A 57,671-nucleotide genomic window follows, 5' to 3' on the forward strand; every position below is an offset into this window, starting at 1 on the left:
AGGGTATCAACACCATGATGTTCGAGCATCTGGATGCCATCGTCGACGCCATCGGCGTGCTCAACGAATACGCCAATGGCGACCTACGCCGCGATGCACGCCGCCTGCCCGGCAGCCGCGCGGTGCTGCACGAATCGATGGATGCGGCCAAGGCCAGCCTGCTGGCGATCAACACCGAGATCAAGCGCCTGGCCGCGGCCGCCGCCGCGGGCGATTTCAGTGCCCGCGGCGATGCTGCGCACTTCCAGCACGACTTCCGGCTGATGGTGCAGGACCTCAACGCGATGATGGAGGTCAGCGACCGCAACCTGGGCAAGCTGTCGGCGCTGCTGCAAGCCATCGCCGCCGGTGACCTGACCGCACGCATGGACGGCGAGTTCCACGGCGTGTTCGCGCGGATGCGCGACGACGCCAACGCCACCGCCGACCAGCTGACCGGCATCGTAGGCCGCATCCAGACCGCCGCGGTCAGCATCAATGCCGCGGCGACCGAGATCGCCGCCGGCAACGACGACCTGTCGCGCCGTACCGAGCAGCAGGCCGCCAGCCTGGAGGAAACCGCCGCCTCGATGGAGGAGCTGACCTCTACGGTGAAGCAGAACGCCGAGCACGCCCGCCAGGCCAATCAGTTGGCGGTGGGCGCGGCATCGGTCGCCTCGCAGGGCGGCGCGGTGGTTGGTCAGGTCGTCGAGACCATGAGCGGGATCGAGGCCTCTTCGAAGAAGATCGCCGACATCATCAGCGTCATCGACGGCATCGCGTTCCAGACCAACATCCTGGCGCTCAACGCCGCGGTGGAAGCCGCCCGTGCCGGCGAGCAGGGCCGCGGCTTCGCGGTGGTCGCCAGCGAAGTGCGCACGCTGGCGCAACGATCGGCCAACGCCGCCAAGGAGATCAAGGACCTCATCGACGACTCGGTCACCCGCGTCGCCGAGGGCTCGGCCCTGGTCGACCAGGCCGGCAAGACCATGCACGAGATCGTGTCGTCGGTGCAGCGCGTCACCGACATCATGGGCGAGATTTCCGCGGCCTCGCAGGAGCAGTCGGCCGGCATCGAGCAGGTCAACCAGACCGTCACGCAGATGGACGAGGCCACCCAGCAGAATGCGGCGCTGGTGGAGGAAGCCACGGCGGCGGCGCGCTCGATGGAAGAGCAGGCCGGCCAACTGACCCAGGTGGTGGCGCTGTTCAAGATCGACACGCGCCATGCCGCGGCCTCCGGCAGCGCGCGCAACGTGGCTGCGCAGCGTGCGCAGGCGCACACTGCCGAGGCACTCGATCCCGCGGCCTGAGCCACTCCGGCATGACCGGGATGCGTCCTCGCGGCGCATCCCGGGCCATGCGCCGGCGCCGACACCTGGCGGCGCCGGAGCCGGCTGCGGCACACTGTGCGCCTCCCCCTTGCGAGCGCGCCCATGAAGATCGTCGAAGTCCGCCACCCGCTGGTGCAACACAAGATCGGCCTGTTGCGCGACGCGGCGCTGAGCACCAAGGGCTTCCGCGAACTGGTCACCGAGCTGGGCACCCTGCTCGGCTACGAAGCCACCGCCGACCTGGAGACCGAGACCCACACCATGGACGGCTGGGCCGGCCCGACCCAGGTGCAGCGCATCGCCGGCGCCAAGATCACCCTGGTGCCGATCCTGCGCGCGGGGCTGGGCATGCTGCCTGGCGTGCTGGCGTTGATTCCCGCGGCGCGGGTCAGCGTGGTCGGCCTGCAGCGCGACGAGGAGACGCTGCAACCGGTGCCCTACTTCGAACGCCTGACCGGCCGCCTGGAGGAGCGCGACGCGCTGATCCTGGACCCGATGCTGGCCACCGGCGGCACCCTGATCGCCACCGTAGCCATGCTCAAGCGCGCTGGCGCGCGGCGGATCAAGGGCATTTTCCTGGTCGCCGCGCCGGAAGGCCTGCAGGCGCTGGAAGCGGCGCATCCGGACGTGGAGGTGTACACCGCCGCCATCGACGAGCGGCTCAACGACAAGGGCTACATCCTGCCGGGCCTGGGCGATGCCGGCGACCGCATCTTCGGCACCCGCCTGGGCTAGGGGTGTCATCAATCCCCGAGCATGCCGCGCTGCGGTTGCGCGTGCCTGTGGCAAGGAAGAACGAGGAAGTGGACGTGCGTCCACGCCCGAGCGATGGCGCAGCCACGGCCGCGCGCCTGCCAGACCCAACGCGGCATACTCGGGAATGGGTGACACGCCCTAAGCGGCGCCATCGCGCCGCCGCGGATCAGCGCTGCAGCACCTGCAGCGCGGCGCTCACGTAGACCAGCGGCGCGTTCCAGTTGATCGCCACTTCGTTGGTGGCGTAGCTGCATTCCTTGTCCAGGTACGACAGCGCCGGCAGCGTCGACACGTAGGCGTGCTTGCACGCGTCGGCGTCCTGTTGCCCCGGCTGCGGGCCGCCGACCAGCCATCCCGGCACCGGCGTGGCCACGCCGTCGGCGATGGAGATGCGATGGTGAATGTGCATCGGCGAGCGCGTGCCGATGCCGGTCACGAAGGACATGCCCAGCGGGTTGCGGCCGAGCACGTAGTCCAGTTGCGACTGCGCGGCCTGCAGGTACTCCGGCTTGTGCTGCAACTGGTAGGCCTGCAGCAACATCATCGCCTGGTTCATCGCAGTGGCGTTGCTGCCCCAATGGAAATCGGCGTCGCGCATCGTCACCCGCCAGGCCGAGCCCTGCCACACCTGCACCAGATGATCGGCCAGCCCCTCGATCTCGTCGGCGATGCGCGCCTGGTCGGCGTGCGGGGTCAGCCGCGCGCGGTGCTGCGCCAGCGACATCCAGGCCAGCCCGCCGACCTGGCGCCAGTCGGGCACGCTGGCCGGCACCTTGCGCGCCATCGCCGCGTCGTAGAACGCGTCGTCGGCGGTGGCCAGATACAACTCGGTGGCAGCCCAGGCGAATTCGTCGTCGAACTGGCTGTCGCCGTAGGTGCCGGTGTGCACGTCGTCCGGCTGCCGGTAGGCCACGTCCGGATGCGCCTGCGCCCACGCCCAGGCGCGCCGCGAGGCCTCCAGCATGCGTGTGGAGATGCCACCGAACTGGGCGTCGTACGGCGCGTAGATGCGACTGGCCTGGGCCATCACCGCGGCGAAGTCGAGCGTGGCCGCGGTGCTCTTCTGCACCACGTAGCGCGGCGCGCGCGCCTGGTCCGGCATCTGCATGCCGGCGAAGTCCAGGTTGGTCAGCTTGTGGTACACGCCGCCGTCGTGCGGATCCTGCATCGCCAGCAGCCACTGCAGGTTCCAGTCGACCTCGCGCAGGATGTCCGGCACGTCGCCGCCGCTGTTGGGAATGCCTTCGTGGTGCGTGGTGAAGTAGGTGGGGAACTGCTCGTAGGCGGCCAGCAGGGTATAGACGGTGATGCCGGAGTTGACCACGTACTTGTTGTAGTCGCCGGCGTCGTACCAGCCCTTGGGCGCGGCGATCACGGTACCGGCCGGGCGCTCCGGCGAAGCCGCCGAGGCATGCACCAGCACGTGGTCGTCGGGATGGCCGGCGGCGCGCGCGTGGCGGCCGGCGTAGATGCCGTCCAGCGCGGTACTGGCGCGGTTGTAGTAGTAGGCCTTGAGCGCAGCGCGCGACAGCGCGTTGTAGGCGTCTTCACCGATGGCGAAGCTGTCCGACGGCGGCAGGCCATCGACCTGCAGGCGATAGCGGCCGGGCGTGCGCAGCGCGGAGAAATCGGCGATGCGCACCGCCTGCTGCGCCGGCGGCCACACCGCGGCGGCGCCGAGGGTACCGCGCAGCACGACCTCGTCACTGTCGGCGCGCGTGATCGAAAAGGCATCGCCGTGGCCGTCCGGCACCACCGCCAGCTTGCTCGCCGCGGGCAGGAAACCGACCTGGTTCAGGCGGATTGGCGACGGCAGGGTGGTATCGGCACGGGAGGTGCAACCGCCCAGCAGCAGGCAGGCGAGGAACAGGCAGGACAGGGCGTGGGGCAGCTTCATGCGCCGATATTCGCCGGCATGGATGACGGCTGCAAGCGCGACGGCAGGCGCCGGCACGCCGCACGCAGTTGCGTCGCGCGGCGCTCAGGCCGCCAGCGGCCGCGCCTGCAGTGCAGCCACCTCGTGCGCGGTGACGAAGCGGCCCTTGGCATCGCGCTGCAGTTGCGCCAGCGCGCAGTCCGGATCGTGGGTGAAGAACAGGCGCACCTCGCGCGCCAGCGCGTCCTCCAGGAACGCACGCTTCTCGTCAATCAGCAGCTCCGCATTGCGGTCGTAGCCCATGGTGATCGGCACGTGCACCCAGGAGCGGCCAGGGATCAGGTCGGCGCAGAACGCCACCCCGCCGTGCGCCTGGCCGTCCTCGCCATGGCGGGGGCCGACGATCTCGGCCAGCATCAGCCCCGGCGTGTGGCCGTCGCTGAAACGGAACCGCACCGCCTCGCCGAGCGCGCGCGAATATTCGCCGTCGACCAGTTCCAGGCGGCCGCTGGCCTCGAGCAGGCCGGGCAGTTCCGGGATGAAGCTGGCGCGGTCGCGCGGATGCGGCTGCAGCGCGCGCTGCCAGTGCGCCGCACCGACCAGGAACTGCGCATTGGGGAACAGCAGTGCCGGCGCAGCGCCCTCCCGGTACGGCGCCAACAGGCCGCCGGCATGATCGAAATGCAGGTGGCTCAGCACCACCACGTCGATGTCGGTGTGGGCGAAGCCGGCATCCTGCAACGAATCCAGCAGCACGTGCCGCGCCTCCTGCACGCCGTAGCGCTCGCGCAGCGCCGGCGGGAAGAACGCGCCGATGCCGGTCTCGAACAGCACTGTCTTGCCGGCCAGCGGACTGGCCAGCAGCGCGCGGCAGGCCAGCGCGATGCGATTGCCGTCGTCGGGCGCGGCCCAGTGCTGCCACATCGCCTTGGGCGCGTTGCCGAACATGGCGCCGCCGTCGAGTTTCTGCGAGTTGCCTTGGATGGACCAGAGCTTCATGGCGGGGACTCGGGATTGGGGATTGGGGAGTCGCAAAAGCGGGCGTCAGGGCGCCGGCGCGGTCTGCAGCACTTCGGCGCTGCCGACTTCGTTGCGCGGGTCGCTGCCGCCGCTGAGTACGTTGCGGCGCTTGTCCCATTCCACCGTCTGCAGGTTGCCCCAGACGTGGCTGGACCCGTGCCCGTCCTCGGCGGTGTCGCCGGGGAGCTTGAGCGTATGCCCCATCGCCTCCAGGCCCTTGGCCGTGGCCGCGTCGAAGGTGCCGGTCTCGGCTTCGATCACGTCCGGCAGCCATTGGTGGTGGTAGCGCGGCAGCGCGGCGACCTGCTGCGCGGTGAGGCCGTCGTCGTAGCCGAGGATGCCGAGCAGCACCATGGTGATGATGCGGCTGCCGCCCGGGGTGCCGAGCACGATGGCCTTGTCCGCGTTCTCCATGAAGGTGGGCGACATCGAGCTGAGCGGGCGCTTGCCCGGCTTGGGCGCGTTGGCCGCGTAGCCCATCACGCCGAAGGCGTTGGGCGTGCCCGGACGCAGCGCGAAATCGTCCATCTCGTTGTTGAGCAGGACGCCGGTGCCCTTGGGGATCAGCCCGGAGCCGTACAGCAGGTTGACCGTCTGGGTCGCGCCGACGCGGTTGCCTTCGCCGTCGATGATGGAGAAATGCGTGGTCTCGTCGTCTTCCAGCGGGGTCGGCTGGCCCGACAACAGGTCGCTGGGCGTGGCCTTCTCCGGGTTGATCGTCGAGCGCAGGCCCACCGCGTAATCCTTGCTGAGCAGGATGCGCTGCGGCACGTGGGTGAAATCCGGATCGCCCAGGAAGAAAGTACGGTCGCGGTAGGCGCGGCGCATCGCTTCCACGGTCAGGTGCACGCGGTGCACCGGGTCCATGGTCTTGAGGTCGTAGCCCTCCAGGATCTGCAGCATGCTGGCCAGGGCGATGCCGCCGGAAGACGGTGGCGGCGCGGTGGTGATGGTCCAGCCCTTGTAGTCGAAGCGGATCGGCGTGCGCTCCTTGACCGTGTAACCGGCCAGCTCCTCCGCGGTCCAGCGCCCGCCGGCCTGCTTCACGCCGGCCAGCAGCTTCTTGGCGGTGGCGCCGCGGTAGAAGCCGTCGAAGCCCTTGTCGGCCAGCAGCTGCAGCGTGTTGGCCAGTTCCGGCTGCTTGAACACGTCGCCCACGGCGATCGGGCGGCCGTTGCGCAGGTAGACCTGGCGGGTGCCGGGATAACGCTCCATCACCTTGCGCCGCGACTGGTAGCCCTCGGCCATGCGCGCGTACACCGGGAAGCCGTCGCGGGCGATGCGGATCGCCGGCGCCAGCGACTGCCGCAGCGGCAGCCGGCCGTGCTTGGTCGCCAGTTCCACCAGCGCCGCCGGCAGCCCGGGGATGCCGGCCGACCACGGCCCGTTGATCGAGCGGTCGCGGTCCAGCTCGCCCTTGGCATCCAGGAACGCGGCCGGCGTCGCCGATTCCGGCGCGGTCTCGCGCGCGTCCAGCATCACGTCCTTGCCGGTCTTGGCGTCGTGCAGCAGGAAGAACCCGCCGCCGCCGAGGCCGGAGCTGATCGGTTCGACCACCGACAGCGTCGAGGACACCGCCACCGCGGCGTCGAAGGCATTGCCGCCCTCGCGCAGGATCTGCAGGCCGGCCTCGGTGGCCAGGCGGTGGCCGCTGGCGATGGCGGCGCCGGGCGGATGCGCGGCCGGGGCGGTAGCAGTCGCCTCGGCGACCGGCGCCTCGGCCCACGCCGACGGCGTCAGGACCAGGGCGAGCAGCAGGACACGGCGGACGAGGCTTCTCATGCGGCGGGGGGCTCCTGTGAGTACAACTCGGGGTGGTCGCGCTGCAGGCGCTGCAGCTTGGCCAGCAACTGGGCGTGGGTCTCCGGGATCGCCGGGTCCGGGTCGATGCATTCCACCGGGCACACCACCACGCACTGCGGCTCGTCGAAATGGCCGACGCATTCGGTACAGCGGGCCGGGTCGATCACGTAGATCGTCTCGCCCATGGCGATGGCCTGGTTCGGGCAGGCCGGCTCGCAGACGTCGCAGTTGACGCAGAGCTCGTTGATCTTGAGGGACATGTGGCGCAATTCGGCACTGACCGGTGCAGTTTACCGGATCGGGGCGGGACGGCCCCGCGAAGGCGGCGCCACGGCGCGGAACGCTGTATCGCCGCGGCCTCGAAGCGGCGGAGTCGACTGCCCGCGGCGTCTGACGCCGGTGTCGGCTGCGCCTGGCGAGGTCATGTCGAACATGGCTGCCTGGTCACGCCAGGCCGGGCTCTTCTCCACGATGGCGGAGAGGCATTGCTCGCGCCGTGCCGGCGCGCCATGGCGGGGCCGGCGCGCGTCGGCGCGCCGGCCCTGCGGGCTTACTTGGCTTCGACGAAGATGTAGTCGGCGCCGGTCGGCTTGACCACGGCTTCGACGCGGGCGTTGTCGGCCGGAGCGCCGATGTAGACCACGCGCACGCCCTTCATGCTGTTCGGCTCGACCTTGGCGAACGCCGCGGCGATCAGGTCGGCCATCTTGGCCGAGGCCGAGGAGCCGAACGCCAGCATGTTGCCCGGCTGGATGCCGCGGCCGATGGCGGTGGTGGCGCTTTCGACCTGGCGATCGTACTTGGCCTGGAACTCCGGATCCGATTCCGGCGGCAAGTAGTACAGGAACGGGCTGTTGGTGACGGTGCCCATGTTCTGGATCGCCACTTCCTGCAGGTACTTCTTCCAGCCGGCGTCGTCGTCCTTGGCCGGGGCGGTCAGCGCGGGCTGCGCGTCGGCGGCCGGCTTGGCGGCCTCTTCTTTCTTGCAGGCGGTGAAGCCCAGGGCCAGCGAAGCGATCAGCAACGCGCGTGCGGTGGTGTTCATGGAATGGCTCCCTCTGTGTCGTCAGTGAATGGTGGACGGCTCAGCGCTGCGCGGCGGCCTGGCGGGCCTGGACCAGCGCCTGCACCACCGACGGCGGCACGAAGCCGGAGACGTCCCCGCCCAGGCGCGCGATCTCGCGCACCAACGAGGACGAAATGAAGCTGTGTTGCTCGGCCGGGGTGAGGAACAGCGTCTCCACCTCCGGGATCAGATGCCGGTTCATGCTCGCCATCTGGAACTCGTATTCGAAATCGGACACCGCGCGCAGGCCGCGCAGCAGCACGCCGCCGCCGACCGACCGCACGAAATGCGCCAGCAGGGTATCGAAGCCCAGCACTTCCACGTTGCGGTGTCCGGCCAGCGCCTCGCGGGCCAGCGACACGCGCAGTTCCAGCGGCAGGGTCGGCCCCTTGGACGGGCTCTGCGCCACGCCCACGATCACCTGCTCGAACAGCGGCGCGGCACGGTTGACCAGATCGATATGGCCGTTGGTGATCGGATCGAAAGTGCCGGGATAGACGGCGATGCGGCTATGGGCCACGGTCATGCGTCGGGTACCGCGTGAAGGTCGCCGGGAAGTGTAGCAGCGGTGCGCCGGTACAGGGCAGCGCGCACCTCGCGGCTGCCGCCCTCGCGGTGCAGCGCCCAGGGTGCCGGCGGCGCCGGCCCCTGCCCGGCCGGCGACTCCAGATACAGCCAGGCGTCGGCCGCCAGCCTGTCCGGCAGGCGTTGCAGCACCGCGTCCCACAGCCCGGAGGCGAACGGCGGGTCGACGAAGGCGATGTCCGCCGGCGCATCTGCCCGGGCGTCGGCCAGCCAACGCAGCGCATCGCCCTGCACCACCTGCACCTGGTCCTGGGCCTGCAGCCGCGCGACGGTGGCGCGCAGTTGCGCAACCTGCCCTGGATCGCGCTCGACCAGCACCGCGCCGGCTGCGCCACGCGACACCGCCTCCAGGCCCAGTGCGCCGCTGCCGGCGAACAGGTCCAGCACCCGCGCCCCGGGCAGCACCGGCTGCAGCCAGTTGAACAGGGTCTCGCGGACCCGGTCGGAGGTCGGACGCAGGCCGGCCAGGTCCGGCACCGGCAGCCGCGTATTGCGCCAGCGCCCGCCGATGATCCGCACCTGGCCGCCACCGGGACGGCTCATCGGCGGCCTCGCAGGGGCCGGGACAGGCAGGACGGGGAACGCAGCGGCGGCATGGGCGGCGGGTGGTGGACGGCGCGGAAACGGGGTCCGGATCATAGACCAGCGCGGTGTCGCGGGTATGCGCAGCGCGGCGCTTGAAGCCGGCTGCGGCCGCCACCATGTCGGCCGGCAGAGCCGCGCCCTCCTCCGCGCGGCCGCCCATCCTTCATGGAGCACCTACCGATGAGCGTGGAAACCCAAAAAGAAACCCTGGGCTTTCAGACCGAGGTCAAGCAGCTGCTGCAGCTGATGATCCATTCGCTGTATTCCAACAAGGAGATCTTCCTGCGCGAGCTGATCTCCAATGCCTCCGATGCCGCCGACAAGCTGCGCTTCGAGGCCCTGGTCAAGCCGGAATTGCTGGACGGCGATGCGCAGTTGCGCATCCGCATCGGCTTCGACAAGGACGCCGGCACCGTCACCATCGACGACAACGGCATCGGCATGAGCCGCGAGGAGATCGTCGCGCACCTGGGCACCATCGCCAAGTCCGGCACCTCCGAGTTCCTCAAGCACCTGTCCGGCGATCAGAAGAAGGATTCGCACCTGATCGGCCAGTTCGGCGTGGGTTTCTACAGCGCCTTCATCGTCGCCGACCAGGTCGACGTGTACAGCCGCCGCGCCGGGCTGCCCGCGAGCGAGGGCGTGCACTGGTCCTCGCGCGGCGAAGGCGAGTTCGAGGTCGCCACCATCGAGAAGGCTGAGCGCGGCACCCGCATCGTGCTGCACCTGAAGGACGACGAGAAGGGCTTTGCCGACGGCTGGAAGCTGCGCGGCATCGTGCGCAAGTATTCCGACCACATCGCCCTGCCGATCGAACTGCCAAAGGAACACTACGGCGAGGACAAGGACACGCCGGAAACCCCCGAGTGGGAAACCGTCAACCGCGCCAGCGCGCTGTGGACGCGGCCGCGCAACGAGATCAAGGACGAGGAATACCAGGAGCTGTACAAGCACATCGCCCACGACCACGAGAACCCGGTGGCGTGGAGCCACAACAAGGTCGAAGGCAAGCTGGAGTACACCTCGCTGCTGTTCGTGCCCGGCCGTGCCCCGTTCGACCTGTACCAGCGCGACGCCTCGCGCGGGCTCAAGCTGTACGTGCAGCGCGTCTTCATCATGGACCAGGCCGAGCAGTTCCTGCCGCTGTACCTGCGCTTCATCAAGGGCATCGTCGATTCCAGCGACCTGCCGCTGAACGTCTCGCGCGAGATCCTGCAGTCCGGCCCGGTGATCGACTCGATGAAGTCCGCGCTGACCAAGCGCGCCCTGGACATGCTGGAGAAGCTGGCCAAGGACGACGCCGAGCGCTACCAGGGCGTGTGGAAGAACTTCGGGCAGGTGCTGAAGGAGGGCCCGGCCGAGGACTTCGGCAACCGCGAGAAGATCGCCGGCCTGCTGCGCTTCGCCTCCACCCATGGCAGCGACGGCGCGCAGACCGTGTCGCTGGCCGACTACGTGGCGCGGATGCAGGACGGCCAGGACAAGCTGTACTACCTGACCGGCGAGAGCTACGCGCAGATCAAGGACAGCCCGCACCTGGAGGTGTTCCGCAAGAAGGGCATCGAAGTGCTGCTGCTCACCGACCGCATCGACGAGTGGCTGATGAGCTACCTCACCGAGTTCGACGGCAAGTCCTTCGTCGACGTGGCGCGCGGCGACCTGGACCTGGGCAAGCTCGACAGCGAGGAAGAGAAGCAGGCCAAGGAAGAAGCCGCCAAGGCCAAGCAGGGCCTGGTCGAGCGCATCCAGAACGTGCTCAAGGACGACGTCTCCGAAGTCCGCGTCTCGCACCGCCTGACCGACTCGCCGGCGATCCTAGCCATCGGCCAGGGCGACCTGGGCCTGCAGATGCGGCAGATCCTGGAAGCCAGCGGCCAGAAGCTGCCGGAGAGCAAGCCGGTGTTCGAGTTCAACCCCGCGCACCCGCTGATCGAGAAGCTGGACGCAGAAGCCGATGGCGAGCGCTTCGGCGACCTGGCGAAGGTGCTGTTCGATCAGGCGGCGCTGGCGGCGGGCGACAGCCTGAAGGACCCGGCGGCGTATGTGCGTCGGCTCAATAAGTTGTTGTTGGAGTTGTCGGTCTAGGCCTGAGACGTGCGATTGCGAAAAGAACGAAGCCGGCATCTGCCGGCTTTGTTTTTTACACAGGCGACTCCGATTGCCCGAAGTCCAACGACCTTTTGCGGGATTCTTGTGCCGCATTGCGATTGTTGGTTCAAGGCAGAATACGGGGTAGGCACCAATTCGAGCCGGTCGGCGTGGTCACGGACGCGCCCCTTCGCACCACCCGAAAACACGCGCCCCATGGGACAAGGCGACTCTGGCGTGCGGCGCGACACGTATGCGTCGCCACACCACCTAATGCCCGCCTTACTCGACATCGCCTGCCACTTCCTCACGCTGACCAGCTTGTCACTTATCGCAGCAAATGTGCTGAATAGCAGCCACTACTGAAATTTAAACCCATGACACATTAAATAAACACATCTGCCTCAGACGCTCACCAAAGCATGCACAGAAAACACCTAACCTTAAATTCACTTAAGCTGCATATCGACCCTATTTATTGACTTCAACAAGATGCCGCAAATCAGCAGGAGACAAACACCACTGACAGCCATAGCATTCATCAAAAAAAGATCAGACCAACTCAAAAATACCACATGACCGTGTTGATTATATTCGTAGATCTTGCCAGCCGAATAATCCGCAACCCGAGGGCTCTTCGAAATGAGCACCCGAGTAATATAAGGCTCGCCAATAAAAATCATGGCCGCCCCAGCAAGAAAACTCGGAATTACGAAAAGCCTGGCCACTTTAGTATTCATTGATCACCGAACCATAAATTGCGCCAGCATGCATTGAAGCTTCCGCACTACCCGGTCAAACGAAAATCTTTTGCAAGACCCATGATGACCTTGGCGAATTATCGAATCAGCTCAGGGATGGCTGTCAAGGAAATTCTAGGCGCCCGATGAACGGCCTCTTGCTTACTCGAAACCTCAGACGTCGTTAGTCTGATCAACTACGCAATCCCTAGCGATCAGTCATTACGTTGACTCCGACGTGGTGCAGAGCATGCAAGATATCTGCGCGGCATGCGGGTAAAGCCTCCAGGTGACCTTGACGCTCCCAGGCTTCTCGCGAAGCGACTTGCAGGCGAGAATCGGCTTGTTTCCTGACCACCCTCTTCGATGAACAGCAACCCCACCATCACGCTATCCCTGGACCAGGCCACCACTCTGGTCGACCGCATCCTGTCCCATGCCGGCTTCAGCCCGGAGCATGTGCATGCCCTCACCCGCACCATCGTCGCCGGCGAGCGCGACGGCTGTGCCTCGCATGGGTTGTACCGGACGCTCGGCTGCGTGGCGACATTGCGCAACGGCAGGGTGGTGGGCGACGCCGAGCCTGTCGTGCACGACCATGCACCCGGCATCGTGCGGGTCGATGCGCGCGGCGGGTTCTCGCTGCTGGCGTTCGAGCGTGGGCTGCCGCTGTTGATCGAGAAGACCCGTGCCAATGGCCTGGCGGCACTGGCGATCAACCGTTGCGTGCACTTCTCTGCGCTGTGGCCGGAAGTCGAGCGCATCACCGAGGCCGGCCTGGTCGCGCTGATCTGCAATCCCAGCCATGCCTGGGTCACGCCGGCCGGCGGACGCACGCCGCTGCTGGGCACTAACCCGCTGGCGTTCGGCTGGCCGCGCGTGGACGCGCCGCCGTTCGTGTTCGACTTCGCCACCAGCGCGGTGGCGCGCGGCGAGATCGAGCTGCGCCGCCGCGCCGGCCAGCCGATTCCCGAAGGCTGGGGGGTGGACGCGGCAGGCGCGCCGACCACCGATCCGGCCGCGGTCGCCAACGGTGGCGCGATGCTGACCTTCGGCGGACACAAGGGTTCGGCGCTGTCGGCGATGATCGAGCTGATCGCCGGCCCCTTGATCGGCGACCTCACCAGCGCCGAATCGCTGGCCCACGACGCCGGTGCCGGCGCAGCGCCCTACCACGGCGAATTGATTTTGGCGCTGGATCCGGCGCGCTTCCTCGGCGTCGACTGCGCCGCGCACCTGGCCCGTGCGGAAGCGTTCTTTGCCGCCTACGAGGCCACCGGGGCACGCCTGCCTTCGCAACGCCGCTACCAGGCACGGGCACGCAGCCACAGCGAAGGCGTGCAGATTCCGCAGGCCCTGTATCAGGACCTGGTGGCCTTGCTCGATTGAAGGCACCTCGCCTAATGCGGGTTGCCGCAGTCGCGGGGGACATGTAGTGATGGCGTAGGAGCGGCTTCAGCCGCGACGGCATTACCGCTATCGCGTCGCGGCTGAAGCCGCTCCTACGGATGGCCTTTCATGTTCACTGGCAGGCGGCCCGATGGTGTGATGCGCCGTACCGGTTCATTACCGCCCACGTAGAACCGGGCCGGCCGTGCTTACCGCGGCGGGCTTCCCGCCCGCCACGGCACCGGCGACCCGATCGCCTACGCCACCAGGCTCCGCCTCAGAACTTCACCGTCGCCCGCGCCCAGTAGTAGCGGCCGAGCAGATCGTAGGTGGCTACGTCGGTGTTGGCGTTGGTGACGTTGTTGGCGTAGTACAGCGGCGGCTGGCGGTCGGCCAGGTTGTCCACGCCGACTTCGAAACGCGTGTTCCACGGTTTGACCTGATAGCCCACCTGCACGCTGTGGTAGACGTAGGCGCCGATGCCGCGAACCACGGCGGGCTGGTCGGCGTCGGCCGACAGGCTCTGGCGGGTGTCGGCACTGCCGATCTCGGTGCGGCCGATGTAGCGGACGCGCCACGACGCGCTCCAGTCGCCCAGGTTCCAGTTCAGCGTGCCCAGCGCGCGCCAGCGCGGGAAGTTGCCGTAGGCGTAGGTGTACTTGCCGGCGTTGTGGATGGTGACGGTGCTGGGGTCGGTGGTGTCTGGGTTGATGTCGTAGCGGATCACGTAGGTGCCGTTGAGGCCGGCGCTGAAGCTGCCCCAGGCGGTATCCGGCAGCCGGTAGGTGAGGCTGAAGTCCGCGCCGCTGGCCCACAGCTTGCCCAGGTTCACGGTGGGCTCGGCGATGTAGTTGACGGTGCCGTTGTCGTTGCGATGGATCAGCGCGCAGAACGCGCTGGCGTCGTTGGCGTAGCACTGGTTGAGCACGGTCTGCGCCGACACCTGGGTGATGGTGTCCTTGAGGTTGATCTTCCACAGGTCCGCGCTCATCGACAGGCCCTCGACCCAGCCTGGGTCGTAGACCACGCCGAAATCGTAGGACATGCCAGTCTCCGGCTTGAGCTGGTAGCCGGCCACCGCCGCGCCGGAAGCCTTGGCGCCGACCTGGTTGTCGGCCTGCTGGTAGCTACCGTCGGTGGGCACGTTGGCGCAGGCCGCGGCATGGCCGCCGGTATAGCCATTGCACGGATCGGTGACCGACGGCGAATCGCCGGCCACGCCGGCGTACAGCTCGCCGATGTTGGGCGCGCGGAACACCTGCGAGGCGGTGCCGCGCAGCAGCAGGTTCTCGATCGGGCGGTACTCCAGCGAGACCTTGCTGTTGGTCTTGCTGCCGACGGTGTCGTAGTCGGAGAAGCGGCTGCCCACGGTCAGGTTGAGCGAGTGCACGCCGGGCAGCCCGGCCAGCAAGGGGAACAGCGCTTCGGCATAGGCTTCCTTGACGCTGAAGCTGCCGCCGAGCACCGAGGCGCAGTACTCGAGCACGCCGCACATGCCGTTCTCGTCGCCGGTCCACAGCGGATCGGCCGCAGTGCTGGTGCTCTCCTTGCGATAGGAGACCCCCACTGCCAGGCTGGCGGTGCCGGCCGGCAGCGCGAACAGCTCGCCGTTGGCATTGGCCTCGAACTGCTTGACCGTGTAGACGTTGGTGACGATCGGATTGACTACCAGCGCTTCCAGCGCGGCCTTGTTGCTGGCCGCGTTGAGGTTGAACACGTCGATCGGCGTGCAGCCGGCGATCACCGCGCCGGCGCTGCCGCACTTGACCGTGCCGTCGGCCGCCAGGAACGACGGCCCCACCGCGGCATTGAAGCCGGCGTAGTCGAGGAAGCCCTGGTTGATCGACTTCTGCTTGACCTTGCCGTAGTTGAGGCTGGCATCCCACTGCCAGGAACTGTCGCCGAAACTGCCGCGCAGGCCCGGATTGATCTGGAAATTGTAGGTATTGTACTGGTATTGCCGATTGCCGAGCACGGTGGCGCGGGTGTTGAAGTTGTTGTACGAGGTGCCGGTGCTGCGGTCGGTGCCGAAGTTGACGCCGAACGGGTTGTAGTAGCTGGCCGAGGAGACCAGGAAGTTGTCGCCGTTGGCGAAGATCGGGATTGGGGCGATGATCGAGGACGAGGTGGTCTTGCTGAAATAGGTGTTGACGTAGCCTTCCAGGTGATCGTTGAAGCGGTAGCTGCCGAGCACGAAGGCGTTGGTGCGCTCCTGCGGGGTCTGCAGCAGGTTGTACGGCTGGTAGTTGTAGGAATCGGTCGAGGCGACGTAGCAGTGGTACTGGCTGGCGTTGGTCGGGCTGCTGCTGCCGCCGTTGAAGGTCACCCGCGAACAGCCGTTGCTGGCCGCCAGTGCCTTGGCCGCGGCCGAGCCGTCGTTGAAGCTGATGCTGCCGGTCGGCGTGGCCGAGGAGCCCTGCTTCACCCCGACGCCGTCGATCAGCGACAGCGCGTCCCTGGAATAGGCGCGTGCGCCGGCCGAGACCGGATCGATGTCGTGGTAGGACAGGCCGGCGACGATGCTGCCGCGCTCGCCGGTCTTGCCGGCGGTCAGCGAGAAATTGCGGCGGTTGCCGTCGCTGCGCGAGCTGGTGCCGAAATCGGCGCTGGCCTCGATGCCGTCGAAGCCTTTGCGCAGGATGAAGTTGACCACGCCGCCGATGGCGTCGGAGCCGTACACCGCCGAGGCGCCGTCGCTGAGCACTTCCACCCGTTCGATCATGGTCGCCGGGATCGCGTTGACGTCGTTGCTGGCCAGGCGCGTGCCGTTGACCAGCACCAGGGTGCGCTTGTCGCCGAGACCGCGCAGCGAGATCACCGAGGCGCCGGTGCCGCCACCGTTGTTGGTGTTGGGATTGGTGGCGTTGCCGGCGATCGACGGCAGCTCCTGCACCAGGTCACCGAGCGTGGCCTTGCCGGTGGCTTCGATCTGCGCGCGGCTGATGGTCACCACCGGGTTGGCGGTCTCGGTGTCGACGCGGCGCAGGCGCGAGCCGGTGACCACGATGCTGTCCAGGGTCTGGGGAGCGCTGTCGGCGCTCGCCTCCTGCGCCTGCGCCGTCGCTGCGCTGCCCAGCGACAAGGCGGTGGCGACCGCCAGCGCCAGCGGCGTCGCGGCATGACGGAAGGAAGGGCGTGGCGGCGAAAACGACATTGGCGAGCTCCTGGAGGATGGCGAGACGGGACAGTGGACAAACGCAGGCCGAACGACGCCGTGCCGGCGCCATGCCGACGGACGGACCTGCTGGATGGCGGCGCCTGCGCGGCGCCTGCGGTGGCATGCCTGCGCCCGGCCATGGCAGCCTGGCGCACCGCGGGGAGGCCGATGTCCTGCGCGCACGGCCGTGCGCGGCTCCCCCGCTACTGCGATGACGTCCGACGACGCCGGCGGCGCTCCGGTAGCGCGCCGGCGCCACGGCCGGTACGACGATGCGATCAGATTTTCATCACGCGGTCACACTGTGACGTGGATACACGGCCGCGTCTTGTCGCGATTCGCGGTTTCCCGTGCGGAATCATGCATGGTCGTGCGTGGCGCCGCGCTGCACGCGGCGAGCGTGCCGCGGCATGGCGCCGTGTCGCATAGTGACGATCACGACAGGCACGCGCTGCCATCGGCCGTGCGGGGCGATGCGGACGGTACCGCCACGCGGCGTCACGCCGGGATCAGCCAGCCGCCGAACAGCGGGCCGGCAGTGTCGCCGTGCTGCGGCTCGATGCGCACGGTCAGCGGCTGCGCATCGCGGGTCAGCGCCGGCGGCAACGGGTAGTCGCGGTCGACGAAATCGATCACCTGGCCGCGCTCCACCGCCACCTCCACGGCCAGCTTGCCATTGACCAGGATGTTGAAGCGACCCTTGTCGCTGCCCCAGAAGCGCAGGCGCAGCGCCAGCGGTTGCGCACTGCCGCGCATGCGGAACTCGACGAAGCCCTTGCCGCGCACGTCGCGGCACTGCTGGCGACGGTAGGCGCCACCGAAGGAGGTGTCGCTGCGCAGCTGGTGCGCCTGCTCGGAGGCCTCGTCGCCGAACTGGATCATGTCCACCGCGATCGCGCGCAGCTTGTCCTGCTCGGCCTGGCGGCGCGCCCGCCGCTGCGCCTCCTCCGCCCACTGGGCGGGGTCCATGCGCTTGAAATACAGCGCACTGCGGCGCTCGTACTGCGCGTAGAACGGCACGAAGGTCAGGCCCGGCGGCTGCGTGCTGCTGGCCTGGAAATGGCCGGGCTGCGGCAGCTCGGCAAAGCCGCGCAGCGGATCGGCCGCGGCCACCAACGCCGGGTCCGGCGCATCGTAGGGGGTGCTCACCGGCCCCAGGTCGGCCGCCAGCGCCAGCGGCCCGCGCATCACCACCACCGTGTCCGTATCGCCGGCGGCATGTTCCAGCCGCAGCGGCGTGGCCAGGTCCAGGTCGATCACGTCGCCGGCGCGCCAGTCACGCTCCAGCGTCAGATAGCCGTCGGCCAGCGCCGCGCGTGCGGGCTTGCCATTCACGCGCAAGGTGTAGCGGCCCTGGCACCAGGCCGGCACCCGCAACAGCAGGCGCCGCGGTGTGCGTGCACCAGCGCGCAGCACCTGCAGGCGCACCTTGCCGTTGTCGGGCACGCCGCTGTCCAGTTCCAGCGCCAGGTCGCGCTCGCTCCAGTCCAGCCACGAGGGGATGTAGAGATTCACGTACAGCGAGGTGTCGTCCTGCCAGTAGATGGCATCGCCGAACTGCGCATGCGCTTCCATGCCGCTGCCGACGCAGCACCAGAACGAGTCGAACTTGTCGGAGAAACCGCGCTCGCCGCCGCTGATCATCGGCGTCATGTAAGTGAACATGCCGGTGCCCGGATGCTGCGCGGCCATGGTGTGGTTGTGCAGCGTGCGCTCGTAGTAGTCGAAGTAACGCGCCTGCGGCGTCCACTGGTACAGATGCCGGGTCAGCTTGAGCATGTTGTAGCTGTTGCAATGCTCGCAGGTCTGCTCGGTCAGGAACGCGGCGATGGTATCGGGCTCCTGGAAGTACTCGCGGTCGGCATTGCCGCCGATCACGTAGCTGTAGTGCGTGGTGACCGTCTCCCAGAAGAAGCGGGCCGCCGCGGCCGCGTCGGCGTCGCCGGCGACCTCGAACTGGCGCGCCTCGCCGATGAACTTGGGCACCTGGGTATTGGCATGGATGTGCGGCAGTTCGTCGCGCCCGGCCGCGGCCGGGTCGATCACCTTTTCGTGGCGCAGGCGCTTGCCGATCGCGATCCAGCGCGCATCGCCGGTGCGTGCGCCCAACTCGATATAGGATTCGTTGAGGCCGCCGAACTCGGTGTCCAGCAGGGTCTGCATCTGTGCGTGGTCGAGCGCATCGAAGACGCCGGCGGTGTAGGCGGCCAGCGGCAGGAGCACCTCCAGCGCCTGCTTGCTGCCGCCCAGCGCATGCGCGTCGAGCAGGCCGGCGAACAGCTTGTGCTGGGTGTACAACGGCGACCAGCTGCCGTTGAGATTGAACTTGCTGCCCTTGATGATGCCGCGGCGCACGTCCTCGAACACCATCTTGCCGCTGTCGATGACGCCTTGGTCGTTCTTGCGGGTGAGCCCGCCGACGTAACCGTCCGCGTCCTTGGCCTGCGCGCGCGCCAGCTCGGCGACGATGTAGTCGATGCGCTCGCGCAGCACCGGGTCGCGGGTCTGCGCGTGCATCTTGGCCAGTGCGCTGAGATAGTGGCCCAGGGTGTGGCCGGCGATGGTGTCGCCCTCCCAGCCACCGTACACCGCGCCCTTCGGCGGCAGGCCGGCGTAGTGCAGGAAGTTGTGCAGCAGGCGGTCCGGCTCCAGTTCCAGCAGGTAGCGGCGGTTGGTCTGCAGCGACTCCAGGAACAGCGACGGTTTCAGCGTGACCTGCTGCAAGGGCAGCGCCTGCACGCGCCCGGGCGTGGACGCGGCGGCGTCCAGCGGAAAGCGCAGCATCCCGGCCGCCACCGCCAGTGCGCTCCATTGCAGGAAGCGGCGGCGCGATGGGTCCAGCGCGGCGCCGGCCGCATCGGCGGATGCGTGCACGCAGGCGGCGGCGTGCCGATGCGTCCCCTGCCCGCTCATCGCCGGACTCCCGCGCGCGAGGTGGCATGCGGAAAAGAAACGCATCGAGGCATGGACTTCTCCTGTGTGGGGTGTCGGGGCGCCGACTCCGCGGGCAATGACCGGCGGATCCGGTGTCACTGTGTCACCCGGGTGACAGCGCGTCTTGTCCCCACTGATGCCTGCAGATGCGGATTTCTGCCGAAACGCCGCATCGACCTACCGCAGGCGACCAAGCCCTGTCCGCTCACCGCAGACGAACGCGGCCGATACAACATTGGCCCGTCGGCTCATGCGCCGCCTGCACGACATGTCGCATCTGCATGCATCGGGAAAACTGCGGCAGTGTCGCAGCGCATGCACCGGCACCCGCCACGACACCGCCGGTCGGTCATTGCCGGTCGATCAGTGTGGCTTCGCCGTGACCTCTGGCACCGCCTCGGTGAGGTCGGCGCCATAGTCGGGACTGGTTACCGTGTCCGCATCCACGTATCCGTAGAACACGCCCTTGCTGGCGGACGCACCCCGCTGCTCGACGTCGCCACGCAACTGCGCGGTGCCGGACAGCGTGAATCCACCGAATGCCCCTGCCGGCTTGAACACCGTATGCACCTGGGCGCGATCCTTGACCGTCACCCCATCCTGCAACAGGCTCAATCCGCCGACCACGGCGCTGTCCTGCACCTGCCCGCCCAGGATCGTCGCGTGATCCTCGATCCGCGCATCGCCGAGCACCTTGCCCCCGAGCACCCGCGCCTGCGGGCCGATATAGGCCGTTGGCGCGACATACGCGTTCTGCGCGACCCAGCCACCGCCGTTGGGGTGGCGACTGCCGACGCGCGTCGGCGTCGGCGCACCGGGCTGCTGACCCGACGGATAGACCTTCTCCAACGTGACGCTCCACGGATAGCGGTAGACCGAGTAGTAGGACTGATCCCACTTGATCTTCTGCATCGTGCTCGGCGTGCCCATGACCACCAGATACAGGTCGCTGTCACCGCTGCGGAGCTGGAACGACAGCGCGGCATCGGCGCCATGCTGCAACGCGCTGTAGCGCGGCTTGCCGTTGGCATCGATGGCGACCAGGCCCCAGCGCCAATCCGAGTCGGGTGAGCCGATCGTCTCGGGATCGTTCGCCAGACCCGGCAAGGTGTCGACCGCCGACCGCTGCTGTACGTTGCCATGGAACTTCACCACCACCGCAGTCGCATTCTGGGCGGGAATCAGCCGGACCAGGTTGTAGCCCCAGCGCTGCGGCGCCCAGTCGAACGGCACTTGGTAGACGCCCGCCTGGCCCTGCACCGGATCCAGCTGGGTCAGGCGCAGGGCGCGATCCCGATTGGTCTCATCGGACGGGTTTTCCGGATCGAACGCGGTATTGCTGCCATATTCCCGGCGCATCACCGCGCCATGATCGCGAGCGTCCGGGTCGATGTAGTCCCAGTGCACGTTGTGCATGGCCCAGTCGCCGAACACGTCGTTGAGTTGCGACTGGCTCCAGCCCATGTTGTCGCGAATGATCGAGAACGGGTCGGCATCGGCCTGGCGGGAATCGCCGGGCTTGGGCGCCTTGGCCCACAGATCGTTGATGATCGCGTAGCCGAAGCGATCCTTGAGGTACTCCATGAACTGCCAGTTGCAGTAGCGGTCGCGGGTCGAGCCAAGATAGAGATGCGGGTAGTTCACCAACATCTCCGAGCACTGCACATCGTCGTGGAAATACTGATGGGCCATCCAGTTGGCATGCGATTCCCAGATCCAGCCGACATACGGCGAATCGCGCAAGCCGCCGGTACTGCCCTGCAACCCATGGGTCAACTCATGCGCCAGGCCCCAGTGATATCCCAACTGGTCCGGATTGATCCACATTCCCATACCGCCACTGGCGGAGGTACCGCCGTTCAGGCCGAAGCTGTCGTCCAGGTAGACGCTGACCTTGTACTTCTTCGCCGTATTGCAGTAAGGCTCGGGAAAACCGACGCGCGCCATGTAGTCGTCCCAGATCAGCTCCAGCTCCTTGGCTGCCGAGGCGACGTCGTCCTGGGAAACGGCTTGCCCGTCCTGCCAGCGGAACGCGAAGTGTTCGGTTTCGTAGCGGACGGCCGGCATGTCGGTGTCGTCGGGATTGGCGATCCATTGACCGGCGGTGCAGACGGACGCGGCATGCGCATGCTGCGCAGCCAGGGCCAAAACGGCCGACAGGCACACTGCGGACACCCTACGCACGAATCGAGAAGCAGCGATTTTCACGGCTCTACCCTCCTCTTGCCCGATGAGATTGGATGGATTGGACGATCGACGCGATCCGCCGCAACAGCAGGCAGTGCTGGATGAATCCGCCGCCCCCGACGGCGTGCCGTTAAAAACGCGGCCGGCGCAACGCCGACAACAGACGGCGCTTCAGCCATTCGCACTTCGGCAACCCGTCGCCAGCCTAATGCAGTCAGGCGCAATGCACCTTACGGTTATCCCCAAGGAATCGAGCTAATTCCGCACACATTTCGAAAATCGAACTGGCGTCACGACAGGATCATGATGCGCCCGGCAGCGGCGGCCGACGCCGGCGGCAGGTCTCGCCACTGGAAGGCGCGAAGCTCGGCGACGTTTGCTCAGTCGGCATGCGCGCCTGGCCTCAAGGCGCGTCGCAGCGTTGCGCATCCGCGGTGGTGGCCTGCGGCAGGCGCTGCGCCTGCGGCGCCAGCATCTCCCACTCCTGCACCGCCAGCGCCGCGTAACGCTCGCCGCCGCCTGCGGCATCCAGCACCGCGCGCACGCAGCGCGTGGTCACCGGATCGAAGCGCAGCGTCTGCCAGCGACCGGCGACCGGCGCGCGCGTGCTCTGCGCCAGTGGCCACCAGCGGCCATCGCGGCGGTACTCCAGCCGCCAGCGCGCCGGCGGCGCCACGCCGCTGTCCGCGCCCGGCGGATGGTCGGCCCAGAACAGGATGCGGCTGCGCTGCAGCGTCACCGGTTGCGCCCAGCTGTACTGCAGCCATTGCTGCGGCGGGTTGTGCGGTGTCCAGCTGCCCCATAGCTGCGGCGGCAAGGGATTGCGCTTGACCCACCCGTCGTTGAGCGCGGCGATCCAGTACTGGTGCGGGATGTCCGGGCCGTTGGACGCGCTGGCCTGCGCATAACGGGCGAGGTTACGCTGCGGTGGCAAAGGCGGCTGCGGTCGGCGCGTGGCCACCACCGGCAGGATCCGCGCCGGCCGCTGGGTCTCGTCCCACTGCAATCGGTCGATGGCCACGCTGCGGCGGAAATGCCCGCCGCCCTTGGCGTCGGCGGTGTGATAGACCAGGTACCACTGGCCGTTGAATTCGACGATGCCGCAGTGCGAGGTGGTCGAAGAGACCGGCGGCAGGAGTACCCCGCGGTAGGTCCACGGCCCCAGCGGCGACGGCGCGCTGCCGTAGGCGATGCAGGCGTGGTACAGCGTCGGCGTGCAGTCCGACGCCGGCCCGGCACGATTGCCGGCATAGGCCAGGTAGTAGGTGCCGTTGCGCTTGAACAGCCACGGCGCCTCGAAGTAGCCGTCCAGCGTGGTCACCGCCACCGCCTGCCCTTTCGGCGTGACCATGTCGCGTTCCAGCTCGATGCCGAACAGCTTGCCGAAGGTGCCCCAATACAGGTACACACGGCCGTCGTCGTCGACCAGCACGGTCGGGTCGATGTTCTGGATCGCGTTGGGCGCCGGCAGCGATTGCGACAGGATCGGCCCCTGCGGATGCGCGTCGCGCCACGGCCCCAATGGGCTGTCGGCCACCGCCACCCCGATCGCGAACGGATCGGCATTGCGCGAGTGCGCTTCCTGCACCGGCGCATACAGGTAGTAGCGCCGGTCCGGGCCCTGCACGATCTGCGCGCCGTAGGCATGACCGGGGGCGGCCCAGGCGAAGACCTGGTGCGGTCGCAGCAGTGCCGGATAGTAGGTCCAGCGGCCACTGCCGACGTCGTCGGTAACCAGCAGTTGCCAGCGGTCCATGACGAAGTCGTTGACCTCCGGCGGTGCTTCGTCGCGGCCGGCGATGATGTAGAGCTTGCCATCGGCGACCAGTGGTGCCGGGTCGGCTGCATAGTCGCGGCCGTCGGCCAGGATCGGGTTGCCCGGCGCCTGCACCGGCCGCGACCGCGGCGTTGTCGGCGCGGCGGCCGTGGCAACGCCGATGCAGGCGCCCCATGCCAAGAGCAGCGACGCGAACACCCTGCGCATGGGAGGGCGATTCATGGCGCCGCCTCCGCCTCGATCACCAGTTCCAGCCGCACCGGCAACTCGCCGCTGCCCTCGCGCCCCTGCGCCTGCCCGACCACGCTCAGGCGCCCTGGCTTCGCATAGGCGGCCGACGCCAGCGGCGACCAACGCACCGGCACGCGCTCGCGCGAACCGTCGTTGTACTGCACGGAGACCAGCTCCGGCAGCGCCGGCACCTGCCCTGCAGGCACGTGCAACGGCGGCGGCGCTTGCACGGTGGTGAGCTGGCCCGGTGCGGTCGCGCGGACCCAGACGCTGGCAGTCACCGGCACGCCGCCGTCGGCCAGGCCCTGCACCTGCACGCGGCCCTCGCCGGCCAGCGCCGCCACATCGACTTGCGACCAGCGCACGCCCAGCCGGCCCCAGCTGCCGTCGGCGAAGTAGCCGGCGATGCGTGCCGGCAACGTCGGCGCCTGCCCAGGCGCGATACGCACGTCCACCGCTTCGGTCGCCACCGCACGCTCGGCGAACACCTGCCATTCGTCCATGCCGACCGCGTAATGGCCTTCGCCCTGCACCGCAGTCTGCAGCACCGCGCGCAAGGCCGTGGTGACCACCGGCGCGAATGCCACGCGACTCGGCGCGCCATTACCCTGCACCGGATAACCGCCGCGCACGGCGATGTCGCGCCACTGCGTACCATCGAGGTATTGCAGCGTCCACCCGCGCGGCAACGCCACCCCGCCCTGCGGCTGGTCGTCCCAGAAGTACAGCGCCGCCGCGCTCAGCCGCTGCGCTTGCGGCCACTGATACTGCACCCACACCGAGGCGGGCTGCGCGCGCCCCCAACTGCCCCAGCGGCGGTCGGCGGCGGGCTCCTGGTCCGGCGCCGGCAGCAGTCCATCGTTGAGCGCCTGCAGGCGGTGATGGCCGGCGGTGAATTGCGCGCTCGGCGTGGCCTGGCCTTGCACCTGCAGGGCCTGCCCGGCCGGGGTCGCTGCCGCGATCACCGCCACCTCGGCGTGCCCCTGCAACGCGCCATCGTCGGCCTGCAACTGCAGGGTGTAGGCGCCGGGCGCAGTGAAGCGCACCTCGGTCGTGGCCGCCTGCGGCTGCTCGAACAGCGCCGCACCACCGGGGGGTGCCTGCAGCATGCGCCAGTGCAGGGAAAGCGTGCCGTTCGGCAGTGCGTCGTCGCCGACCCGCCCGGCCAGGCGCACCACGCCGCCGGCACTGCTGCCGTCTTCCTGCCAGGCCTCGACCTTCGGCGCCTGGTTGCCCTGCGCCGCCGGCGCCGCGGCACCGCTGGCATAGGCCTGGATCTCCTTGATCCCGGTGCGCAGCGCGCCTGCATGGGTCACTTGCACGCGCCAGCGCTGCGCGCGTAGCGGCGGGAAACGGACGCGGTTGCGGTTGCCCTGTGCGATCGGCGTATCGCGCACCTGGCCCGGCACGGTCTTCCACACGTCCTCATCAAGATACTGCAGCACGTACAGCCACGGCGGCGCATAGCCGGCACGCGTACCCGACGGAAAACCGTGCTGCTCGCCTGCGGGCGAGGAGCTGCGATAGAAGTACACGCGCAGGTCATCCAGGGTCTGCGGCCGGCCCAGATCCAGTTCCAGCCAGTCGCTGCTGCTGCTCGAACCGGCGGTGCCCCAGAACGGTTCGTTGGCGGTGCTGCCGTCGACCGCCGCAGTGGCCGGAAATCCGTCGGTCGCGTAGCTGGCGCTGACCGCCGCGCCCTGCGCCAGGTTGCGCGCGCCCGGCGGCAGCGCGGTATCGAGCCCGGCATCGGCCAACACCGCACCGATCCGCGCCGCGCCGGGAAACCGCACCTGCTGCGGCGCCTGCAGCGCCAGCCGGTGCGCGGCCAGCACCTGCATCTGCGCGGCACCGGCATTGACTGCATCCGGCAAGGCCTGCACGCGGCCGCTGGCAGGGTCGTACAGCAGGTGTGCCAGGCGGTCGACGGTGAAGGCCAGACGCCCGTCCAGGTACAGCGAATAGCCTTTCGGCGCGGCGCCGCCATAGCGGCGACCGTCGCGGTCCCAGACGATGCTCAGGTCGCGGTCGCGGTAGCGCAGCCGGTCGGCGGCGAAATGGTCCCAGCCGATGTCGATCGGATACAGCTCGATCAGGGCATCGCTGCGCGGACGCAGGCCCATCGCATCCTCGATCACGGTGAAGTTGGTGGCGCCGAGCTGGGTGTGGTGGATCCACGAACGGTAGCCGATGCGGCCGCCATCGGCGGCGCTGCCCTGCGCCCAGAACTCGTTCTGGTCCGGATAGCGGTTGTCGCCGTCGATGTAGTGCGCCCACGCGTTCCAGTACAGCAGTGTGCGGTAGCTGGACGCGTCCAGGTACGGGCTGGGGTAATCGCGCAACACGCTGCCGAGCAGGCGGAACGCCACGGTGGAATTGATCACCGAGAAATTGTTGCTGCCGCCGGCGCCGCGCGCCTGTGCATCGGCCTGGTTGGCGGTGTAGAACGGGAACAGCGGGAACTGCCGGGCGTCGGCGAACAGGCGCAGCGCGCGCACGTACTTGGGGTCGTCGTCGGCATCGCCGTGCTTGGGCATCAGGCCGACACTGAAGGGGTAGTAGTTGTTGGTCTCCTTCCAATCCACCGGCAGCTGCGGCCCGTCGGCCTGGCGCTGCTTGAGCAGGTCGCCGTGCAGGCCCATGCCGTCGGCCTTTGCGCTGTGGTCCTGCCACAGCACATCGAGCACGGCGCGGCGGATCTTCGCCGCCAGCGTCTGCATGCGCGTGGCGGTGGCGGTATCGCCGGCCACCTGCGCGGCCTGCGCGGCGGCCAGCGCATTGGCGTACACATACGCGCTCTCGCTGCGGTCCATGCGCGGGGCGCCATGGCGCTTGGCCCAGTCGAAGGACACCGCGTCGGCGTCGTTGCCGGTCATCGCCGCCCAGTCGTATTCGATCAGGCCATTGCCGTTGCGGTCGTAGGCGCGCAGCAGCGCTTCCACGTCGGCGCTGGCGTAGCGCGCCAGTTGTCCTGCGATCGCCGGTGGCCCGCCGTGCACCTGGTAGGCGCGCCAGGCGGCGGCACTGAGATATTGCGCGTAGGAGTTGGACCAGTTCTCCGGCGCACCGGGGTTGTCCACGTACTTGCCGCCGCCGGCGGTCTCGCCGGCGCCGAGCCAGGAGCCGTACGCGTACAGCGGATCGCGCAGGTACTTGAGGTCGTCGATGAACATACCGGTAGTGAGCACGATGGCGTTGTCGTAGCCGAGCACGCCTTCGATCGCCACCGGAAACTGGTAGTCGTTGCCGGGCACCGCCGCATCCAGGAAATTGAAGCGCAGCAGCCACCAGCGGTAGAACAGGGTCTTGTCGAGATTGTCCTCGGGCGTGTCCAGGTACGGCAGGTTGTCGGCCCACCAGCGGTTGTAGGCGACGACGTGGTCCCGGTAGGCCTGCTGCGGCGACTGCGCGACGAGGTGCCGGTATTCCTGGAGCGACGCCGGCAACTCGTGGGCGATCAGCCCCAGCTGTACTTTCAAGGTCGACGCCGGCCCGTGCGCCGGCACGGCCAATGGCCGCGCGATGCTCGCACCATCGACCGCGAAGCCATCGCCGGACAGGCGCGGGAACAGCGTGGTGATGGCGTTATGGGTGACGAAGGCGCCGGTCAATTCGGCACCGTCGGGATGCGTGGCCATCGGTGAGGCCGCGCGCAGGGTCAACGTGTGAGCGACGCCGTCGGCACTGGACACCGTGACCTCGGCCACCGCCACGTTCTGCTCGGTGATGAACTTGACCAATTGCAGGCGCACGCCGGCACCGGCGTAGACGCTGCTGAAATAGCTCGGCGTCTGTCGCCGCTGCGCACTGTCCTCGACCAGCGCGATCGGCACGCCATCGCGCTCCAGTTGCAGGCGGAACAGCGCGTCGTGGCCGGTCTTGTGCACATAGGCCACGTCGCCGACGAAGCCAGGCTCCTCCGGCTTGTGCGTGTACAGGTAGGCGGCGCGGCCACGGCTGAACAGCCAGTTGTTGCTGTCGCCGAAGCCGCCGCCGGTGCCCTGCCGCGCGAGGAGGCGATCGATCCAGAAATCGCGGCCGGGCGCGCTGCCTGCCCCCGCCGCCAGGTCGGCGGCGAACACCCGCTGCAACTGGCCCTGCCCCCGCCCCGGCGCGAACGCCACGCCGTTGTCCGGCAGCGGATGCGCATCGCCGGTAAAACGCGGCATCCCGATCGCGGCATTGCTGGGCTGCAGACCTTCGCCATCGCGGTCGAGCAGATCGCCGCTGGTGGCCGACGCTGAAACCGCCACCGCAAACAGCAGGCAACCTAGAAGGGCGGCGCCGCACCGCATGCGCGACGCGACGCCACCGAGTGCAGACAGGCGACTCAAAACTCGGTCCTGATCCGCGCCCAGAAATAACGCCCGAGCGTGTCGTAGGTGAACGCGTCGGTGTTGGCCGCACTGGCGTAGCCGTAGTAGCGCGGCGGCGTGCGGTCGCCTAGGTTGTTCACGCCCAGCGCCAGGGTGCTGTGCAGGCGCTCGAACTTCCGGCTCACGCTGGCATCGTGGTAGGTCACCGTGCCGACCGGAAAGTACACGCAACTGCCGTCGGCGGCGGTGTTGACGCAGAAGTCCTCGTAGGCGCTACCGACCGTGGTACGGCCGATCAGACGGGTGTTCCAGCTCGCGTGCCAGGGACCGTTGTCCCAGTCGAGCGTGAAGTTCGCGCGCCAGCGTGGCAGATTGCCGTAGCTGGATTGTTCGCCCACGTAGTTGTGCGGATCGCCGCTGAACTTGTAGCTGGACAGGTAGGTGGCATCGACGCCGACGCGGAAGCGGCCCCAGGCGGTCTCGGGCAAGGCGTACTTGATGCCGACGTCGTCGCCGCGGATGTCGACCTTGCCGCTGTTGATCGCGAACGGCACGGTCACGCTGACCAGTTGCCCGGTGGGGCCGCGCTCGATCAACGGGCAGTAGGCACTCTGACCGTCGTAGCAGTACTGCAGCACCTGATTCAGACCGACGCCGTTGATCATGTCGTCGAGAGTGACGCGCCAGCTATCCAGGTTCAGCGACAGCCCCTCGGCCCAGCCCGGGTCGTACACCGCGCCGATGTTGTAGGAACGGCCCTGCTCGGGCTTGATCGCGAAACCGGCGTTGGCCGAGCCGGTGGTGAGCACGGTGAAGGTGGAGGTGTTGACGAAACGGCCATTGGTCGGCACGTTGGCGCAGGCCGCGGGATTGCCGCCGCCGGTGTAGCCGTTGCACGGATCCGTGTAGTCGGCGACGTCGTCGACCACGCCGTTGTACGGCGAGCCGTACAGGTCGCCCAGCGCCGGCGCGCGGAACACCTGCGAGCCGGTGGCGCGGATCAGCAGGTTGTCGATCGGCCGCCATTCCAGCGCGACTTTGCTGTTGGTGGTGCTGCCCCAGTAGTCGTAGCGCGAGTAGCGCGTGCCCAGGTTGAGGTTCAGCGCCTGCGCGCCGGTCACGCCCTTGAGCAGCGGCACCAGCACTTCGGCGTAGGCCTCCTTGATGGTCTCGTCGTGGCCCTGGTTCATGATGCAGCCGTCGTTGTAGTCGCAGTTGCCTTCCGCATCGGCGGCCGCCACCGGGTTGCTGGTGCCCTGCGAGAAGCCGTTCTTGCGGAACGACAGGCCGAACGCGGCCTGCACCGGCCCGGCCGGCATCGCGAACAGGTCGCCGTTGACGCTGGCCTCGGCGAACTTCATGGTGCTCTCGTCGATCAGGTCGACCGCGCTCTGGGTGGCCTTGATGCCGGCGATGGTGGCCGGATCGTCCGGGTTGAACACGTTGATCGGGGTACAGCCGGCGATGACGTTGCCGGGCGTGCCGCACTTGATGGTGCCGTCGCTGTCGCGGAACGAGGCGCCCACCGCGTTGTTCAGCGCCGAGGTGATGGAGAAGCCGTTGCGCACCAGGGTGTCCTTGTAGTGCGCGTAGCCGGCCGCCGCGTCCCACTGCCAGCTGCTGTCGCCGAACTTGCCGCGCAGGCCGGCGACGATGTTGGTCTGGTACATCGTCGAGGTGTAGACGCGGGTGTTGGCCGGTACCGAGCGCAGCAGGTAGCGGCTGAGCTGGGCGCCGAAGGGGTTGTAGTAGTTCTGCGCGGCGTTGGGCAGTTCCAGGCCGTAGGCGGTGAGCTGCGAGGTGGTCTCGCTGCGGGTCCAGAACATGTCCAGGTAGCCCTGCACGTTCGGGGTGAAGTCGAAACTGGCGTGCGCCGAGGCGTTGGTGCGCTGCACCGGGGTGATCAGGTACTGGCCGGTGTACGCGTCGTAGCCTTCGACTGCCTGGCTGTAGGTGTGGAAATCGCCCGCGGTCACCTGGCCGGGTGCCAGGTTCGCGTTGGGGGTCAGCACGCTGCCATTGCCGAGGAAGGCGCGGGTGCCGTTGCCGCGGCGCTCCACCACGTCGCCGTTGAGATAGCTCTGCGCGGTGCGCGCATAGTCGCGGTCGCTGTCGTACAGCGCGTTCATGGAACTGCGGCTCACACCCAGGATCAGCCCGCCGCGGTCCCAGGTCTTGCCCCACTCCAGGCCGAGCGAACGGCGGTTGCCATCGCCGTGGGTGCTCAGGCCGTAGTCGGCGGTGGCGGCGAAGCCGTCGTACCTGTCCTTGAGGATGATGTTGACCACGCCGGCGATGGCGTCGGAGCCGTACACCGACGAGGCGCCGTCGGTGAGCACCTCGATGCGCTCGACCATCGCCGCCGGAATCGCGTTGACGTCCACGCCGGGCGCGGCGGCGACGCTGCTGGCAGGTCCGGCCATGCGGTGGCCGTTGACCAGCACCAGGGTGCGCTCGGGGCCGAGATTGCGCAGCGAGACCAGCGCACGGCCGTGGCTGAAGCCGGAATTGAGCGCCACGTTGGGCATGTTGCCGGCCATCGCCGGCAGCTGCTGCAGCAACTGGCCGAGCGTGTTCTGGCCGCTGTCCTCGATGCGCTGGCGGTCGATGGTGATGACCGGGCTGGCGGTCTCGGCATCGACCCGGCGCAGATGGCTGCCGGTGACGCTGACCCGTTCCAGCGTGGTCGCCTGGGTGTCCTGCGTCTGCGCATCCTGCGCCTGCACCGCTGGCGCGAGCAGGGCCAGCGCGGTGCAGATGGCCGCAGCCAGTGGACCGGGTTGCGGCGCGGCACGCCAGGAACACGGGAGCAGCGGCACAACGCGTTCGAGCAAAGACGGCATCGGAAATCTCCTGAGCGGCGGCCTGGCGATCGCTGGAGCGCCGCCCTTCCCCAGGCGACCGCCCCGTCGCCAGCGCGTGTGGCGGATACGAAAACGGACGTGTCCACGCAGGCGCCACCGGATGGGACGATCCCGACGCCGTCTGCACGGCGACGCGCACGACCCATGCGCTGCGTCCCCGGTCATGCGCAGGACTCTCCCCCTGGACAGTCACTGCACGGCCACAATGTGCGCGTAGGATGCGCGCGGCGTCTTGTCGTATTTATCGGGAAAACGTGCGGAATACCGCACTGCCCCGCCGCCTGGCGGGACGTTTCCGACTTTTTCGCCACTCAGCCGTAGACGGCCGAAATCGCCACCGTCGCCGCGCTGCCGGCCGGGACCAGCACACGCTCGTTGCGCGGCCCCGACAGCGCCGCCGGCTGCCCGTCCAGCCGCACCTCCTGCAGGCGGGTGCCGGCCGGCACGCGCAGGGTCAGCCAGGTCCGCACCGGCCGCTGCGCCGGCAGCGTCACGCTGCCGGCGATGCGCTTGCGCGCCGGATCCCCCTGCAGCGTCAGCGACACCCTGCCCCAGCGCGTCGGCGCCGCCTCGATCGCGATCGTCTCGCCGCTGCCCAGCCAGCCGCGCGGCAGCGCCCGCGCCAGGAACAGTTCCTCGCCGGCGCTGTCCTCGAACACCAGCATCCAGCGCAGCAGCAGCGGGATGGTCATCTGCGCGGGAATGCAGAACAGCGGCATGCCGCCGGTGATGCCGCTGACCTCGCCCGCCGTCCAACTGCCGCGGGTATGCACGTGGTAGCGGTGCGCGTACAGGAACAGCAGGTATTCCTCGATGCGGTCCAGGCGCAACAACTGCTGCGCGTAGCCGTAGGAGATGAAGCCGAGCAGGTCGCGCCCCTCCGGCGTCGGCGCGGTGATGTTGCCGACCACGCCGAGGCTGGTGCCGCCGTGGCCGCGCACGCAGTCGATGACCAGGTGCGCCAGGTCGTCGGGCAGCACGTCGGCCTGCAGCAGTTCGGCATAGGCGCGGTGGGGCCAGCCCTGCTCGCTGGGGTGTTCCTGCTGCAGCGACTGGCGAAAGGTGAGCTTCACTCCGGGCAGCGGGCCGATGTAGGGCGGCTTCAGATCGCGGCGGACGTTGCCGCGCAGGGTCCGCAGCAGTTGTGCGGACAGCTGCTGCGCGCGGCGCTGCCACTGCGCCGCGGCGGCCTGCCCGCCCGGCCCGGCGATGCCGCTCCACACCGCGGCCAGGTCCTGCCAGCCGCGCACCGCCAGCGCGCTGTTGGCGTAGTACGGCTTCCACCACACCTGCGGGTCGGGGAACAGGCAGGCGTCGGATTCGTTCCAGCCGTGGAGCAGGCCGTGCCCCGGCGCCGAGGCCGGCAGGCGCAGGCTGGCGTCGTGCAGTTCGGCCAGCACCTGCGCGGTGGCGGCGATCTTGTCGCGGTGCTTGCGCAGCAGTGCGGCATCGCCGGTGTAGCGCAGGTAGCGCGCCAGTAGCGACAGGGTCAGGCCGAACTGGCCGGTCTCCGGGCCGCGCATGTTGACCATGCCGTCGGCCTGCACGAAGTCGTTGAAGTAGCCGTCCAGCACCGCCGCCGCCTGGCCGAAACGGCCCCATTCCAGGTTGGCGTACAGCGAACTGGTGAAGGTGTCCTGGAAGCCGTCGTACTCGTTGCCGTAGTAGTCGCGATCCACCGCGCCGTACTTGGGATAGGTGCCGCCCGGGCGCACCACCAGTTCGCGGGCGAAGGCGAAGCGCGCCATGTCGCGCCAGCTCGGGTCCGGGGTCTGCGCCTGCACGGCATCGGCGAGTTGCGCCTGCCAGTAACCGGCGAAGGCGAGCAGGCCGCGGTAGAAGTCCTCGGCACTGCGCGGGCCGCGCCGCGGCGGGTAGTCGGGATAGCTGTAGCCGTACACCACCTTGCTGACCTTGCCGTGCTCGACCAGCGCGCTGCGGTGCCAGGTCTGCACCACGAAGCGATCTTCGGCCAGCACGTCGGCGAACAGCAGGATGTCGTAGTAGCGGCCCTCGCCGGCCGGCACCACCTTGCGCACCGCCGGCATCCAGCCGCCGAGCAGGCCTTCGCTGCGGCGCCGCACCAGCTCGTCCTTGCCCAGCTCGGGGAACGCCTGGATCGCGCGATAGCAGCGGGTGCGCCCGTCGGGGTACACCGGCATGGTGTCGGCGCATTCGCGGGTGCCGACGAATGTGGTCCACGGCAGGCGCCCGTTGTAGTCCTTGGGATCCAGTTGCGAGGCCGGCGGCGGCGCCACGTCGCGCACCTCGTCGGCGCGCGGGTCGCCATCGCGCAGCAGGCGATCGGCAAGCAGGTCGGCATCGGCCATTGCCACTTCGGCCAGGGCCATGCCGAAATACGGCGCCTGCGCCGCCGGATATACCGCTTCGGTGCGCTTGCCCAGTACCAGCGCCCCGCCCGGCCCGCGCAAGGTCAGATCGCCATCGGGCTGGCGCAGGTCTTCGTAGACCTCCCAGGTCGCACCGGCCTCGACGAAACGGCATTGCAGCGTATGCCCGGCAAGCGCGTCGGCCGCAAGCGGCCGCAGTTGCGGCGGTGCCGGCGCCCGCGCGGCACTGGCCGCTGTCGTTGCCGCAGCGGCACGCCCGGCCAGCGCTTCCACGCCGGCAACCGCGCCGGCCGCCAGGCCCTGCCGCAGGAAATCTCTCCGATCCATCTACCGTCCCCGATGCAATGCGATCGTCGCATCGTGCGCTGCGCGCGCCGCAGCGTCTTGTGCGCTGTGCCGAGGATGGATGCGGAAAACCGCATAGCCGCGTGGTCGCGGCGGTGCTGCGTCGCGGGAGCGCAGCGCGTCGGTGACGGCTTAGGCGAGCACGTCGAGCAGGCTGCCGATGCTGTCGTCGGCCGCGCGCAGCACGCGCGCATTGGCCTGGAACGCGGTGCGCTCGGTCAGGGTGCCGACCATGTCGTCGACCAGATCGCTGCCCTGCCCGTCGGCCTGCTGCACCTGGCCGACCACGCCGCCGCCGGCGGTGGCCTGATTCACCGGTACCGAACGCTGGAAACCCTCGGTGGCGAGATTGGCGATGTTGTTGGCGCGCACCTGCAACCCGGACGTCGCGGCGCGCATGCCGGACAGCGCGATCGAGGAACTGGGAGCGATGGCGGTCATGGCGGGTCGGGCGCAGGAAGACTTGCCGGGTTATCGGCGGAGTTGGCGGTGGCTTGAGGGTGGGATTGGGGAGTCGGGATTGGGGATTGGCAAGAGCGGGCGCGTCGGCGCGATGATCTGAAGCCCCTCTCCCCACGGGAGAGGGGTTGGGGTGAGGGTTCGGAGCCCCCGCGATACTCCAGAACCTGGTGCATCCCCCGCACCCTCATCCGCCCCTGCGGGGCACCTTCTCCCGAGGGGAGAAGGGAAAAACCAAAGCCCCTCTCCCCTCGGGAGAGGGGTTGGGGTGAGGGACGGAAGCCGCGCGATACCCCAGAACCTGGTGTATCTCCCGCATCCTCATCCGCCCCTGCGGGGCACCTTCTCCCGAGGGGAAAAGGGAAAAGCCAAAGCCCCTCTCCCCTCGGGAGAGGGGTTGGGGTGAGGGGACGGAGCCGCGCGATGCCCCAGAACCTGGTGCATCTCCCGCACCCTCATCCGCCCCTGCGGGGCACCTTCTCCCGAGGGGAGAAGGGAAAAGCCAAAGCCCCTCTCCCCTCGGGAGAGGGGTTGGGATGAGGGTTCGGAAGCCGCGCGATGCCCCAGAACCTGATGCATCTCCCGCACCCTCATCCGCCCCTGCGGGGCACCTTCTCCCGAGGGAAGAAGGGAAAAACCAAAGCCCCTCTCCCCTCGGGAGAGGGGTTGGGGTGAGGGGACGGAAGTCGCGCGATACCCCAGAACCTGGTGCATCCCCAGCACCCTCATCCGCCCCTGCGGGGCACCTTCTCCCGAGGGGAGAAGGGAAAAGCCAAAGCCCCTCTCCCCTCGGGAGAGGGGTTGGGGTGAGGGTACGGGCGCCGCGATGCGCCCGAAACGCCAGTGCCTACCCGTACCCTCATCCGCCCCTACGGGGCACCTTCTCCCGGAGGGAGAAGGAAAAACGCGAGCCCGAGGAACAGGAACCACCGCGCCTTTACGAATCCCCAATCCCCAATCTCAAATCCCGGCCCCACCTACAGCCTGTTCCATGCCGGCGTCGGCTCCCCCAACAGATGCCGCACGAAGAAGTCGTACTGGCGACGCTGCACGTAGTCGATGGGACCGGTGGAGCGGCCGACGGTGTGTTCGCCGCCGGGGACGGCGAGCAGGTCGAAGTCCTTGCCGGCCTTGATCAGCGCGTCCACCACTTGCGCGGTCGAGGCCGGGTCGACGTTGCTGTCCTGCTCGCCGACGATCAGCAGCAGGTCGCCACGCAGCTTGGCCGCATTGTCCACGCCGGAGGCGCGCGCATAACTGGCGTCCACCGGCCAGCCCATCCATTGCTCGTTCCAGCTGATCTTGTCCATGCGATTGTCGTAACAGCCCGCGTAGGCCACGCCCACCTTGTAGAAATCCGGATGCCGCTCCAGCGCGCCCAGCGTGCTCTGCCCGCCGGCCGACGCGCCGTAGATGCCGACACGGCCGATGTCGTAGGACGGATCCTGCGCAGCCAGTGCCTTGTGCCAGGCGATGCGGTCTGGGAAACCGGAATCGCCGAGGTTCTTCCAGGCCACGTCGTGGAAGGCCTTGGAACGGTTGGCGGTGCCCATGCCGTCGATCATCACCACGATGAAGCCCAGGTCGGCCTGCGCCTGCATGCCAATCTGCTTGTCGCCGCCGGAGTGGTAGCCGAACGGCCAGAAGGTCTTGGGCACGAAGGAATCGTGCGGGCCGGCGTAGATGTTCTCGATTACCGGGTACTTCTTGTGCGGGTCGTAGTCGCGCGGCCGCACCACCATGCCCCAGATGTCGGTCTTGCCGTCGCGGCCCTTGGCGACGAAGGTCTGCGGCGCGCGCCAGCCTGCGGCCTGCAGCTTGCGGATGTCGCCGCGCTCCACCACCTGCAGCAGGCGCCCGTCGATGGCATGCAGTTCCATCACCGGCGCCATGTCCGGACGCGAGTACACGTCCACGTAGTGACGGCCGTCGTCGGCGATGGCCACGTCGTGGTCGGCATCGGCCTGGGTCAGCCGGGTCAGGTGGCCGCCGTCGAAATCCACCGCGAACAGTTGCCGGTAGTAGGGATCCTTGCCCGCATCCATGCCGCTGGCGGTGAACCAGATGCGCCGCTGGGTGTCGTCCACGCGCAGCACGTCGCGCACGATCCACTCCCCCTTGGTGATCTGCGTCTTGATCCGGCCGCTGGCACCGTCGAACAGGTACAGGTGGCGCCAGCCGTCGCGCTCGGAGATCCACAGAATCTCCTGGCCCAGGCCATCGACATCGTGGTGGTAACTGCGGTCGGCATAGACGAAGGTCTTGGCGTCCTCGCCCACCGCCACATGCGCCTGGCCCGTGGCCGCGTCCACCGCGATCGCGCGCATGCGCTGGAAACCGCGCTGCACGTAATCGAACACGAAGCTGGCGCTGTCGCGGCGCCACTGGATCGGCGAGAGCTGGTATGGGTTGGCGAACAAGGCGTCGTCGATGGGCAGGCGCTTGGGCGACCCGCCGCGCGCCAACGCGCCGAGGTCGAACAGCACCGGGCGTTCGATGTCCACCGCATCGCCGGGCTTGGGATACAACTGGGTGCGCACCACCGGCTGGCCGCCGGCGGGCGGCGCCGCCTCCACCCGGGTGACGCGGCGCGGAAAGCCGGGCTTCACCCGGTACAGCGCCAGCCGCTGCGAATCCGGCGACCAGGCGATGGTTTCCGGATCGTAGAAATCATCGCTGCGGCCATCGTCGGCCAGGCGCAGCGTGCGCCCATCGGCCACCGCACGGAGCAGCACCGCGTTGCCCTCGACATAGGCGTCCCAGCGACCGTCCGGCGAGCGCCGCGGGGTGGCGTCGGCCGGCACGCTGAGATCGCGCACCACGCCGAAGCCGCGCGGACGCGGCTGCGGGCCGCTGTCGGCGCGCGCGCAGACGTAGGTGGTGAGCGTGCAACGCCACGGCGTCTCATCGAGCGCGAAGGCAATCGCCGCCTGCGGCTGACCGCCCTCGGCGACGTAGGCGAAACGCGTGAACGGCAGGCGCAGCGCCGGATAGGCGCTGCCGGTCGCTGCGCTCAGCCCGCGCGCCAGCCGCTGCTGGTCGAACGCCGGCTGCTTGCGCTGGCTGCCCACGTCCTCGACCACGAAGGCGAAGCCGCCCGGCACGGTCTTGCGATAGTAGAACGCGCCGTCGTCGCGCCACTGCGCCGGCCAGGTCACGTTCTCGGTCAGGCCGATCCAGGCCTCGCGCAGGCCCAGCGAGCGCTGGTAGTCGGCGACGCTGGGCGCGGCCTGTGCTGCGCTCGCGCAGCATGAAAGGGCGACGAGGAGAGAGGCGACGAACTTGTTCATGCGGTATCCGAGAGTTTCGATGGCACGTTTATTCCTCGTAGGAGCGGCTTCAGCCGCGACCAGGCTCTACCAGGAAAGCCCATCGCGCCTGCTCCCACAAACGGGGACAAGCGCCGCTCCGACGCACACATCCACAGGCAACGGGCTACTCCCCATCATCCTCTTCCAGCGCCAGTTCCTCCGGGCGCAGGCCGCTGCGCGCGCCCCAGTGATAGCAGCCCAGCGCGATCGCCGCCACGCACAGCGTGTCCCAGGGATGCGCGATCCAGCCGCTGCCACCGAAGGTGCCCAGCCGCGACACCACCAGCACCAGCGCGAAGAACACGATCAGCCACAGCACGCCGCGCACCTGCCGCGCCAACCGCGCGCGACCGGCGGCGTTGGGCAGGCGATACAGCACGTACAGCGCGAACATCGCGATCTGCAGGCCGAGCAGCCACGACAGCGTCTTCCAGGTCGACCAATACACGATCAGGCCGGCGACGATGAACGACAGCGGGCCGAGCAGCGCCATGCCGCGCAGCCGGAACGGCCGTGGCAAGTCCGGCGCGCTGCGCCGCAAGGCGGCCACGCTCACCGGCGCCACCGCATAGCTCAGCACCAGCGCCGCGGACACCACGTTGATCAGCGCCTCCCACGAGGGAAACGGCAAGGTCCAGAACACCGACAGGCCCAGGCTCAGCCACAGCGCCGGGCGCGGGATGCCGGAGGCGGCGTCCACCTTGGTCAGCACCGGCAGGAAGCCGCCGCTGCGCGCCCAGCCGTACACCACCCGCGGCGTCGCGTTCATGTAGATGTTGCCGGTGCCGCTGGGCGAGATCATCGCGTCGCAGATCACCAGCGCGGCCAGCCAGCCCATGCCCAGCGCCAGGGCGATGTCGTGGTACGGCAGCGAGAACGCCTTGTCGATGCCGCCCCAGCTATTGGCCAAATGCTGCGCAGGCACCCCGCCGAGGAAGGCGAGCTGCAGCAGCACGTAGATCACCGTCGACAGCGCCACCGACAGGATCAACGCGATCGGAATGTTACGCTGCGGATCGCGTACTTCGCTGGCCACCGACACGATCGGGGTCAACCCAAGGTAGGCGAAGATGATGCCGCCGGCGGAAATCGCCGCCTCCACTCCGGCCGCACCGAACGGCGCAAAGCCCTGTACATGCAGGTTGCGCGCATCGAAGTGCGCCATCAGCAACACGATCACCAGCACCGGCACCAGAAACTTGAACACGCTGACGATGTTGTTGGCGGTGGCGAAGGTCTTGACGCTGTAGTAGTTGAGCAGGAAGAACGCGACCAGCAAGGCAAGCTGCAGCAGCCAGCCGACGACGCTGGGATGGGTGCTGCCGGCCCGGTTGAGCCACGGGAACCACGCCGCCGCGTACTGCCGCGCCGCCTCCACCTCGATCGCGATCAGGCTGGAGAAGGCGATCAGAGTAATGAAGCCCATCAGCCAGCCCAGCAGCACGCCGTGCGAGTACTCCGGGTAGCGCACCACGCCGCCGGCGCGCGGCAGTGCCGCACCCAGTTCGCAGTACACCAGGCCCAACAGCAGCACCGCCACGCCGCCGGCGATCCACGAGACGATGCCGGCCGGCCCGGCGATCGCCGAGACGTGGCTGGCCGAGAACAACCAACCAGAGCCGAAGATCGAGCCCAACCCGATGAAGGTCAGATCGGTCAGGCTCAAGCGTTTGTGGAACTTGCCTTGTGCGGCCATGGCGTCTCCCGCTGGGTTGGTGTCACTGGCGATTCAACGATCTGCGGCGCTTCCTACCCTCACCCCAACCCCTCTCCCGGTGGGAGAGGGGCTAAAGCAACCGGCCGAAGCCAGCTCTTCCCTTCTCCCACCGGGAGAAGGTGCCCCGAAGGGGCGGATGAGGGTACAGGCACAGCCTCGTGCAGCTGAAACACCACATGCGCTTCGCGCCGACCCTCACCCCAACCCCTCTCCCGGGGGGAGAGGGGCTTGTACGTCCCTTCTCCCTCCGGGAGAAGGTGCCCCGAAGGGGCGGATGAGGGTACGGGCGAAGCCTCATGCCAGTTCCACCGCTCAAGACTGCACCACGTCCCATCACTCGCATCCCCTCGCTCGCATCTCCACCCTGCCGCATGGCCTCGAACGGCGGCGAGGACCGTTCGCCATCCCGGCGCGTCGCGACGCGTTCGTCATGGCGCCATCGGTGCGTCCGTCGCGGCGCCCCACGGCGACTTCCCACCCTCGGCAATGAACCGATCGATACGCTGCTCCAGCACCGGCAGCGGCACCGAGCCGGTCTCCAGCACCGCATCGTGGAAGGCGCGGATGTCGAACTTCTCGCCCAGCGCCTGCTCGGCCTTGCGCCGCAGCTCCAGGATCTTCAGCTCGCCCAGGTAGTACGACAGCGCCTGTCCGGGCCAGGCGATGTAGCGATCGACCTCAGTGGTCACCTCGTGCTCGCTGAGCGCGGTGTTGTCGCGCAGGAACGCCTGCGCCTGCTCGCGCGTCCAGCCGTCGTGGTGGATGCCGGTGTCGATCACCAGCCGGCACGCGCGCCACATCTGGTAGGTCAGGTAGCCGAAGCGGTCGTACGGGGTGTCGTACATCCCCATCTCCTGCCCCAGGTATTCCGAATACACCGCCCAACCCTCGCCATACGCGGAAATGAAGGTGTAGCGGCGGAAATCCGGCAGGTTGCCCTGCTCGGCCGCCAACGGCATCTGCAGCGCGTGCCCGGGCGAGGACTCGTGCAGGGTCAGCGCGGTGAGGTTGTACAGCGGCCGCGACGGCAGGTCGTAGGTGTTGACCAGATAGATGCCGGGGCCACCGCGGCCGCCGGTGTAGAACGGCGCCAGGTCCGCCGGCACCGGCTCGATCGCGAAGCGCTGCCGCGGCAGCCGGCCGATGTAGTCGCCGATCTTGCCGTCCACGCGCTTGGCGATCCACGCCGCGTCCTTGAGCAGTTCCTCCGGGGTCTTGGCGTAGAACTTTGGATCGGTGCGCAGGTAGTGCAGGAACGCCGGGAACGTCTGCTGCCCGGGCGGGGTCTTGAAGCCGCTGTCGGCGATCGCCTGGTCCATCTCCTTGCGCAGCCGCGCCACTTCCTTCAGCCCCACCTCGTGGATCTGCTGTGGGCTGAGGTCGAGCGTGGTGTATTCGCGGATCTGCGCGCGGTAGTACGCCACGCCGTCGGGCAGCGATTCGGCGGCCAGCGCCGGGCGCGCCTTGGGCAGGTATTCCTCGCGCATGAAACGCAGCAGCTTGGCGTAGGCCGGCACCACCTGCTGGGCGATCGCCGTGCGCGCCTGCGCGCGCAACTGCGCCTGCAGCGGCGCCGGGATCGTCGCCGGCATCTGCTGGAACGGGGTGTAGAACAGATTGGTCTCGCCGGTCGCCTGCGCGACCTCCGCGATCGACTGATCGCGGCCCTGCAGCGTCACCGCCGGCTGGGCGAAGCCGCGCGCCAGGCCGGCACGCATGTTGGCGATCTGCTCGTCGAAGTAGCGCGGGATGTCGGCGAGCTGCCCGAGGTAGCGCTGATAGTCCTCGCGGCTGCGCAGGGTGGCGCGCGCGGTGAAGCCCAGGTCGCTCCAGAACGCGGTGTCGCTGTTGAACGGCATTTCCCAGGCGCGGAAGTGCTGCTGGTCGAGCAGCACCTGCAGCTGCTGGCGATAGACCTGGTAGTTCACCTGGTCCTGTGCCGACAGTTGCGTCGGGTCGATCGCGTCCAGGTCGTGCAGCACCTGCTGCCAATACGCGGTGCGCTGCGCCTGGGTGGCCGGATCCACCTTGGGCAGGTGATCGGCGGCCTGGCCCTGCGCGTCTTCGTCGTCGGCGCCGGCAAACTGCTCCTGGCGCCATTTCCACTCGCGCTGGTACAGCGCCTTGAAGCGCGCACTCGCATCGCCGGCGGGAGCCGCGGCGGCCGGCGCGGAGGCCTTTGCCGGCGCAGCGCCGGCGGCGCCCTGCCAGGCCAGGGTGCAGGCAATGGCCAGGGCCAGCGCGGTGCGCAGTCGGGAACGGGAGGTCATCGTGGGGTCTCCGGAGTGGCGGGGGCGCCGGCCTGGACCTGGGCGATCCAGGCGTCGATGCGCGCGTCCAGCAGGTCCAGCGGCATCGCGCCGCCGCCGAGGACGGCATCGTGGAAGGCGCGGATGTCGAAGCGCTCGCCCAGCGCACGCCTGGCCTTCTCGCGCAGCGCCAGGATGTCCAGTTCGCCGAGCTTGTAGCCCAGCGCCTGGCCCGGCCAGACGATGTAACGGTCGGTCTCGGACTGGATGCTGGGTTCGTCGTCGGACGGATGCGCGTGGAAGAAGTCGATCATCTGCTGCCGGGTCCAGCGCTTGTGGTGCACGCCGGTATCCAGCACCAGCCGGTTGGCGCGCAGCAGTTCGCCGGCCAGGCGGCCGTAGTCGCTGTATGGATCGCGGTAGAAGCCGACTTCCTTGCCCAGCCGCTCGGCGTACAGCGCCCAGCCTTCCACGTAGGCGTTGTAACTGGACTGCTGGCGGAACGGCGGCAACGGCAGGGTCTGCGCAAGCGAGATCTGCAGATGATGGCCGGGCACGCCCTCGTGATACGCGGTGGCTTCGATGTTGACCAGGGTGCGATGCGCGTAGTCGCCGGTATTGACCATCACCAGCCCCGGCTTGCTGCCCTGCGCATCGCTCTGCCAGTACTCGGCACCGGGCGCGGTGGCGCGGAACGCGGGCATCGCGCGCACCTCCAGCGGCGTCTTCGGCAGCGTACCGAACAACGTCGGCAGCTTGGGCTGCATCTGCGCGATGTCGTCGCGGTAGCGCTGCAGGATCTGCTCGGGCGAGGTGGCGAAGAACTTGCGGTCATGGGCCACCGCCTTGCGTAGCGCCGCCAGGTCGGCATAGCCGAGTTGCTTGGCGATGGCGCCCATCTCGCCCTCGATGCGCGCGACCTCGGCCAGGCCGGTCTGGTGGATCTGCTCGGGCGACTGATCTGTGGTGGTCTGGGTGTGGATCGCAAAGCGGTAGCGGCGCTCTCCATCGGGCAGCGACCACAGGCCTTCGTGGGCGCGGCCCTGCGGCGCGTATTCGTTGGCGACGAAATCGGCCAGCTTTCGATAGGCCGGCCGCACCTGCTGGTCGATCGCCGCGATCATCGCCGCGCGCAGGCGCGGCCGCTCGGCCTCCGGCACTGCCGCCGGGAACTGCTGCAGCGGCGCCGCGAACGGGCTGTCGGCGCCGGCCGGCGCGGCGATCTCGCGCACCTGTGCGGGAATGCGCTCGAGCAGATACTTCGGCTGCACCAACCCGTCCCTGGCGCCGGCGCGCGACAGCGCCACCACCTGGTCGAGCAGCGCCGGGATCGCCTGCAGGCGCGTGATGTAGTCCTCGTAGTCCTTGACGCTGGCGAACGGAAACGCCTGCGCATAACCCGGCAACGCCACCTGGATGCCGCCGACCGGCTCCAGCGGCATCTCGTCGTTCTTCAGCGCGATCGCCTCCAGCCGGTCGCGCAACTGCCGCTGCATCATCTGCAGGCTCGACCGCTCCTGCGCCGACAGCGCCTTGGCATCGACCGCATCGAAGCGCGCCAGGAACCCGGCGGTGGCCTGGCGTTCGGCCTCCAGCGCGGCCGGCGAATAGTCGGTCCAGCGGTCGTTGTAGCGGCTGTCGCCGATGATGCTGGCGAACTCGGGATGGTGAGCGAGTTGGTATTGCCACTGCGCATCGAGCAGCGCGGCGAAGGCCTGCCCCGGCGGCACTGCGGCCTTCGCTGCTGCCGGCGCGACCGGTGCGGAGGAGGTCGGCGCTGCGGACGGCTGGCAGGCCGCCAGCAGACCCAGGGCCAGTGCGCCAACGGCAGACAACCGCATGCAGTTCATCGCGAGACTCCTTGGGATGCGCCGCAGCCGCTGCACGGCGCGGGCGCAGCCGTGCAGCGTGCCGCGGCGGCCGTCGCCCGCATCAGGCGAACGGCCGGTCGATCGCCGGCGACGGGGGCGTGAACCACTGCGCGCCGTCGACGGTGACGTAGAAATGATCCTCCAGGCGCACGCCGAACTCGCCCGGCACCACGATCATCGGCTCGTTGCTGCAGCACATGCCCGGGGCCAGCGCCAGCGCGTTGCCGCGCACCAGGTACGGCGCTTCGTGGATGCTCATGCCGCAACCGTGGCCGGTGCGGTGCGGCAGCCCCGGCAGCTGGTAGTCCGGGCCGAGCCCGGCACGCTGCAGCACCTTGCGTGCGGCCTCGTCCACCACCGCGCAGGCCACGCCCGGCCGCACCGCGGCGAACGCCGCCGCCTGCGCCTCGTGCTCCAGTTGCCAGATGCGCCGCTGCTTCTCGCTGGGCTCGCCGAAGATGTAGGTGCGGGTGATGTCGGAGTGGTAGCCCTGCACGGTGCAGCCGGTATCGATCAGCACCAGTTCGCCCGGCCGCAGCGCCTGCACGCCGGGGATGCCGTGCGGATACGCGGTGGCGTGGCCGAACTGCACGATGCAGAAGGTCGAGCCGTTGTCGGCGCCGAGCGCGCGGTGCGCCTGGTCGATGAAGCGGGTCAGTTCCGCGGTGGTGATGCCTTCGCGCATCAGTCCGGCAGCCAGCCGCTGCACGTGCAGGGTCATGTCGCAGGCCTGCTGCATCAGCGCCAGTTCCGCCGGGGACTTGCGCATGCGGCAGCCGTCGACGATGGCCGCCGCATCGCGGATCGCGATCCGCCCCAGCACCGCGGCCAGGCCGGTGTGCACCGCGAAGGCCACGCCCGGGTCCAGCGCCAGGCTCTGCGCGTCCAGTTCCAGCAAGGCCTCGGCGACCAGCGCGTGCGGATCCTCGTGTTCCTGCCACAGGCGCTTGCGCACCGGCAGGCACAGCACCGCGTCCAGCGAGCCTTCCTCGAACGCCGGGCAGATCAGCAGCGGATCGCCTTCGGCGGTGAGCAGCATCGCCACCAGGCGCTCGCTGGCGCCCCACGGCACGCCGGTGAAGTAGCGCAGCGACGCGCCGGCGCCGATCAGCAACGCGTCGGCGCCGTGCGCGCGCATCAGCGCGCGCGCATTGGCCAGGCGTTGCCGGTACTCCTGCTCCTGGATCGCGGGCGCCCGCTGCGGCCACGGCGCCAACTGTGCCTGCGCCTGCTCCAGGGTCAACCCGCCGATCTGGGCCTGCTCGCTCATGCGCTGCGCTCCACGTCGGCGGTGCTCCAGCAGCCGTCGATCAGCCGCTGCACGCCGCCGGGATTGCGATCGCGCAGCAACGGCGGCAGCAGCGCGTCGGGCATGCCGTCGTAGCTGTGCAGCGCGGCGAAGCGGCGGATCGCCGCGGGCATGCCGACGGCGGTGAAGCCCGGATGGCCGGTGCTCGGATACGGGCCGCCATGGTTCATGGCAGGGCTCACCGCCACGCCGGTCGGCATCTTGTTGCAGATCAGGCGGCCGACCCGCGGGCGCAACGCCGCGGCCAGCGCGGCGAAGTCCATGTCGTCGCTGCCGTCGGCGGCGCGATAGAGCGTGCCGGTGAGATTGCCCTCGAAGCTGCGCGCCAGGGCGGTCAACTGCCCCATGCCACCGCCGCGCACGATCAGGCTGACCGGGCCGAACGCTTCGGTCTGCAGCGCCTCGGGCTGCTGCAGGAACGCCTCGGCCGACACCTCCAGCAGGGTCGGCGCATGCCGATAGCCGGGGCCGGCATCGGCCTCGCCGCCGGCCAGCACCGTGGCACCGGCGTCGCGCAGCGTGCCCAGGCTGCGCTGCAGATGCTCCAGCACGCCGCGCGAGAACAGCAGCGCCGGCGCCGCCGCAGCAAAATGCGCGGCGGCCGCGGCGACGAAGGCATCGCCGGCCGCGCCCTCCGGCACCACCGCGATGCCCGGATTGGTGCAGAACTGGCCGCTGCCCATGGTGCAGGAGGCGAAGAACTCCTGCGCCAGCGCCGCGCCGCGCTCGGCCAGCGCGCCCGGCAGCAGGAACACCGGATTGACGCTGGACAGCTCGACATAGGCCGGCACCCCGGCACGGTCGGCGGCGGCCTTCAGCGCCAGCCCGCCGGCACGGCTGCCGGTGAAGCCGATCGCGCCCAGCCGCGGATCGCCGGCCAGTTCCAGGCCCAGCGTGCTGTCGAAGTGGTACAGCAACTGCACCGTCGCCGCCGGCAGGTCATGGGCCAGCAGCGCCTGGTGCGCGAGTTGCGCCAGACGCTGGCTGGTGGCCGGATGCGAGGGATGCGCCTTGGCGATGACCGGATTGCGCGCGACGATGGCCGAGGCGAAATCGCTGCCGGCCACCGCGTTGAACGCGAACGGGAAATTGTTCGGCCCGAACACCAGCACCGGCTTGTGCAACGGCCCCAGTTGCGCGCGCAGGCCGGCCGCGGTGTCGATCACCGGCTGCGTCCAGCTGTGGCTGCGTGCCGCCTGCGCGGCCTGGCGCAACTGCCCGCTGGCGCGCGGCAGTTCCACCTTGGCCAGGCGCGGCTCCACCGGCAGGCCGGTCTCGGCATGCGCCAGCGCCACCAGCTGCTCGACGTCGGCGTCGATCGCATCCGCGTACGCGTCCAGGAACGCAGCGATGCGTTCCGGCGCGGCCGCGGCCAGCGCATCGGCGCTCAGCGCCGCCGCGCTCAGCGCCGCTTCCAGGTCGGCGGCGCCGCTGACCGGGAACGACGGACCGAACTCGCTCCCGTCGCGCGGGTCCTCGGCGCGGAAGCTGCCGCGCTCCTCCAGCGAGGCCTGCCAGTGGCCGGCCAGCAACAGCGGTTGCATGCTCATCTCAGTGCCCGGGATGGGTGGCGATGGCGTGGTCGATGACCTTCAATGCAGCTTCGCGCTCGGCGCCTTCCAGCAACAGCCGCGGCGCGCGCACGCGCTCGCTGCCCAGGCCGACCTTCGCCTGCACCAGCTTGATCAACTGCACGAACTTGGGCACGGTGTCCAGGCGCAGCAGCGGCAGGAACCAGTCGTACAGCGCCTTGGCCGCCGGGTAGCCGCCGTCGCGGGCCAACTCGAACAGCTTCACCGACTCCTTCGGGTAGGCGTTGACCAGGCCGGCGATCCAGCCCTTGGCGCCCATGCTCAGGCCTTCGACGATCGCATCGTCCATGCCCACCAGCAGCACCAGGCGGTCGCCGAGCAGTTCGCCCAGCGCAGCGAAGCGGCGCACGTCGCCAGAGGACTCCTTCACCGCCTGCAGGTTCGGGAACTCGGCCGCCAGCTCGGCGATCTGCGCCGCGCTGAAATCGGTCTTGTAGGCGATCGGGTTGTTGTACAGGATCACCGGCAGGTCGGTGGCGCCGATCACCGCGCGCACGTGCGCGCCCATCTCGCGCCAGTCGGTGGAGTACACGTACGGCGGCAGCACCATCGCGCCGCCGCAGCCGACCTGCTTGGCCGCCTGCACCAGCCGCACCGCTTCGTCGGTGGACAGCGCGGCGATGCCCGGCACCACCGGGATGCGGCCGTCGACCGCCTGCACCAGGGTCTTGAGGATCGCCAGCTTGTCGTCGAAGCTCAGCGTGGCCGCCTCGCCCAGCGAACCCAGCGGCACGATCGCGGTGCAGCCGGCGTCGACCATGAGCTGCGCATGCTTGGCCAGGAACGCGTGGTCGATGCTGCCGTCGGCGTTGAACGGAGTGGTGATGGCCGGCAGCACGCCGTACCAGAAGGAAGCCTTGCTCATGGAAGTACACCTTGTGGAGAGTTGCGAAGGGATGCCGCGCGCGAAGGCGCGGCGCAAGCGGCGTCCGGACCCGGGTCCGGACAGGGATGGGCCAGCGCGTCCAGACGCGCCGGGAACAGCGGCGGCCGGCGGCCGTCGTCGGAGAAATCGGCGGGACGCGCGGCCAGGCCCAGTTCGGTGAGCGCGCTGCCGCAGATGCGGCCCTGGCACGCCCCCATGCCGCAGCGCGAGGCCAGCTTGGCGTCGCGCAGGTCGGCATGGCCTTGCAGCGCCGCCAGCGGCACGTCCTCGCAGCGGCACACCAGCGTGTCCGGCGCGGCCAGCGCGTGGATGCGGGGGTCCAGCGCGAACTGCCGCTGCAACAGCGCGGCGAAGGCGCGCGCGCGGCGTCGCTGCGGCTGCAGCGCCTGCGCATCTGCGTCCTGTCCGGCAGCCAGATGGCCGGCGATGGCGCCTTCCACCCGCGCGCAATCGCGCCCGCCGATGCCCAGCGCCTCGCCGGCGGCATACACACCGTCGACGCTGGTGCGCAGCTGCGCGTCCACCGCCACGCACGGATGCGCGCCGCTGCGGCCCAGGCGGCAGCCCAGCAATTGCGCCAGTTCCACGTTCGGCACCAGGCCGTAGCCCACGGACAATTGATCGCAGGCGAGACGGCGGCGGCCGCGCGGGCCGTCGAGTTCCACCTCCTGCACGCGGCCCTCGCCGTACGCGGCCAGCACCACGCTGCCGGCGTGGTAGCCGACCCCGGCCAGTTGCGTGCGCAGCGCCAGCGCCTGCAGCGCCTTGTCCGGCCAGCGCAGCGGCAACTGCGCGGCGAACGCGGCCAGCGCGCGCCACGGCGCCTGTTCGACGATGCCCAGCACCTGCGCGCCATGGCGCTGCAGCGTCGCCGCCGAGGCCAGCAGCAGCGGTCCGCTGCCGGCGACCAGCACGCGCCGCCCGGCCAGCGGCCAGCCCTGTTTGGCCAGCGCCTGCGCGCCGCCGGCGCCGGTCACCCCGGGCAGGGTCCAGCCCGGGAACGGCAACAGCAATTCGCGCGCGCCGGTGGCCAGCACCAGCGCGTCATAGCCCAGCCAGCGCGGGCCATCGGGACCGTCGGTGAGCAACCGCCGGTCCTGCGCCAGCAGCACCTGGGTCTGCGGCAGGAAGGTCACCGCACTGGCCGCCAGTTGCGCCAGCGCGCGCGCGGCCAGGCGCGGCGGCGGCTGCGCCACGTCATGGCGCCAGATCTGCCCGCCAGCACGCGCCTGCAGATCGACCAGGCCGACGCGGCGGCCATGCCCGGCCGCCGCCAGCGCCGCCGCCAGCCCGGCCGGGCCGGCGCCGATCACCAGGACCTCGTAGTGGGCGGACGGCTCAGCCATCGGTCCACACCTGCATGCCATCGCGCGCCGGGGTGATGCAGGCGCGCAACTGGCCGACGCGGTCGATGCGCACCCGGCACTCGGCGCACACGCCCATGCCGCACAGCGGCGCGCGCGGCTGGCCGCTGCGCGAGCGGCGGAAATGCGGGGCCACCTGCGCCACTGCCGCGGCCACGCTGCTGCCGTCGAGCACTTCGACGTCGCGGCCGTCGACCTGCAGGCGCAGCATCCGCGCGCTCATGCCAGCGCCCGCGCCGGCGCGTACGGCGCCGGGTCGATGGCCGCGGGCCGCTGCAGCAGTTGGTCCAGCAGCAGGCGCGCACTCCCCAGCGCGGTGGTCACGCCCAGGCCCTCGTGGCCGGCCGCGACCCACACGTCGCGCCGCTCCGGCACCGCGCCCAGATATGGGCGCCCGTCCGGCGTGGCCGGACGCAAGCCGGTCCACACCCGGATCGCCTGCAGTTGCCGCAGGCCCGGCAGGAACGCGAAGGCGCGCTCCAGCATCCGCTGCAGCATCGGCATCGACACCGTGCGGTCGGTGGCATCGAATTCGCGCGAGGAGCCGATCAGGATCTGCCCGGTCGGCCGCGGCTGCACGTTGAACGCCACGCTGCTGCCGTCGCTGCCGTGCGCGCTGTCGGCATAGCCCAGTTCCAGCAATTGATGGGCGACGAAGCCCGGATAACGGTCGGTGATCACCAACTGGCCCTTGCGCGCGCGCATCGGCAGTTCCGGCAGCAATTCCGGCAGGGCGCAGCCGGTGGCGACCAGCACCGGGCCATGCAGCGCGCTGCCGTCGTCCAGGCGCACGCCGGCATCGGCCAGCGCGGTGGCGCGGCGGCCGGCGTACAGCTGCGCGCCGGCGGCGCAGGCGCGCTCGGCCAGGTAGCGCGCCATCCGCGGCGGATACACCACCGCCTCGGCAGCCACGCGCATGCCGCCGGCCAGGCCGGGGACCAGCGCCGGCTCCAGTTGATACAGCCGCTGCGCATCGAGCGCTTCGGCGTGCACGCCGGCCGCGGCCAGGCGCTGGATCTTGGCCGGAATCCCGTCCAGTTCGCGCGCCTCGCGCGCCACCCACAGCGTGCCGCAGCGGCTGAACTCGGCCTCCGGCAGCGGCGCGAATTCTTCCCACAGGCGCAGCGAATAAGCCGACAGCGCCAGTTCCGCCGGATCGTCGTCCATCGCCACCAGGTGCCCCATCGCCGCGGCCGTGCTGCCGCCGCCGATACTGCCCGACTCGACGATCGCCACGCGCAGGCCGGCGGCCGCCGCCGCATCGGCGCAGGCCGCACCGACGATTCCGGCGCCGACGACGATCAGGTCGAAACCGCTCATGCGGCGCCGATGCCCCAGGCGAACGGATCCTGCGGATCGATCAGCAGATGCGCGCGCGCGGTGATGAAGGCCTGCCCGGTGATGCGCGGCATCACGCCGCGGGTGCCGGCCGCATAGCGGCCTTCGAACATGCTGCCGAGGATGCCCTGCTGGCGCCACACCTGGCCCGGCGCCAGCTTGCCGTCGGCGGCCAGGCACGCCAGCTTGGCGCTGGTGCCGGTGCCGCAGGGCGAACGGTCGTAGGCCAGGCCCGGGCACAGCACGAAGTTGCGTGCATCGGCGCTGGCGTCCGGCGCCGGCCCGTTGATCTCGATGTGGTCGATCTCGCCGCCGTCGGCGCCGCGGATGCCCGCCGCCTCCAGCGCCAGCCGCACCGCCTCGGTGTAGGCGGTCAGCGCGCGCTGGTGGCGCAGCTCTAGCGCGCACGGCGTCTGTTCGGTGATGAAGAACCAGTTGCCGCCCCAGGCCACGTCGCCGCGCACGCGCCCGTACTCGGGCACCTGCACTTCGACGCCGGTGGCATGGCGGTAGCTCTCGACGTTGTCGACCGAGACGCGGCCGTCGGCATGCAGCTCCACGCCGACCGTGCCCACCGGCGTCTCGATGCGGTGCGTGCCCGCGCTCAGCCGGCCCAGTTCGGCCAGCGTGCGCACCAGGCCGATGGTGCCGTGGCCGCACATGCCCAGGTAGCCGACGTTGTTGAAGAAGATCACTGCCGCACAGGCATCGGCGGCCACCGGCGGCAGCAGCAGCGCGCCGACCATGGTGTCCGAGCCGCGCGGCTCGCAGGCGATGGCGCTGCGCCAGCGGTCGAAGCGCGTGCGGAACAGTTCGCGGCGCTCGGCCAGGGAACCGGTTCCCAGATCGGGGAAGCCGGAGACGACGACACGGGTCGGTTCGCCGGCGCTGTGCGAGTCGATGACATCGAGTGTATGCATGGCGCCATGCTCACATTCGACACCGCCGCCGGCTAGCAGCGTTTGCCTGTCGCAAATGCGGAAATTCGCACAACCCGGCGACGCCCGGCGGCGCCCGGCGGCGCCGACTTAGGCTAGCATCGGCATTCAGGGGACGCGCGGCGGCGCGCCCGCACCGCCGCCCACTCCCGCAGGTGAACGCCATGGACACTCTCATTTCGGCACTGGAACTGCAGACGCTGTTCGACGCCTTGCCGGACGTGGTGTTCTTCGTGAAGGACCGCGACGGCCGCTACACCCACGTCAACCTGACCCTGGTGCGGCGACTGGGCAAGAAGTACCGCGCCGACCTGATCGGCAAGTCCGCCGCGGACGTGTTCCCGCTGCCGCTGGGCGGCAGCTACCTGATGCAGGACCGCCGCGTGCTGTGCGGCGAGGTGATCGAGAACCAGCTGGAAGTGCACCTGTTCCCGAACCGCACCCCGGGCTGGTGCCTGACCTTCAAGCGCCCGCTGTGCGAGGGCGAGGACGTGATCGGCGTGGTCGGCATCTCCCGCGACCTGGGCCAGCCGGACAGCCGCCACTCCGCCTACGAGCGCATCAGCCGCGCCATGGAGCACATGCAGGCGCATTACGGCGACAACCTGCGCGTGCAGACCCTGGCCGACCTGGCCGAGTTGTCGGTGGCGCAACTGGAACGGCACTTCCGCCGCGTGTTCCAGCTGACCCCGCAGCAGTTGCTGACCAAGATGCGCATCGAAGCGGCAATGCGCCTGCTGCACGGCGACGACAGCATCGCCAGCATCGGCCAACTGTGCGGCTTCGCCGACCAGAGCGCCTTCGCCCGCCAGTTCAAGGCCACCGTCGGCATGACCCCGCGCGACTACCGGTCGATGAAGGGCAAGCTGTGAAAGGCCGGGATTGGGGATTCGGGATTGGGGATTCGTTTTTGGCTGAATGCGGGCGTTGAGATCGCGGCGCTACGGACACAAGAGCCCCTCTCCCTCCGGGGCGAAAGGGCACGGCTTTCGCGCCACGGGCGCGCGTGCCCTTGAGCGCCCGCGCCGCAAGCGCGGGCCGGGGCGCGGAGCGGGGGTTGGGGTGAGGGTGCGGCGGAGCCATCACGTCGAAAAACCATGGCAATTCCGCACCTGCATCCTGCGACTGTGCTTCAGCGGGAATCCTCCTGTCGCGGCTGATCCCGCAAAGGGCCAGGAACCGGGCCTAGCGCGATACACGCATACGCAGTCGCGACGCCCGAAGTCCAACCCGCCAACCATCCCAGCTCGCCCCCCGCTGCACCGGCCGCTCAGGTCGCAAGTGGTAGCATTCTTCGTTTCCGGTCCACGCGTCATCCATGGTCAGCCTATTCCGCCGCAACAAGCCCCAGGACAACGCCGGCGAGAGCCGCACGCAGCGCTACAGCATCGAGGAACTGGCCGCCGCCTTCCCGAAGCCGGCAAGTGCCGAGCCCGCTGCGCCTGCGCCTTCAGCGCCGCCTGCCGCTGAGGCTGCGCCTGCCGCCGCTCCAGCACCCGCCGCCCCCGCGGAGCCGACGCCCGCGCCGGTCGCCGAACACCCCGTGCAGGCGCCGGCCCCGGTCGCTGTGCCGCAGCCACAAGCGACGCCGCTGCCGCCCGCAGCGCCCACACCGCCACCGCAGGCCTATGTGCCGGCCCCGGCCGCCGCGCCGGCACCGAGCGTGCCGACGCCAACGCCCGCCCCGGCCGCCCCGGCGCCGTCCACCGCGTCCGTGCCCGCAACCGACGCCGACCTGGTGCGCAGCGACGCGCTGCCTGCCGCCCCGGCGGGCAAGCCCGGCTGGCGCGAGCGCCTGCGCAACAGCAGCTTCGCGCGCAGCGTCGGCAGCCTGTTCTCGCGCAATCCCAAGCTCGACGACGACCTGCTCGACGAGATCGAGACCGCGCTGATCACCGCCGACGTCGGCATTCCCGCCACCACCGCGCTGATCGAGAGCCTGCGCAAGCGCATGAAGGCGCGCGAGTTCGCCGACGCCAGGGCGCTGCAACAGGCGCTGCGCGCCGACCTGCTGGCGATCCTACAACCGGTGGCCAAGCCGCTGCAGATCGACCGCAACGCCAAGCCCTTCGTGGTGCTGACCGTCGGCGTCAACGGCGTCGGCAAGACCACCACCATCGGCAAGCTGGCCAAGCGCTTCAAGGACGAGGGCCACAGCCTGATGCTGGCCGCCGGCGACACCTTCCGCGCCGCGGCGGTGGCGCAGTTGCAGGCCTGGGGCGAACGCAACGGGGTGAGCGTGATCGCGCAGGGCCAGAACGCCGACGCCGCCTCGGTGGCGTTCGATGCGCTGCAGGCCGGCAAGGCGCGCGGCACCGAGGTGCTGATCGCCGACACTGCCGGCCGCCTGCACACCCAGACCGGGCTGATGAACGAACTGGGCAAGATCCGCCGCGTGCTCGGCAAGCTCGACCCCAGCGCCCCGCACGAAGTGCTGATGGTCATCGACGGCACCACCGGCCAGAACGCGCTGTCTCAGTTGCGCCAGTTCCACGCCGCGGTCGGCGTCACCGGCCTGGTGGTGACCAAGCTCGACGGCACCGCCAAGGGCGGCGTGGTGTTCGCCCTGGCCCGCGAGTTCGGCATCCCGATCCGCTTCGCCGGCATCGGCGAACGCCCCGAAGACCTGCGCGTGTTCGACGCCGAGGCCTTCGTCGACGCGTTGCTGCCCGACGCCCTGGGCGCGTAACGCCTAAGCCCCTCTCCTCCGGGAGAGGGGTTGGGGTGAGGGTGCGGCGGAGCTCGCCAGGCCGGCACTGGCGGTACTCCAACCGCACCAGGGTTCGCCCGCACCCTCATCCGCCCCTGCGGGGCACCTTCTCCCGGCGGGAGAAGGAACAGCAGAGCCGCTCATCCGCTCCCCTCCCGCTCCTTCTCAGGCGAGAAGGACACTGAAGCCAGCATGCGCCAACCCTCCGACACCTTCCCCGCCCGCCTGCTCGGCTGGTTCGATCGCCACGGGCGCCACGACCTGCCCTGGCAGCATCCGCGCAGTCCGTACCGGGTGTGGCTGTCGGAAATCATGCTGCAGCAGACCCAGGTGGCGGTGGTCATCCCCTACTTCCAGCGCTTCCTGCAGCACTTCCCGACCCTGCCCGACCTGGCCGCCGCCGACAACGACGCGGTCATGGCGCAATGGGCCGGGCTGGGCTACTACGCCCGCGCGCGCAACCTGCATGCCGCCGCCAAGCGCTGCGTGGAATTGCACGGCGGCGAGTTGCCACGCGATTTCCAGGCCCTGCATGCACTGCCCGGCATCGGCCGCAGCACCGCCGGCGCGATCCTCAGCCAGGCCTGGAACGACCGCTTCCCGATCCTCGACGGCAACGTCAAACGCGTGCTGACCCGCTACCACGGCATCGCCGGCTACCCCGGCCTGCCGGCAGTGGAAAAGCCGCTGTGGGCACTTGCGCATTCGCACGTGGACGTGGTGCCCGACGGACGCATGGCCGACTACACCCAGGCGCAGATGGATTTCGGCGCCACCCTGTGCACCCGCGCCAACCCGGCCTGCGTGCTGTGCCCGTTGCAGGACGACTGCATGGCGCGCCGCGACGGCCTGGTCGAGGCGCTGCCCACGCCCAAGCCGGGCAAGACCCTGCCCGAGCGCGAAGCACTGGCGCTGTTGCTGGAGAACGCCGCAGGCGAGTTGCTGCTGCAGCGACGTCCGCCGACCGGCATCTGGGCCTCGCTGTGGACCTTGCCGCAGGCCGACACCGACAGCGAGCTGCGCGCCTGGTACGCGCGCTGGATGCGCGGGCGCGACTACGAAGATGCCGAAGCGTTGCCGCCGATCGTGCACACCTTCAGCCATTACCGCCTGCATCTGCAGCCGCTGCGCCTGCGCAAGGTCGCCATGGGCGATGCGCTGGGCGACAATGACGACCTGCGCTGGGTGGCGCGCGCCGACCTGTCGACGCTGGGCCTGCCCGCACCGATCCGCAAACTGCTCGACGGCCTCTAGCGCGCACGCGCGCGGCGTCGCGCGCATCGCCAGGAATTGCCATGTCCCGCACCGTCTTCTGCCAATACCAGCAACGCGACGCCGAAGGGCTCGATTACGTGCCGTATCCCGGCGAGCTCGGCAAGCGCGTGTTCGCGCACATCGGCAAGGCCGGCTGGCAGGCGTGGCTGGCGCACCAGACCATGCTGATCAACGAGAACCGGTTGTCGCCGCGCGACCCCAAGCACCGCGCGTTCCTGGAAACCGAACTGGAGAAGTTCCTGTTCCAGGGCGGCGCCGACAAGCCCGAAGGCTACGTGGCGCCCGACCAGGCGCCCTGAGCGGCGCCGCGGCGTCACGCGCACGCACCGACGCTCAGACACCGCCAAGCGCCTGCTTTCGTCGCGCCTCACCCGATCTCGTAGGAGCGGCTTCAGCCGCGACAGGGCCTTACCGGGAACGCCCGTCGCGGCGGAAGCCGCTCCTACGCGTGCACCCTGCGGCTATCAGGCCTTGCCGCACTCCGCATTGCTGCTGCAGCCAACGCAACAGGTTCCACTCCCGCAGCCCGGGGAGCGACGGCGTGACATCACACTAGCCGCACCACCGCCCAGCCGCCGCCTCCCGAATCCCGAATCCCAAATCCCGGCACTGCATCAGCCCCCAGGCACCTGCTGCGCCCGCTCCTGCACCTTGGCCTCGCGCAGTTCCTTCTCCGAGCTGCGCAGCGCCTTGACGTCGAGCGGCCGGATGCTGTCGATGCGGCACGGCAGGCGAATCGCGCCGGGGCCGCCGCCGAGCACCAGCACGTCGTCGAACTTCGCCGAGACCTGGCTGCCGAAATGGGTGATGGCGATGCTGGGGGCGAAATCCAGGTCCTGGCAGGGGCCGGCGAATTCCAGCAGGTAGGCCTGGTTCGGACGCGTCCACACCGCCAGCGCGCTGTCGCCGAGCGCGGTCCAGCCGCTGAGCTCGTTGAAGTACTGGAAGTCGCGCACCGGTGCGCCGGCGTGGGTCCGGTACAGGGTCAGGCGCTCGTCGTCGCTGAGCCGGTTGGTGGCGCAGCCGCCCAGCACGGCCGTGGCGACGAGAGAGGACAGCAGCAGGCGTTTCATGGCAATGCTCCTGATGGTGTGGAGCGCATCATGCGCCCGCCGCCGTGCACGCGCGCGTGGAGCCGCGCGCGGCGTTCAGCGACAAGGCAGTCACGCGCCGGCAGGCGCGCACCGTCACTGCGCGGTGCCGCGCGCCGATTCGCAGAAGCGTTGCCGGTACTCCAGCGCCTTCGGCATCAGCGCCTGCAGGTTCTGGATGCGGGTGCCCGGATTGGGATGGGTGGAGGCGAACTCCGGCGGCGCCTGGCCGGCACTGCTGGCGCTCATCCGCTGCCACAGCGGCACCGCTTCGCGCGGGTCGAAACAGGCCGCGGCGGCCAGCATCAGGCCCACCTCGTCGGCCTGGGTCTCGTGGCTGCGCGCGTACGGCAGCAGATAGCCGTAGCCCATCGCCGCCATCGCCATCTGCTGCTGTTGCGGATCCAGGCCGCCGGCGGCGCCGGCCATCTGCCCGATCTGGGTCAGCTTCTGCTGGGCCATGCGCTGCGCGCCATGCCGCAGCAGCGCATGCGCGATCTCGTGGCCCATCACCACCGCCATCGCGTCGGCATTGCCGGCGACCGGGAACAGGCCGGTGTAGACCGCCATCTTGCCGCCAGGCAGGCAGAACGCGTTGGCCTGCTCGGATGGAATCACGTTGACGTCCCAGTCGAAGCTGCGCGCGTCGTGCCTTGCCTGCATGCCGTGTTCGGCAGCCAGTGCGTCCTCGACCACGTCGACCTTGGCGATCAGCCGCTGCGCGATCGCGCGCACCTGCTGCGCCTGCGGCGCCTGCGGGTCCAGCGGCCGTTCCTGCGCCAGGATCTCGCGGTAGGCCTGCAGGCCCAGCGCCTTTTCGTCCTCCACGTTCAACGAGCGGTCGATCAGCACCTGCTCGCCGGTATACGGATCCTCGCTGCGGTTGGAGAACCAGTAGTACCCGGCATAGACCGCGAAGCCGAGCAGCACCAGCCAGCGCACCCCGCCCAGCGGCCCACGGCGGCCGCCGCCCGGTTCGCCGCCCTGGCGGCCGAAGACCTCGTTCATCCCGCTCCCCTCGCTGATTGGTGACGCAATGTAGAACCGGCGCCGACCAGGCCGCGTCAAATGCCGCGCACCAGGCGGAACCCGATGCGGGCGCTGGTGCTGTCCGAATCCTGCATCAGCCGCCAGGCCGCGCGGGTCTGCTCGGGCGCATTGGCCCAGTTGCCGCCGCGCACCACCCGCGAGCGGCAGCCCGGGTTGTACCAGGCCGCGCCATCGGCCGGCGCGCGGCGGTAGCTGGCATGCCAGCAGTCGGCGACCCACTCGCTGAGGTTGCCGGCCATGTCGTGCAGGCCCCAGGCGTTGGCGGAAAAACTGGCGACCGGGGCCGGGCCCCAGAATCCGTCGGTGTAGCCGACGAAGGCGTTGCGCCAGTGCCGGCCGCTGGGCGAGACGTCGCCGCCGCCGGTGAAGTTGCCGCTGCCGCGCGGCGGCGTGCCGGCGTTGCCCCAGGGGTAGCGGCCGCGGCTGCCGGCGCGCAGGGCGTATTCGAACTCGGCCTCGCTGGGCAACCGGTAGTGCCGCCCGGTCTGCTGCGACAGCCACGCCGCATAGGCTTCGGCGTCGCGCACGCTGACGTGCATCACCGGGCTGTTCGGCGCCGCGCGCGCGCCCTGGTAATCGGACTGCCAGTCCACGCCGTTGCGGCGCACGAAGTTGCCGCTGCGCTCGTCGTAGACGGTGGAGTGGCCGCGCCGGGTGGCGCGCGGACGCGCATTGGTGGCCTCCACGAAGCGGCGGAACTCGGCCACGGTGACCTCGGTGATCGACATCGCGAAGCCGCGGTCGAAGCGCACGTAGTGCTGCGGCATCTCCGCCGGCGAGGCGCCGGGTTCGCTCTCGGCCGCGCCCATGCGGAAGCCGCCATGCGGCACCACGATCATCTGCGGGCCGCGCCCGCCGTCGCGCATGCCGTCGGTGAACACCTGGCCGGGGCGGAAACTGCCGTAGTGCGTTGCCAGGTCGATGCGTTCGCGCAGCATCGCCGCCACCGGATCGCCGGGATCGGCGATGCGCAGCACGTCGCCCAGGCGTTCGCGCGCCGACTTCAATCCGGCCGGCGTGGCCAGATCGCGCAGGCCGGCATCGCGCAAGGCGGCGATGCGCGCCACCCGCACCTGCTCCACGCGCACGCGCGCGTCGCGCACCGTGGCCGCGTCCTCGCGCACCCGC

General features: G+C 69.5%; 38 protein-coding genes (2 of these 38 only partly in view). 8 read left to right on the forward strand and 30 right to left on the reverse strand.

Annotated elements, in window-relative coordinates; genetic code table 11:
• A protein-coding gene (locus FHR56_RS08235) for a methyl-accepting chemotaxis protein (RefSeq protein WP_160947051.1) crosses the window boundary here: on the forward strand, positions 1–1,292 show its 3' portion. It extends 889 nt beyond the left edge of the window; the window shows 1,292 of its 2,181 coding nt (coding positions 890–2,181); its start codon lies beyond the left edge, outside the window; the stop codon is at positions 1,290–1,292.
• A 123-nt stretch (positions 1,293–1,415) separates the two neighbouring features.
• The gene (upp, locus tag FHR56_RS08240; protein ID WP_160947052.1) at positions 1,416–2,048 is read left to right on the forward strand and encodes a uracil phosphoribosyltransferase; all 633 of its coding nucleotides are present in this window, start codon (positions 1,416–1,418) and stop codon (positions 2,046–2,048) included.
• Between the two features lie 187 nt (positions 2,049–2,235).
• Here upp and FHR56_RS08245 read toward each other — a convergent pair whose 3' ends face one another.
• The 7 genes from FHR56_RS08245 to rsmD all read right to left on the reverse strand — a co-directional run bounded on the left by FHR56_RS08245 (position 2,236) and on the right by rsmD (position 8,962).
• Positions 2,236–3,966, reverse strand: a complete 1,731-nt coding sequence (locus FHR56_RS08245) for a glycoside hydrolase family 9 protein (protein WP_184502467.1) — start codon at positions 3,964–3,966, stop codon at positions 2,236–2,238.
• A gap of 84 nt (positions 3,967–4,050) precedes the next feature.
• On the reverse strand, positions 4,051–4,944 hold the full coding sequence (locus tag FHR56_RS08250) for an MBL fold metallo-hydrolase (RefSeq protein ID WP_160947054.1): 894 nt from the start codon (positions 4,942–4,944) through the stop codon (positions 4,051–4,053).
• A 45-nt stretch (positions 4,945–4,989) separates the two neighbouring features.
• A complete protein-coding gene (gene ggt / locus FHR56_RS08255) occupies positions 4,990–6,747 on the reverse strand; it encodes a gamma-glutamyltransferase (protein ID WP_160947055.1) in 1,758 nt (585 codons plus the stop codon).
• Positions 6,744–7,028 (reverse strand): YfhL family 4Fe-4S dicluster ferredoxin, encoded by a 285-nt coding sequence (locus FHR56_RS08260; protein ID WP_017912319.1) that lies wholly within the window; start codon positions 7,026–7,028, stop codon positions 6,744–6,746. Before FHR56_RS08260 ends, ggt begins: the two co-directional genes overlap by 4 nt.
• Before the next feature lie 290 nt (positions 7,029–7,318).
• Positions 7,319–7,813: a hypothetical protein gene (locus FHR56_RS08265; protein ID WP_160947056.1), complete on the reverse strand. Its 495-nt coding sequence runs from the start codon at positions 7,811–7,813 to the stop codon at positions 7,319–7,321.
• Positions 7,814–7,853: 40 nt separating this feature from the next.
• On the reverse strand, positions 7,854–8,360 hold the full coding sequence (gene coaD, locus FHR56_RS08270) for a pantetheine-phosphate adenylyltransferase (protein WP_019801822.1): 507 nt from the start codon (positions 8,358–8,360) through the stop codon (positions 7,854–7,856).
• Positions 8,357–8,962 (reverse strand): 16S rRNA (guanine(966)-N(2))-methyltransferase RsmD, encoded by a 606-nt coding sequence (rsmD, locus tag FHR56_RS08275; RefSeq protein WP_160947057.1) that lies wholly within the window; start codon positions 8,960–8,962, stop codon positions 8,357–8,359. Before rsmD ends, coaD begins: the two co-directional genes overlap by 4 nt.
• Positions 8,963–9,184: 222 nt before the next feature.
• Between rsmD and htpG the strand changes: the two genes are divergently transcribed.
• Positions 9,185–11,089 carry a molecular chaperone HtpG gene (gene htpG, locus FHR56_RS08280; RefSeq protein WP_160947058.1) on the forward strand — a complete coding sequence of 635 codons (1,905 nt, stop codon included), beginning with the start codon at positions 9,185–9,187 and terminating at the stop codon, positions 11,087–11,089.
• A 452-nt stretch (positions 11,090–11,541) separates the two neighbouring features.
• Here htpG and FHR56_RS08285 read toward each other — a convergent pair whose 3' ends face one another.
• Positions 11,542–11,832: a hypothetical protein gene (locus FHR56_RS08285; protein ID WP_160947059.1), complete on the reverse strand. Its 291-nt coding sequence runs from the start codon at positions 11,830–11,832 to the stop codon at positions 11,542–11,544.
• A 366-nt stretch (positions 11,833–12,198) separates the two neighbouring features.
• On the opposite strand from FHR56_RS08285, the gene FHR56_RS08290 reads away from it, so the two are divergent.
• Positions 12,199–13,221 carry an Ldh family oxidoreductase gene (locus FHR56_RS08290; RefSeq protein ID WP_160947060.1) on the forward strand — a complete coding sequence of 341 codons (1,023 nt, stop codon included), beginning with the start codon at positions 12,199–12,201 and terminating at the stop codon, positions 13,219–13,221.
• Positions 13,222–13,498: 277 nt separating this feature from the next.
• Here FHR56_RS08290 and FHR56_RS08295 read toward each other — a convergent pair whose 3' ends face one another.
• The 19 genes from FHR56_RS08295 to FHR56_RS08385 form a co-directional block, all read right to left on the reverse strand.
• Positions 13,499–16,375: a TonB-dependent receptor gene (locus FHR56_RS08295; RefSeq protein WP_160947061.1), complete on the reverse strand. Its 2,877-nt coding sequence runs from the start codon at positions 16,373–16,375 to the stop codon at positions 13,499–13,501.
• A gap of 501 nt (positions 16,376–16,876) precedes the next feature.
• On the reverse strand, positions 16,877–19,291 hold the full coding sequence (locus FHR56_RS08300; RefSeq protein WP_160947062.1) for a glycoside hydrolase family 127 protein: 2,415 nt from the start codon (positions 19,289–19,291) through the stop codon (positions 16,877–16,879).
• A gap of 384 nt (positions 19,292–19,675) precedes the next feature.
• Positions 19,676–21,478, reverse strand: a complete 1,803-nt coding sequence (locus tag FHR56_RS08305; RefSeq protein ID WP_160947145.1) for an Svx/AvrXca family virulence/avirulence protein — start codon at positions 21,476–21,478, stop codon at positions 19,676–19,678.
• Between the two features lie 424 nt (positions 21,479–21,902).
• Positions 21,903–23,483 carry a family 43 glycosylhydrolase gene (locus FHR56_RS08310; protein WP_184502608.1) on the reverse strand — a complete coding sequence of 527 codons (1,581 nt, stop codon included), beginning with the start codon at positions 23,481–23,483 and terminating at the stop codon, positions 21,903–21,905.
• A gap of 11 nt (positions 23,484–23,494) precedes the next feature.
• Positions 23,495–27,802, reverse strand: a complete 4,308-nt coding sequence (locus tag FHR56_RS08315; RefSeq protein WP_160947146.1) for an Ig-like domain-containing protein — start codon at positions 27,800–27,802, stop codon at positions 23,495–23,497.
• 35 nt (positions 27,803–27,837) lie between these two features.
• The gene (locus tag FHR56_RS08320; protein ID WP_160947064.1) at positions 27,838–30,666 is read right to left on the reverse strand and encodes a TonB-dependent receptor; all 2,829 of its coding nucleotides are present in this window, start codon (positions 30,664–30,666) and stop codon (positions 27,838–27,840) included.
• Between the two features lie 332 nt (positions 30,667–30,998).
• On the reverse strand, positions 30,999–33,365 hold the full coding sequence (locus FHR56_RS08325; protein ID WP_160947065.1) for a Tat pathway signal protein: 2,367 nt from the start codon (positions 33,363–33,365) through the stop codon (positions 30,999–31,001).
• Positions 33,366–33,515: 150 nt separating this feature from the next.
• Positions 33,516–33,824: a flagellar basal body protein gene (locus tag FHR56_RS08330; RefSeq protein ID WP_160947066.1), complete on the reverse strand. Its 309-nt coding sequence runs from the start codon at positions 33,822–33,824 to the stop codon at positions 33,516–33,518.
• A gap of 995 nt (positions 33,825–34,819) precedes the next feature.
• Positions 34,820–37,132, reverse strand: coding sequence for a S9 family peptidase (locus FHR56_RS08335; protein ID WP_160947067.1), 2,313 nt, complete (start codon positions 37,130–37,132; stop codon positions 34,820–34,822).
• 145 nt (positions 37,133–37,277) lie between these two features.
• Positions 37,278–38,849 carry an APC family permease gene (locus FHR56_RS08340; protein ID WP_160947068.1) on the reverse strand — a complete coding sequence of 524 codons (1,572 nt, stop codon included), beginning with the start codon at positions 38,847–38,849 and terminating at the stop codon, positions 37,278–37,280.
• A gap of 449 nt (positions 38,850–39,298) precedes the next feature.
• A complete protein-coding gene (locus FHR56_RS08345; protein ID WP_160947069.1) occupies positions 39,299–41,140 on the reverse strand; it encodes a DUF885 family protein in 1,842 nt (613 codons plus the stop codon).
• A complete protein-coding gene (locus tag FHR56_RS08350) occupies positions 41,137–42,969 on the reverse strand; it encodes a DUF885 family protein (RefSeq protein WP_184502468.1) in 1,833 nt (610 codons plus the stop codon). The genes FHR56_RS08345 and FHR56_RS08350 overlap by 4 nt, the downstream gene beginning before the upstream one ends.
• An 82-nt stretch (positions 42,970–43,051) precedes the next feature.
• Complete coding sequence (locus FHR56_RS08355; protein ID WP_160947070.1) at positions 43,052–44,260, reverse strand: Xaa-Pro peptidase family protein; 1,209 nt, start codon at positions 44,258–44,260, stop codon at positions 43,052–43,054.
• Positions 44,257–45,849 (reverse strand): aldehyde dehydrogenase family protein, encoded by a 1,593-nt coding sequence (locus FHR56_RS08360; RefSeq protein ID WP_160947071.1) that lies wholly within the window; start codon positions 45,847–45,849, stop codon positions 44,257–44,259. Before FHR56_RS08360 ends, FHR56_RS08355 begins: the two co-directional genes overlap by 4 nt.
• A 1-nt stretch (position 45,850) precedes the next feature.
• Positions 45,851–46,756 carry a dihydrodipicolinate synthase family protein gene (locus FHR56_RS08365; RefSeq protein WP_160947072.1) on the reverse strand — a complete coding sequence of 302 codons (906 nt, stop codon included), beginning with the start codon at positions 46,754–46,756 and terminating at the stop codon, positions 45,851–45,853.
• Entirely contained in the window at positions 46,753–48,123 is a 1,371-nt protein-coding gene (locus tag FHR56_RS08370; RefSeq protein WP_160947073.1) for an FAD/NAD(P)-binding oxidoreductase, read from the reverse strand. Before FHR56_RS08370 ends, FHR56_RS08365 begins: the two co-directional genes overlap by 4 nt.
• Positions 48,116–48,364 (reverse strand): (2Fe-2S)-binding protein, encoded by a 249-nt coding sequence (locus FHR56_RS08375; RefSeq protein ID WP_184502469.1) that lies wholly within the window; start codon positions 48,362–48,364, stop codon positions 48,116–48,118. Before FHR56_RS08375 ends, FHR56_RS08370 begins: the two co-directional genes overlap by 8 nt.
• Positions 48,361–49,461 carry an FAD-dependent oxidoreductase gene (locus FHR56_RS08380; RefSeq protein ID WP_160947074.1) on the reverse strand — a complete coding sequence of 367 codons (1,101 nt, stop codon included), beginning with the start codon at positions 49,459–49,461 and terminating at the stop codon, positions 48,361–48,363. Before FHR56_RS08380 ends, FHR56_RS08375 begins: the two co-directional genes overlap by 4 nt.
• Complete coding sequence (locus tag FHR56_RS08385) at positions 49,458–50,399, reverse strand: 4-hydroxyproline epimerase (protein ID WP_160947075.1); 942 nt, start codon at positions 50,397–50,399, stop codon at positions 49,458–49,460. The genes FHR56_RS08380 and FHR56_RS08385 overlap by 4 nt, the downstream gene beginning before the upstream one ends.
• A gap of 182 nt (positions 50,400–50,581) precedes the next feature.
• Between FHR56_RS08385 and FHR56_RS08390 the strand changes: the two genes are divergently transcribed.
• From FHR56_RS08390 to FHR56_RS08405, 4 genes are all read left to right on the forward strand, one after another.
• Positions 50,582–51,289 (forward strand): AraC family transcriptional regulator, encoded by a 708-nt coding sequence (locus FHR56_RS08390; RefSeq protein ID WP_029562152.1) that lies wholly within the window; start codon positions 50,582–50,584, stop codon positions 51,287–51,289.
• Positions 51,290–51,735: 446 nt separating this feature from the next.
• On the forward strand, positions 51,736–53,106 hold the full coding sequence (ftsY, locus tag FHR56_RS08395) for a signal recognition particle-docking protein FtsY (RefSeq protein WP_160947076.1): 1,371 nt from the start codon (positions 51,736–51,738) through the stop codon (positions 53,104–53,106).
• Between the two features lie 213 nt (positions 53,107–53,319).
• Entirely contained in the window at positions 53,320–54,381 is a 1,062-nt protein-coding gene (gene mutY, locus FHR56_RS08400) for an A/G-specific adenine glycosylase (RefSeq protein WP_160947077.1), read from the forward strand.
• A 41-nt stretch (positions 54,382–54,422) separates the two neighbouring features.
• Positions 54,423–54,701: an oxidative damage protection protein gene (locus FHR56_RS08405; RefSeq protein ID WP_160947078.1), complete on the forward strand. Its 279-nt coding sequence runs from the start codon at positions 54,423–54,425 to the stop codon at positions 54,699–54,701.
• Positions 54,702–55,016: 315 nt separating this feature from the next.
• Here FHR56_RS08405 and FHR56_RS08410 read toward each other — a convergent pair whose 3' ends face one another.
• The 3 genes from FHR56_RS08410 to FHR56_RS08420 all read right to left on the reverse strand — a co-directional run.
• Entirely contained in the window at positions 55,017–55,475 is a 459-nt protein-coding gene (locus FHR56_RS08410) for a DUF6491 family protein (protein WP_160947079.1), read from the reverse strand.
• A gap of 114 nt (positions 55,476–55,589) precedes the next feature.
• Positions 55,590–56,501 (reverse strand): M48 family metallopeptidase, encoded by a 912-nt coding sequence (locus tag FHR56_RS08415; protein WP_160947080.1) that lies wholly within the window; start codon positions 56,499–56,501, stop codon positions 55,590–55,592.
• 56 nt (positions 56,502–56,557) lie between these two features.
• Positions 56,558–57,671: the 3' portion of a formylglycine-generating enzyme family protein gene (locus tag FHR56_RS08420; protein ID WP_160947149.1), read on the reverse strand. The gene runs 740 nt beyond the window's last position; the window shows 1,114 of its 1,854 coding nt (coding positions 741–1,854); its start codon lies off the right edge, out of view; it ends in the stop codon at positions 56,558–56,560.

Source organism: Xanthomonas sp. F10 (assembly GCF_014206815.1).
In the GTDB taxonomy this organism is placed as follows: Bacteria; Pseudomonadota; Gammaproteobacteria; order Xanthomonadales; family Xanthomonadaceae; genus Xanthomonas_A; species Xanthomonas_A indica.

Bases quoted from the DNA above. Each gene is read 5' to 3' on its own strand.
- upp (WP_160947052.1), top strand. From the start codon at position 1,416: ATGAAGATCGTCGAAGTCCGCCACCCGCTGGTGCAACACAAGATCGGC.
- FHR56_RS08245 (WP_184502467.1), bottom strand. From the start codon at position 3,966: ATGAAGCTGCCCCACGCCCTGTCCTGCCTGTTCCTCGCCTGCCTGCTG.
- FHR56_RS08250 (WP_160947054.1), bottom strand. From the start codon at position 4,944: ATGAAGCTCTGGTCCATCCAAGGCAACTCGCAGAAACTCGACGGCGGC.
- ggt (WP_160947055.1), bottom strand. From the start codon at position 6,747: ATGAGAAGCCTCGTCCGCCGTGTCCTGCTGCTCGCCCTGGTCCTGACG.
- FHR56_RS08260 (WP_017912319.1), bottom strand. From the start codon at position 7,028: ATGTCCCTCAAGATCAACGAGCTCTGCGTCAACTGCGACGTCTGCGAG.
- FHR56_RS08265 (WP_160947056.1), bottom strand. From the start codon at position 7,813: ATGAACACCACCGCACGCGCGTTGCTGATCGCTTCGCTGGCCCTGGGC.
- coaD (WP_019801822.1), bottom strand. From the start codon at position 8,360: ATGACCGTGGCCCATAGCCGCATCGCCGTCTATCCCGGCACTTTCGAT.
- rsmD (WP_160947057.1), bottom strand. From the start codon at position 8,962: ATGAGCCGTCCCGGTGGCGGCCAGGTGCGGATCATCGGCGGGCGCTGG.
- htpG (WP_160947058.1), top strand. From the start codon at position 9,185: ATGAGCGTGGAAACCCAAAAAGAAACCCTGGGCTTTCAGACCGAGGTC.
- FHR56_RS08285 (WP_160947059.1), bottom strand. From the start codon at position 11,832: ATGAATACTAAAGTGGCCAGGCTTTTCGTAATTCCGAGTTTTCTTGCT.
- FHR56_RS08290 (WP_160947060.1), top strand. From the start codon at position 12,199: ATGAACAGCAACCCCACCATCACGCTATCCCTGGACCAGGCCACCACT.
- FHR56_RS08295 (WP_160947061.1), bottom strand. From the start codon at position 16,375: ATGTCGTTTTCGCCGCCACGCCCTTCCTTCCGTCATGCCGCGACGCCG.
- FHR56_RS08300 (WP_160947062.1), bottom strand. From the start codon at position 19,291: ATGAGCGGGCAGGGGACGCATCGGCACGCCGCCGCCTGCGTGCACGCA.
- FHR56_RS08310 (WP_184502608.1), bottom strand. From the start codon at position 23,483: ATGCGCAGGGTGTTCGCGTCGCTGCTCTTGGCATGGGGCGCCTGCATC.
- FHR56_RS08315 (WP_160947146.1), bottom strand. From the start codon at position 27,802: ATGCGGTGCGGCGCCGCCCTTCTAGGTTGCCTGCTGTTTGCGGTGGCG.
- FHR56_RS08320 (WP_160947064.1), bottom strand. From the start codon at position 30,666: ATGCCGTCTTTGCTCGAACGCGTTGTGCCGCTGCTCCCGTGTTCCTGG.
- FHR56_RS08325 (WP_160947065.1), bottom strand. From the start codon at position 33,365: ATGGATCGGAGAGATTTCCTGCGGCAGGGCCTGGCGGCCGGCGCGGTT.
- FHR56_RS08330 (WP_160947066.1), bottom strand. From the start codon at position 33,824: ATGACCGCCATCGCTCCCAGTTCCTCGATCGCGCTGTCCGGCATGCGC.
- FHR56_RS08335 (WP_160947067.1), bottom strand. From the start codon at position 37,132: ATGAACAAGTTCGTCGCCTCTCTCCTCGTCGCCCTTTCATGCTGCGCG.
- FHR56_RS08340 (WP_160947068.1), bottom strand. From the start codon at position 38,849: ATGGCCGCACAAGGCAAGTTCCACAAACGCTTGAGCCTGACCGATCTG.
- FHR56_RS08345 (WP_160947069.1), bottom strand. From the start codon at position 41,140: ATGACCTCCCGTTCCCGACTGCGCACCGCGCTGGCCCTGGCCATTGCC.
- FHR56_RS08350 (WP_184502468.1), bottom strand. From the start codon at position 42,969: ATGAACTGCATGCGGTTGTCTGCCGTTGGCGCACTGGCCCTGGGTCTG.
- FHR56_RS08355 (WP_160947070.1), bottom strand. From the start codon at position 44,260: ATGAGCGAGCAGGCCCAGATCGGCGGGTTGACCCTGGAGCAGGCGCAG.
- FHR56_RS08360 (WP_160947071.1), bottom strand. From the start codon at position 45,849: ATGAGCATGCAACCGCTGTTGCTGGCCGGCCACTGGCAGGCCTCGCTG.
- FHR56_RS08365 (WP_160947072.1), bottom strand. From the start codon at position 46,756: ATGAGCAAGGCTTCCTTCTGGTACGGCGTGCTGCCGGCCATCACCACT.
- FHR56_RS08370 (WP_160947073.1), bottom strand. From the start codon at position 48,123: ATGGCTGAGCCGTCCGCCCACTACGAGGTCCTGGTGATCGGCGCCGGC.
- FHR56_RS08375 (WP_184502469.1), bottom strand. From the start codon at position 48,364: ATGAGCGCGCGGATGCTGCGCCTGCAGGTCGACGGCCGCGACGTCGAA.
- FHR56_RS08380 (WP_160947074.1), bottom strand. From the start codon at position 49,461: ATGAGCGGTTTCGACCTGATCGTCGTCGGCGCCGGAATCGTCGGTGCG.
- FHR56_RS08385 (WP_160947075.1), bottom strand. From the start codon at position 50,399: ATGCATACACTCGATGTCATCGACTCGCACAGCGCCGGCGAACCGACC.
- FHR56_RS08390 (WP_029562152.1), top strand. From the start codon at position 50,582: ATGGACACTCTCATTTCGGCACTGGAACTGCAGACGCTGTTCGACGCC.
- ftsY (WP_160947076.1), top strand. From the start codon at position 51,736: ATGGTCAGCCTATTCCGCCGCAACAAGCCCCAGGACAACGCCGGCGAG.
- mutY (WP_160947077.1), top strand. From the start codon at position 53,320: ATGCGCCAACCCTCCGACACCTTCCCCGCCCGCCTGCTCGGCTGGTTC.
- FHR56_RS08405 (WP_160947078.1), top strand. From the start codon at position 54,423: ATGTCCCGCACCGTCTTCTGCCAATACCAGCAACGCGACGCCGAAGGG.
- FHR56_RS08410 (WP_160947079.1), bottom strand. From the start codon at position 55,475: ATGAAACGCCTGCTGCTGTCCTCTCTCGTCGCCACGGCCGTGCTGGGC.
- FHR56_RS08415 (WP_160947080.1), bottom strand. From the start codon at position 56,501: ATGAACGAGGTCTTCGGCCGCCAGGGCGGCGAACCGGGCGGCGGCCGC.